The sequence below is a fragment of the Bradyrhizobium sp. JR4.1 genome, from assembly GCF_040548605.1.
Taxonomy (GTDB): domain Bacteria; phylum Pseudomonadota; class Alphaproteobacteria; order Rhizobiales; family Xanthobacteraceae; genus Bradyrhizobium; species Bradyrhizobium canariense.
Genome location: NZ_JBEPRY010000038.1, coordinates 1 through 46567, shown reverse-complemented (window position 1 = coordinate 46567; position 46567 = coordinate 1). Strand labels below are relative to the sequence as shown.

At 59.9% G+C, this 46567-nt stretch carries 33 protein-coding genes and 1 pseudogene; 10 read left to right on the top strand and 24 right to left on the bottom strand.

Annotation, left to right across the window (positions count from 1 at the left end; translation table 11 throughout):
* Positions 1-119 precede the first annotated feature (119 nt).
* The 15 genes from ABIB90_RS38415 to rfbC (ABIB90_RS38345) all read right to left on the bottom strand — a co-directional run bounded on the left by ABIB90_RS38415 (position 120) and on the right by rfbC (ABIB90_RS38345) (position 19824).
* Entirely contained in the window at positions 120-497 is a 378-nt protein-coding gene (locus ABIB90_RS38415; protein ID WP_354202630.1) for a hypothetical protein, read from the bottom strand.
* 660 nt (positions 498-1157) lie between these two features.
* Positions 1158-2012, bottom strand: a complete 855-nt coding sequence (locus ABIB90_RS38410) for an NAD-dependent epimerase/dehydratase family protein (protein WP_354202629.1) — start codon at positions 2010-2012, stop codon at positions 1158-1160.
* Positions 2009-3235 (bottom strand): methyltransferase domain-containing protein, encoded by a 1227-nt coding sequence (locus ABIB90_RS38405; RefSeq protein WP_354202628.1) that lies wholly within the window; start codon positions 3233-3235, stop codon positions 2009-2011. Before ABIB90_RS38405 ends, ABIB90_RS38410 begins: the two co-directional genes overlap by 4 nt.
* On the bottom strand, positions 3232-3783 hold the full coding sequence (gene rfbC / locus ABIB90_RS38400; RefSeq protein ID WP_354202627.1) for a dTDP-4-dehydrorhamnose 3,5-epimerase: 552 nt from the start codon (positions 3781-3783) through the stop codon (positions 3232-3234). Before rfbC (ABIB90_RS38400) ends, ABIB90_RS38405 begins: the two co-directional genes overlap by 4 nt.
* Positions 3780-4862 (bottom strand): CDP-glucose 4,6-dehydratase, encoded by a 1083-nt coding sequence (gene rfbG, locus ABIB90_RS38395; protein WP_354202626.1) that lies wholly within the window; start codon positions 4860-4862, stop codon positions 3780-3782. The genes rfbC (ABIB90_RS38400) and rfbG overlap by 4 nt, the downstream gene beginning before the upstream one ends.
* Before the next feature lie 2 nt (positions 4863-4864).
* Positions 4865-5632 carry a glucose-1-phosphate cytidylyltransferase gene (gene rfbF / locus ABIB90_RS38390; RefSeq protein ID WP_354202625.1) on the bottom strand — a complete coding sequence of 256 codons (768 nt, stop codon included), beginning with the start codon at positions 5630-5632 and terminating at the stop codon, positions 4865-4867.
* 481 nt (positions 5633-6113) lie between these two features.
* Positions 6114-7169, bottom strand: coding sequence for a hypothetical protein (locus tag ABIB90_RS38385; RefSeq protein ID WP_354202624.1), 1056 nt, complete (start codon positions 7167-7169; stop codon positions 6114-6116).
* A gap of 34 nt (positions 7170-7203) precedes the next feature.
* Positions 7204-12750 carry a rhamnosyltransferase WsaF family glycosyltransferase gene (locus tag ABIB90_RS38380; protein WP_354202623.1) on the bottom strand — a complete coding sequence of 1849 codons (5547 nt, stop codon included), beginning with the start codon at positions 12748-12750 and terminating at the stop codon, positions 7204-7206.
* On the bottom strand, positions 12743-14110 hold the full coding sequence (locus ABIB90_RS38375; protein WP_354202622.1) for an ABC transporter ATP-binding protein: 1368 nt from the start codon (positions 14108-14110) through the stop codon (positions 12743-12745). Before ABIB90_RS38375 ends, ABIB90_RS38380 begins: the two co-directional genes overlap by 8 nt.
* Complete coding sequence (locus tag ABIB90_RS38370; RefSeq protein ID WP_354202621.1) at positions 14100-14918, bottom strand: ABC transporter permease; 819 nt, start codon at positions 14916-14918, stop codon at positions 14100-14102. The genes ABIB90_RS38375 and ABIB90_RS38370 overlap by 11 nt, the downstream gene beginning before the upstream one ends.
* Before the next feature lie 408 nt (positions 14919-15326).
* Positions 15327-16349 (bottom strand): hypothetical protein, encoded by a 1023-nt coding sequence (locus tag ABIB90_RS38365; RefSeq protein ID WP_354202620.1) that lies wholly within the window; start codon positions 16347-16349, stop codon positions 15327-15329.
* A gap of 36 nt (positions 16350-16385) precedes the next feature.
* Positions 16386-17291 (bottom strand): glucose-1-phosphate thymidylyltransferase RfbA, encoded by a 906-nt coding sequence (rfbA, locus tag ABIB90_RS38360; protein WP_354202619.1) that lies wholly within the window; start codon positions 17289-17291, stop codon positions 16386-16388.
* Entirely contained in the window at positions 17288-18190 is a 903-nt protein-coding gene (gene rfbD, locus ABIB90_RS38355; RefSeq protein WP_354202618.1) for a dTDP-4-dehydrorhamnose reductase, read from the bottom strand. The genes rfbA and rfbD overlap by 4 nt, the downstream gene beginning before the upstream one ends.
* Before the next feature lie 8 nt (positions 18191-18198).
* A complete protein-coding gene (rfbB, locus tag ABIB90_RS38350) occupies positions 18199-19248 on the bottom strand; it encodes a dTDP-glucose 4,6-dehydratase (protein ID WP_354202617.1) in 1050 nt (349 codons plus the stop codon).
* A gap of 12 nt (positions 19249-19260) precedes the next feature.
* Positions 19261-19824, bottom strand: a complete 564-nt coding sequence (gene rfbC, locus ABIB90_RS38345; protein WP_354202616.1) for a dTDP-4-dehydrorhamnose 3,5-epimerase — start codon at positions 19822-19824, stop codon at positions 19261-19263.
* A 294-nt stretch (positions 19825-20118) separates the two neighbouring features.
* Here rfbC (ABIB90_RS38345) and ABIB90_RS38340 point away from each other — a divergent pair, with 294 nt between their 5' ends.
* The 3 genes from ABIB90_RS38340 to ABIB90_RS38330 all read left to right on the top strand — a co-directional run bounded on the left by ABIB90_RS38340 (position 20119) and on the right by ABIB90_RS38330 (position 23050).
* Entirely contained in the window at positions 20119-20892 is a 774-nt protein-coding gene (locus tag ABIB90_RS38340; protein WP_354202615.1) for an ABC transporter permease, read from the top strand.
* Positions 20893-20894: 2 nt separating this feature from the next.
* Positions 20895-21683 (top strand): ABC transporter ATP-binding protein, encoded by a 789-nt coding sequence (locus ABIB90_RS38335; RefSeq protein ID WP_354202614.1) that lies wholly within the window; start codon positions 20895-20897, stop codon positions 21681-21683.
* A 344-nt stretch (positions 21684-22027) separates the two neighbouring features.
* Complete coding sequence (locus ABIB90_RS38330) at positions 22028-23050, top strand: acyltransferase family protein (RefSeq protein WP_354202613.1); 1023 nt, start codon at positions 22028-22030, stop codon at positions 23048-23050.
* A gap of 351 nt (positions 23051-23401) precedes the next feature.
* On the opposite strand, the gene ABIB90_RS38325 is transcribed toward ABIB90_RS38330, so the two are convergent.
* Complete coding sequence (locus tag ABIB90_RS38325) at positions 23402-24466, bottom strand: glycosyltransferase family 2 protein (RefSeq protein WP_354202612.1); 1065 nt, start codon at positions 24464-24466, stop codon at positions 23402-23404.
* On the bottom strand, positions 24417-25259 hold the full coding sequence (locus ABIB90_RS38320; protein WP_354202631.1) for an NAD-dependent epimerase/dehydratase family protein: 843 nt from the start codon (positions 25257-25259) through the stop codon (positions 24417-24419). The genes ABIB90_RS38325 and ABIB90_RS38320 overlap by 50 nt, the downstream gene beginning before the upstream one ends.
* Before the next feature lie 721 nt (positions 25260-25980).
* Between ABIB90_RS38320 and ABIB90_RS38315 the strand changes: the two genes are divergently transcribed.
* The gene (locus tag ABIB90_RS38315; protein WP_354202611.1) at positions 25981-26244 is read left to right on the top strand and encodes a hypothetical protein; all 264 of its coding nucleotides are present in this window, start codon (positions 25981-25983) and stop codon (positions 26242-26244) included.
* The gene (locus tag ABIB90_RS38310; RefSeq protein ID WP_354202610.1) at positions 26241-26981 is read left to right on the top strand and encodes an IS4 family transposase; all 741 of its coding nucleotides are present in this window, start codon (positions 26241-26243) and stop codon (positions 26979-26981) included. Before ABIB90_RS38315 ends, ABIB90_RS38310 begins: the two co-directional genes overlap by 4 nt.
* A gap of 509 nt (positions 26982-27490) precedes the next feature.
* On the opposite strand, the gene ABIB90_RS38305 is transcribed toward ABIB90_RS38310, so the two are convergent.
* Positions 27491-30577 carry a M10 family metallopeptidase C-terminal domain-containing protein gene (locus ABIB90_RS38305; protein ID WP_354202609.1) on the bottom strand — a complete coding sequence of 1029 codons (3087 nt, stop codon included), beginning with the start codon at positions 30575-30577 and terminating at the stop codon, positions 27491-27493.
* Between the two features lie 199 nt (positions 30578-30776).
* Between ABIB90_RS38305 and ABIB90_RS38300 the strand changes: the two genes are divergently transcribed.
* Both ABIB90_RS38300 and ABIB90_RS38295 read left to right on the top strand, forming a co-directional pair.
* Positions 30777-31091, top strand: a complete 315-nt coding sequence (locus tag ABIB90_RS38300) for a hypothetical protein (RefSeq protein WP_354202608.1) — start codon at positions 30777-30779, stop codon at positions 31089-31091.
* A gap of 133 nt (positions 31092-31224) precedes the next feature.
* Complete coding sequence (locus ABIB90_RS38295) at positions 31225-32418, top strand: CaiB/BaiF CoA transferase family protein (RefSeq protein WP_354202607.1); 1194 nt, start codon at positions 31225-31227, stop codon at positions 32416-32418.
* A gap of 822 nt (positions 32419-33240) precedes the next feature.
* Here the strand turns inward: ABIB90_RS38295 and ABIB90_RS38290 are convergent.
* The 3 genes from ABIB90_RS38290 to ABIB90_RS38280 all read right to left on the bottom strand — a co-directional run bounded on the left by ABIB90_RS38290 (position 33241) and on the right by ABIB90_RS38280 (position 36468).
* A complete protein-coding gene (locus ABIB90_RS38290) occupies positions 33241-34761 on the bottom strand; it encodes a tripartite tricarboxylate transporter permease (protein ID WP_354202606.1) in 1521 nt (506 codons plus the stop codon).
* An 11-nt stretch (positions 34762-34772) separates the two neighbouring features.
* Entirely contained in the window at positions 34773-35315 is a 543-nt protein-coding gene (locus ABIB90_RS38285; RefSeq protein ID WP_007601906.1) for a tripartite tricarboxylate transporter TctB family protein, read from the bottom strand.
* A 178-nt stretch (positions 35316-35493) separates the two neighbouring features.
* Entirely contained in the window at positions 35494-36468 is a 975-nt protein-coding gene (locus tag ABIB90_RS38280; RefSeq protein WP_354202604.1) for a Bug family tripartite tricarboxylate transporter substrate binding protein, read from the bottom strand.
* 521 nt (positions 36469-36989) lie between these two features.
* On the opposite strand from ABIB90_RS38280, the gene ABIB90_RS38270 reads away from it, so the two are divergent.
* The gene (locus ABIB90_RS38270; protein ID WP_354202603.1) at positions 36990-40445 is read left to right on the top strand and encodes an autotransporter outer membrane beta-barrel domain-containing protein; all 3456 of its coding nucleotides are present in this window, start codon (positions 36990-36992) and stop codon (positions 40443-40445) included.
* Positions 40446-40477: 32 nt separating this feature from the next.
* Here ABIB90_RS38270 and ABIB90_RS38265 read toward each other — a convergent pair.
* From ABIB90_RS38265 to ABIB90_RS38255, 3 genes and pseudogenes are all read right to left on the bottom strand, one after another.
* Positions 40478-40606 (bottom strand): annotated as a pseudogene (locus tag ABIB90_RS38265) (GspMb/PilO family protein); the annotation flags it as partial.
* 90 nt (positions 40607-40696) lie between these two features.
* A complete protein-coding gene (locus ABIB90_RS38260; RefSeq protein WP_354202602.1) occupies positions 40697-41494 on the bottom strand; it encodes an enoyl-CoA hydratase/isomerase family protein in 798 nt (265 codons plus the stop codon).
* Between the two features lie 44 nt (positions 41495-41538).
* Positions 41539-42738, bottom strand: a complete 1200-nt coding sequence (locus ABIB90_RS38255) for a pyridoxal-phosphate-dependent aminotransferase family protein (RefSeq protein ID WP_354100985.1) — start codon at positions 42736-42738, stop codon at positions 41539-41541.
* A gap of 230 nt (positions 42739-42968) precedes the next feature.
* On the opposite strand from ABIB90_RS38255, the gene ABIB90_RS38250 reads away from it, so the two are divergent.
* The gene (locus ABIB90_RS38250; protein ID WP_354202601.1) at positions 42969-45980 is read left to right on the top strand and encodes an FAD-binding and (Fe-S)-binding domain-containing protein; all 3012 of its coding nucleotides are present in this window, start codon (positions 42969-42971) and stop codon (positions 45978-45980) included.
* The gene (locus ABIB90_RS38245; protein WP_007601896.1) at positions 45973-46401 is read left to right on the top strand and encodes a GlcG/HbpS family heme-binding protein; all 429 of its coding nucleotides are present in this window, start codon (positions 45973-45975) and stop codon (positions 46399-46401) included. The genes ABIB90_RS38250 and ABIB90_RS38245 overlap by 8 nt, the downstream gene beginning before the upstream one ends.
* Positions 46402-46567: the final 166 nt, after the last annotated feature.

Sequence of the window (46567 nt, the reverse complement as noted above, 5' to 3'; positions counted from 1 at the left end):
TCGTCTGCCATCACAAGGTGTCCACCTATTTTGGTGGACACCTCATGCATCAGAGCACTCAAAAGCAAAAGGTGCAGGGAAATTCGCGCTTACGATAGATCGCTTGAATGGTCCGTTAGCTAAATGATGCCGCGCGAGGTCGGCAGCCCTAGCTCACCGGCAGAGGGATCTGGGAATATCAATCGAACGCCGAACCGCTGATCGAGCTTTTCGACGATAGTTTCCATCCCGCCGGGGTCGACATCGGGTTGATGAATCCAATTCTCGGAATTCGCGAGACGAATCGCGCCCACGGCATCGGCGAGCCGCCGCAGATTATCATAGAGCCATTCCGGCGTGTTGACGAGTACGGATGCCGGGTCAACTCTGCCTTCTAGTGGCAACATTAACTCGTCGAAACCATAGAATAGGCGGGATCGCGCTGGATTGCGCAGCATCTCGCCGACAGCTGCAATATCGCCATCCATCAAGATATCGTGCTCGTTGCGCTTAATCACGACCTGCCGCCCAGTCCACATCGAAGGTTTATCGGCCGATGTTCGCACGGCGGCTTGGTACGAGCCAATGACGCGCGAGATGAATTCCGCTCTGACATCCTCGCTTGATGGATCGGACACCGCGACAGTAGCTGGAGAATGCTTGGCGGGACGATGGCGTAACCAGCATAAAGGATTTCGCGCTCCGCTTCTGCCAAACGCGCTTGCAAGTTACCCACATTGGCCTGCAAGTCATCCAAAGTGGCCTTCAAATCATCGGGGCTTTGGAGCAGCCGTCGGACAGGGGGACTACCGATAGAATGATTTTTTTAAAGGTATCGCGCACTCTTGTCGCACGATTGCTCATTCCAACCACCAACTGAGTTATTTCTCCATGCGCGGTGTATGCATCTGCATAGCCGGAAGCCGTCGTGTAGATCGGAGTGGCTCGTTTGAAGCTGTGGCTACACAAAACGACAAGAACTGCAGACAGGCAACTCGTTAGGACACGAAGCCCCATGTGGCGGTTGCAAGCTTTGGCAACCAATGGAAAACGCGTCCACAGGGCACGAAGGATGAGAAGAGAGAGTATCGACTCATACTGCAACGGTAATTGGATGCCCGGAGCAACCGTCTGCTTTGATTTGAAACCTCAACGGTGCAACCAATCTGTAGCCAACTTCACAGTGCCGACGGCTTCAGCGCGTTAATCTTGGATGGCACGCCCCAGAAGGCCAACGGTTCATAATCGGGATAGGGGAAATGACCGCGACGCAGTTCAATCTCGCTTGATCGTGAGCGTCGGCGTTGCGACACAAGATCCAATACTGATATCGGCGCGCCGCTGCAGCAGTTGATGACCCCATTGCAGGCTAGTGGATTCTCAAGAGCCAAAGCGAAATTCGCGGCAACATCGTTGACCGGCAGATAGTCGCGCAGCTGATCGCCCGCCGACATGTTGAAAAATGGAGCGTCTTCGTCAATTGCGCGATCGAGCTGCGCCAACAGGCTCTTTGGGTTTTGCCCCTCGCCATACATATAAAACAGCCGCATCCACTGCAGGGTGAACGGCTTTTGCTCCCGCAAGAACTCCAGGGATTTCCGCAAGGCGTCCTTGGCAAAACCATAGGCCGTGATCGGCGCCGTAGCGCCTTGTTCGGTCAGCGGCCCATACTCCATGCCATATTCAAGGCAGGTCCCCGCCACCATGATTTGCGAGACACCCGCATCCACGGCTGCTTCCAGAAACGATAGGTCAGCAGGAAGATTGCGGCCGAGGTGAAAGAAGTCGCGATAGTTCGGCAGACCGGGCCAGGCCAGATGGATCAGCGCATCCGGCTGAGATCCACCCGAAAGCGCCGGCCGGAAGTCCTGGTGAAGATCGCAGGATATAAATTCCAGCTGCGTGAACCACGGCAGCGATCGGGCCTTCTCGCGGCTGCGGGCGACAGCGACAACAGAATGACCTCGGCCAAGCAGCGTGCTAACAACGTGCCGCCCGACAAACCCCGTCGCGCCTGTCACCAGGACCTTCACGGAATAACCTTGAGTTCCGGAACGGCTATGACGAACTTGCTGCCTGATGCCAGAAGCTGCTGCTGCTGCTGCACGACCTCGTCGGCGATGTTCCAGGGGAAGATGACCACCCAATCGGGCCTGACCTTCGCAAGCTGGGACGGCGGCAGGATCGCGAGGTGATTGCCCGGCATATAGCTGCCCTGCTTGGAGGCCGCGGCATCGCACACGAAACTCACGAGATCATGTTTGACCCCCGCATAGTTCATCAGCGTATTGCCCTTCGCCGCGGCACCATACGCAGCCACCGATTTGCCTGCGCGCTTTTGGGTAATCAGAAATTCAAGGAAGTCATCCTTGACCTTGTCCGCCTTACGCTGAAATCCTTTGTAGATGGCCAGGTCACGCAAGCCATATGCCTTCTCTTTTTCCAGCATATCCATCACAACAGGCTGGTTTTTTCGCGGATCGCTTTCGTGGCATCCGTAGATGCGCAGGCTTCCGCCGTGCGTCGGCAGTTCTTGGAGATCGAAAATGCGCAGTCCTGACCTTGCAAATATGTGGACGACGGCGGTCAGCGAGAGATAAGAAAAATGCTCATGATAGACCGTATCGAATTGATTGAGCCTGATCAGGTTCATCAGATGCGGGAACTCGAGGTTGATGGTGCCCCCCTGCTTCAGCGCGATCCGAAGGCCGTCCGTGAAGTCATTGATGTCAGGCACGTGCGCGTAGACGTTATTACCGCAGATCAGGTCGGCGCGCTTGCCCCCTTCCGCCAGCTCCGTCGCGGTCGCCTCTCCGAAGAACTTGCGCAGCACCGGCACGCCGATTTTTTCTGCAGCGTCGGCGGTACTGCTGGTCGGCTCAACCCCTAGGCATGGGATGTCCGCCGCAACGAAGTTCTTCAGCAGGTAGCCATCATTGGAGGCAACCTCGATCACGAAACTGTCACGGTTCAGCTTCAGGATTTCAGTGATCTTCTGCACGTAACGCGCCGCGTGCTGCAGCCAGCTGCGGGAGGTTGAGGAAAAATACGCATAATCGCGCGAAAACAATTCGTCGGCCGCCGCATAGTCCTCGGTCTGGACTAGCCAGCAATTGTCGCAAACATAGAGCCGCAGCGGAAACGTCATTTCCGGCGCGCGCAGTTGACTAGCCGACAGATAGGCGTTCGACGGCGGCGCGTGACCAAGATCGAGAAAAACGTGTTCGAGCTCGTGATGGCAATGACGGCATTTCATACGACGATTCCTTCGAAATTCGTGTCAAGAAGCCGATGTTGGAGGTCCCTGTCGGACAGTTCGGTCGGCCCCAACGGCCAATCCACGCCAATCATCGGATCATCAAAACGGATAGCGCCTTCTGCTTTGGAGGCATAGAACTCGGTATGCAGATAGAGCAGTTCGGAATCCGGCTCTAGCACCTGGAAGCCATGCGCACATCCTTCGGGGATGACCAAGGCGCGTCGATTGTCCGGCGAGAGTTCCAGTGACGTCCATTTCCGGAACGTCGCCGATCCCTTGCGCAAATCGACGGCCACGTCGAACACGCGACCGCGGAGGCAGCGGACGATCTTCATTTCAGCATGTGGCGCATTTTGATAGTGCAGTCCCCTGAGCGCGCCGACGCGACGGGTGATCGAATGATTGATCTGAACGATCGACCGTGATCCGATGATGCCTTGTTGCTCGCGCGAGCAGAACAGACGGGAGAACGCCCCACGCGGATCTTGGTGGGCCGCGCTCTCCGCAACCCAGACACCCTCGATGCCGGTCTGCTCGAGCTTCATGAAGCCGAACCCTCGGCCCACGCCAACTCGCGGGCACTGGCGCGCGCAACATAGCGATCGAGTTGCTCACGGCTGATAACGTCGCTTCGTTCGAGCCAGACCCGATACCACTCAGCGGTGGCTGTTACTCCTTCGTCGAAAGTCCATACCGGCTGCCAGTGCATGCGCTGACGGGCCTTGTCGCTATCGACCTGAAGCAGATGCGCTTCGTGGGCCTGGATCTGACCGGCGTCGTACCATTCCGCAGCCGGCCATTGCCGCTTGATCGCGTCGAGGACCTGCCGAACCTGGCGGTTGCCTTCCCGATCGGGCCCGAAATTCCAGGCCTCGGCAAAGGTGGGATCGCGTTCGATCAATTTTTGTCCGAGCATGAGATAACCCGAGAGGCATTCGAGAACATGCTGCCAGGGTCGCGTCGCCGTCGGTGATCTGATCTCCACCGGCCTGCCGTGCCGGATCGAGCGCACCAGATCCGGAATCAAACGATCTTCGGACCAGTCGCCGCCGCCGATCACATTACCGGCGCGCGCCGTGGCCAGCAGTGGGGCGTCGGGCGCGTTGAAGAATGAATTCCGGTAACTTGCTGCAACAAGCTCGCTGCCGGCTTTGGACGCACTGTAGGGATCGTGTCCTCCCAGCCGGTCCGTCTCGCGATAGCCCCAGACCCACTCGTTGTTTTCGTAGCACTTGTCGGTCGTTACGACGACGATCGCAGCAAGGCGGTCAGCCTCGCGGCATGCGTCGAGCACGTTAGCAGTGCCCATCACGTTGACGGCCCAGGTCTCCACCGGAGTGCGATAGGAGCGCCGCACCAGTGGTTGGGCGGCCATGTGAAACACAACATCCGGATCTGTCATTCGGACCCGTTCGCGCAGCAATTTTTCGTCGCGAATATCGATGAAGTGGGACTCGATGTCTAGATTCAGCAGGCCGAAATGGTGGGGATCGGTCTCCGGCGGAAGCGCTATTCCCGTCACCTTCGCGCCCAGCGCCTTGAGCCATAGTGCCAGCCAGCTTCCCTTAAAGCCGGTGTGTCCGGTCACCAGCACATGGCGGCCCTTGTAGATATCGCCGAACATTATCACCAACTCTTCCAGGGGGCCTTCCCAGAAGACCACAGTTCTTCGAGATGAGTTTTGTCGCGAAGCGTGTCCATCGCCTGCCAGAAACCGGTGTGCCGAAAGGCGGACAACTGGCCCTCTGCGGCCAGACGCTGCAGTGGTTGTTGCTCCCATACCGTTTCGTCGCCGTCGAGATAGGACAGTACACTGGGTTCGAGCACGAAGAACCCGCCATTGATCCAAGCGCCGTCGCCAGCCGGCTTTTCCTGGAAATGGTGGACTGACTGATTCTCGATATGCAGCGCGCCGTAGCGGCCGGGAGGCTGGATCGCGGTCACCGTCGCCAGCCGCCCGGCCTCGCGATGCTTGGCGAGGAGCGCCGAAATATCAATGTCCGCCACACCATCGCCGTAGGTGAAGCAGAATGCTTCGTTACCAATATATGGCGCGACGCGCCTCAGGCGACCGCCTGTCATGGTAAGCTCGCCGGTATCAACCAAGGTCACTCGCCATGGCTCGGCGAATTTCTGATGAATCTCCATGCTGTTCTCGCGCATATTAAACGTGACATCAGACATGTGCAGGAAGTAATTGGAAAAGTATTCCTTGATGACGTAGCCCTTGTAGCCAAGACAGATCACGAAATCATCGATCCCGTAATGTGAGTACATCTTCATGATGTGCCAGAGGATCGGCTTGCCTCCGATCTCAATCATTGGCTTCGGCTTGAGGTGGGACTCTTCGCTGATACGGGTGCCCAAACCACCGGCGAGAATGATCACTTTCATCTTGTCTCTCACTCAGCTCAGGAACAACAGAATCACCGATTCGGGCCTCGCCCCCGCGGAGCGGCGTGTCCGGTTTCATCGACCTAGGCCCGCTTTTATCAGGAAAAGCCCAAAACCCCATACCGACACGTCCGGCGGAAATCAAGCAGATCTCCCGCGTTCTCGCTCCAACAGAGGCTTTCGGGTAGCGGCGGCTCGGTTTGGCCGGACGAGGCCACTCTTGTAAGGCAGCCTAGAGCGCACTTGAATGCCGTCGTGAACCCGAAATACTCGCAGCTCCCAAGAAGTTCCGCACCAGCCTCGGGCTTTCGGTCAAGGGACTGATGCGCATGATCGCCGATGAGGTTCACTATTAGCAAATCGGTTCCGCCGGGTTCAGCACCACACAGACCGTTGGGAGCAGAGAATAGCGTGCCGTCGGCGACACCCGAGGCCTCGATCCTCCGGTCATCAGCCAATGTTTCCAAGTGATTTCGCACTGTCACAGAACTAAATTACGTGGGTTCTCTACTCCGTGCCACGTCCACTGCTCGTACAACTTCCGGCGCGCTAGCGACATCGCCTCGAAACCGCGCGTTTGATTATCCGATACGAGAATATTCTCTTGTCCGCCAGATCGGAAAGTCTTGCTGCCCGACCACTCAGAGGAGCGGTACGCCTTACCATCAGCGCCGACGACAACAGCGTATAGACCTCGCCGCACAATGCTATTCGTCATGCTCGTATGACCACTCTCGAACTCAAAGCAATCTTCCTTGGTCACAAGGGTCGGGGGAAGCGCATCCAGAAATAGCGGGCGCCGCAACATGAAAGCGTTGCTGCGAATGTGAGGGTTAGGAAACGAGGGAAATCCGGCGTATTTAGCGCCATACTCTGCCCAAACCACCTCGAATCCATCTTCAATCTCTTTGCGCCTCGATGATTTTGGCGCAACTAATTTTTGCGTCAGAAATCGCTTGGCAAATCGTCGTGCGCGTGTATAGAGCGATGGCGGCTGCTGCGCCAACCAGTTCGGCGCATGCTTTGCTATCTCGTGGCCCCACTGCGCGGCAATTAGCGGATCGTAGGGGATTCCTTGGCTGCAAAGCCACACCGCTTTTGACATGCCCTTCATGCTCTCGCGGACACTTTCGAGAGATCCGGTTGCGCCGACGATGCCTACATCGTCTCGCGATGCGTGAATATGGAGCTTGCCCAACCAACCGTCGGATTCGATCTCGGAAAAAGTATTCAGGAAGCAGACATACTCATGGGGCAACGTTTCGGCGGCCAGCTTGTAAGCTGTGATGTCGAAACCCTCATCGGTCATTTTGATCGATCGATGCTCAACCTGACTACAAATGGCTTCTTGTGGAGAACCGGACGGATCGTCATTAGGAAAGCCCTTCCAAACGATCACCAGGTCATGGTCGGCGCCGATCGAGTGGTGCCTATAAGAATCGATGAAATTGCGAACTGGCGCGACGCCCTCTGCGAACCTCGCAAGGTAGATGACGGCAATTTGCGGCTGGACCACAGCGGCAACCCCCGACGACATGAGCAGTCTCCACGTTTTGACCGACTCAAACACATTAGTTCATATGACTGAGGCCAATTCCGTACCTGACCAGCGCCTCGCTCTCGCGCCGCATATTAGGCAGCGATCGAGCACTGCCTGCGTCGCATTGGACCGCGCCCCCGCTCCGCGCCCGCACAAGCGGCGAGAACGCGGTGCTCCATCCATCCTTTGCAAGCAGAAGGCATATGTCGCGGACTGGCGAATTTTCGTTTATTTCCAGCGGCCAAAGACCGATGCGTTTCAGCGCGGCGACCCGAAAAAACGCAAGCGAATTGCCAGTTGTCGTCACCGTCTGAGGCTTCAGGGCCAAGGCATAAGGGCCTGACCAGGCCGCGCTCCGGCCCAACCACGGCGATTCCAGCGAACCAGCCCGATTGACCATGCAGCATCCGTCCACCACGAAATCGTCTGGATCGACAACGATGCCTCCCACGGCGCCGATCATGGGATGCAACTCGAGCAGACGGGCCACCTCCACAGCAATGTGTTGCGACTCTAGCATGACCCCGTTGGCGGCGAACACCAAAATAGCATCAGAATCGGCAGTCTTAGCCAGCGCTGTGTCGCCCGCCCAGATCAGTTGAGGCAGGGAATCGGTCTTGCGCGCGATATACAGTTCGCGCGCGCCGCGATACTCCGGCCATTCGGCAACCCAGAACCGGTCGGGCGCGGCCAACTTGGCGATCTGACGTTCAAGAACATGCTTCACTGCCTCTATCGAGCGATCGTCGCCCTCAGGCTTGTGGGTAGTCGAAGCGGCATGTTGCCGCCAGTGATAAAGCACCTCGGGAACGTGCTCGATCCGACCATTCGCATCGGAGATCCGCATGACACTGTCCCAATCGTGACACCATGTGGCGCCGGAATCAGTGTAGAGGCCGAGCGATAACGCGCGCTGCCGATCAATGGCGCACAAGTGCCAGATGTACGAACTCTCGAGATTGAGCACCGGATCAAACTTAGCACGAAGATAGGGCGACACCGGCTTGCCTTCGACAAGCGCGTCTTCATCGGAAAAGATCATATCCGGCCGGTCCAATCGCGCGATCGTACTCGCCAGAATCTGAACGGCATCTACGGTGAGCAAGTCATCCGCATCCACCGGCACGATGTAGTCGCCCTGCGCCTCATGTAGCGCGCGACGCATAGCACCCATGATGCCTAACGGCGCCGGCGCAACGACGATCGTTGCGCGCCAATGATCGGCCCCCTCGCGTACGATGTGGGCAAGTGCGGCGGGCGCGATTGGTCCGTGTGCGACGATGACCCACTCCACTGGCTTTAAAGTTTGCGCCATAACTGACGCCGCCAGCGCGTCGAGCAGGTCGATTTTTGTCCCTTCATAAACCGTCGTAATGAGCGAAACCGAGACTGTCTGAGCCGAGAGCTGGTAGCGCGACCGCCGCAGCGCAATATGCATGTCCAGCCAGTCGGAGTAGTCGATAAGCCGAGCCTGCAGGCGCGCCAGATGCTGGAGATTGCCTTCGGTGACTTCCCGGTAGGGGAGTTCCCGCTCAAGGCTTAGCCTTGGAGAATAGACCCGCTGGTCCGGGATCATTGACCAGAACCGCGACAACCAACGCGCCGTCGCGCTACGGGACACAACCGTGGTAAAGCTCCTGTCGACACGTGCGCGCATGAAGGGCGAATAGACAACCCGATTGCCTGCCTCTGCCGCCAACGCGCCCAGCCAAGCACCGAGCATTTCGATCGCGACAGCTTCGCGCCGCAGTTCATCCAAGCACCGCTTCAGGAACGACGTCCGGACGACGCAATGTGCTGTCGAGACAGCCGAAGCCGTATGCGGCTTCCACATCCGCGCACCATAGCCAGGATCGGTCAGCGCGCGACCCTGGTCCGGACAATCGCAGCCATCGCCGTAGCCAAACACGCGCGGACCATCCACAATTATGGAGTCGTTGTGCAGCATGCCGCCGACCATCACCGCATCGGCGAACAATTCGAGCAGCGCCATCGCGTCCCACCGCCACTCGTCGTCGATTGGTAAAATGCCGTGCCATTGCAGGTGAACGAGATCGCTGTCGATTCGCTCGATCACATCGGCGAGGTCGGCAACATTTCCGCGCTCCAGCACGATGGCCATCGGGTTTGCTCCCGCGTCGGACGGAACATCCGCTGCACCAATTAAAATCGTCTGAATCGATTGCGCATGCGATCGTTTTCGCCGAAACCACCAGTCCACATTGTACTGGAAGAGCGGGCTGTTCACGAGTTCGATATTTGTCGCCCCGGAGCGATCAAGAAATCTCTGCAGCGTCCTCTGATGGGACTCAGTGATGTAGGATTTCGATTCGATATTTCCGGACGTCGATGCGGTATGCATACGCCAACTATAAAGTACTTCTGGAACATGCTTCGCCTGTTTGCCGGCGAGCATGAAACGGATAAAGCTGTCCCAGTCGTGGCAGCCTTCGGCAGAGCCGTCGCTGTATAAGCCAAACTGCACCGCCAACTCGCGATCAATGGCGCAAAGATGCGCAATGTAGCAGGAGTGCAGGAACAGCACGGGATCCCAGTCCGGCTTAAAATACGGCGTATGAAACCGCCCCGAGTCCAACTTGTCTTCGTCGGTAAAGAGCAACGCAGGATAGTTGTTATCTTCGATGAAACGAGTGAGCACGTGGACGCAATCGGGCTCGATTAGATCGTCGGAATCGAGCGGCAGAATATAACGGCCCGAGGCCCGCTCGAGGCAGTACCGCATTCCGCCGATAATGCCTCGATTGCCCTCAACGCGCTCAAGCCGCACGCCCGGATGGCGTGCGAGCCTTGCAAGGGCGCGGCGGGTCCCCTCCTCCGTGGAGCCGTTGTCGAGAACTAACCATTCGAAATGCATTCCGCCGTCTTGACGAAAAACGCTGTTGCTAAGTTCTTCGAGGAACCGAGGATCGGTATTGTAGGCCGTAGTGACGAAGGAAAGCAGGCCGGGTGTCTGGTGGTACATTCCATCTTGACGACGACGGGCGAGGCTCGTCTTACGATAGGCTTCATAGTCGCTCTTCGCCACGGATGGCAAGCCCTGCGCCAGCGAATGTGCTGATTCCGGCGCAGGCTCACGCATCCTTTCCAGGCGCGCAACTAATTTCGAGACGATCCCATTGAGGCTTTGATCCCAGTCCCCTGGTAACGCGATAGCGCCAGAGGGGTCGTAACTCGGTAGGCCGCAGTTAATCCGGCTCACCGCGTTCTCGATAGCCCGTCCAACGCTTTCGGCGTTGGGCTCAGCAACGATAATGTTTGGTGAGAACGCCCGCATACGCTCTGCCGTCTTTACCGAGTAGCTGTTGGTGACGACCAGCTTGCCTGAAGCAGCCATTTCCAACGGCGGATAGCTTGGATGCGGTGACAGCATCAACGACAGCATGAGATCGGCGGAACGCACGCGTGCGGCATAGTCGTCAAAGCTCATCCACGGCAGCGGATTGAGCATCACACCTTCGCCGAGCGCAATCGGCGGAATCTTCTCGCCCATCGCCCAGACTTCCCAATTATCTCGGTCGATCACGCCGGATGCGACGGCGCGCCGCAGCGCGACAAGACCAATTTCGAACAGATTGCGCCGGGCGAAGCTGGGGCGAGCGTAAAACAGCAGTACTTTCTTCTTTGATTGAGAAGCGGCGGGAAAGTAATGGGTGCGATCCAGGGCTGGGTTGAACCATAGCGCATCGGCCGCAAATGCCGGGTCTCCATACCGTCCTGCACCTTCCCGGACCAAATGGTCGAGCAGAAGTCTGGTATTGATCACTGGGACATGCGGCAGTCCGTACGTTTCGTGCGCACGGGCCTGAAACGTAGAGCCCTCGTGCAGGATCGGCTCGAAATCCTGAATCAAGTAAATGAACGTCTTGATGGAAGTATCGGCGACGGCGTATTTCGCAATCTGGGCGGTCCACCAGGCTGTGGCGAGAAATACATCGTGGATACCAATCTGGATCGGTCTGGTGCGATCGAATCCATCGACGATCTCAATGCGGCCCCTGGCGAGGGGCCGGCCCAATAGCCGCTCCATGTAGGGAAATAGCGCGTCCTCTTCGCCCTCTAGCGACGTATCGCAGGCGACCAATCGGATAGGCTCGCCGCGCTCTGCCAACATGGATGCGAGCAGTAGCGCTGTATTGGGACCGCCCGACATGCTCTTCAGGCGCAGACTCGGCAGCAGCACATTAACAGCAGGCCGAATAGCTAGATCGTCGACTACCTCGAAATTTAGCGGAGGGCTTAGGTGGTAGCCTGGCACTTGAGAAAGTACCTCGACGTCCGATCGATGCGTAGATTCGGTCGCAGCGGCCTCCAAGCTCCCTTGGGGGAGCAAACTCGAATGCAAGTCGAACGAACTGATTAGCCCGTGGTCACGCACATACTGCGCAACGACGCGGCCCAACTGAGTGTGCCTCATGTGTTTTTGATAAAAAACGAAGCCGTGTCGTAAGACAAATCGACGAAGACGCCGGCCGGTTGTCGAACTATTCTTGGAAAACGCGTGTCGGAGCGACTTCACGCCTGCGCCGAGTATCGGACGCAGAGTCCCGATCCGCGGCACGTCGGACACCAGACCTCGCATTCGATCCGCGAAAAGCCGCGGCATCGCACTCAGTTGCCAACTCGTGGAACTGCGAATCTGATCGAGCTCGCGAATAAGCTGTTCGTTTTTCTGCTTCAGGTCTTCGATCGTTTCGATTGACGTCCGAAGCTCGCGCTCCGTCTCGATGAGCATCTCCTCGGGCGCGGCGGATCGGTTGGTCCAAATATTCTTGCTTTCGTCGAAATACGGATCCAGCTCATACGGAGTGCCATTCCATTCCTTTTTGGCTGGGAGAACCACGTCAAGGGTACCTGAAATAACACGCAAACCAAGGCCATTGTTTGCAGCGGACGCTTTCCTCACCACGCAAATCGAATTGGTGAATTCGACCGAATGGATGAGCGCTAGGGTTTCCTCGTCAAACGCGCATCCGTATTTGTCGAAGACGCCGCGCAGAATTTCGCCGCGGGCCTTGGGCACTCCCCAATGCTCATGGTTGATGACATCCGCAAGGCGTTTGAAAAACGCGATCGAGGAATAGGGATAGTAAAGGCCGCCTTCGAACTGACCCCAGTAACTGCAATGCAGATCCTCGGCGATGAAGATACCGCCATTTGCCAGATGAGGAAAATACAACGCAAAAGTCTTGACGATGTCACTCGACAGATGAGACCCATCATCGATCACAATGTCGAACTGTCCTACTCGCTGTAGGATACGCTGCTGGGTCTGTAAATCATTTGCATTGCCTACGATGACGCCAATGCGCGGATCATCATACGTCAGCCGCTCGCAATCCGGATTGATGTCACACCCGATGATCGCATGCGCCTTCGGAAAGAATTGTGGCCAGATCTCGAGCGAACCGCCGTTCTGAACACCGATCTCAAGCAGCCGGACCGGACCATCTCGCATCGACGCGAACAGGCGGTCATACTCATCGAGATAGAGCGACCATTTGTCGGACATCTTTCCCGTGTGGCTGGCGTAGAGCTCGCGGAGCGTACGTTTAATCATCCGTAATCTTCAACTCCACGCGCTCGAATGGAACCCCCACGAGCCCGTAACGAATTTTACTTGAAGTGACGTTGACGATCAGCGCGTCATGCATCCAATGATGCTGGATGTTGTCGTAGCGATCGCCGTCTGCGACCGAAGCCATGACAGCATACTGCCCGTCCGGAAGCATCGGTAGACGGAACTCGAACACGCCTTCGAATGTCGTGCCCGACTTGATGCGGATCGGCGTCCGATCAGTGAATGGAAAAGTATTCTCTCCAAACAGATCCTGTCCCAATCGATCGCGAAGCAGAAACCCCACGGCCGGCTTCTCGAGCGGACCGTGCGCCTTGGCGCGAACGGTCATGCGAACGCGCTCGCCGCCCTGGTAAATCCCGTGCGGACCGGCTGACAATTTAGTTAAAGAAACGGACTGGATTTCGGCGTGGCCAGTCTTCCAACCGGTAGCAACGGCGGTATTGTCGCGTACGCTGGCGACGGCGCCATAATCCACAACAGGTGCCGCGCGAGGACTCACTGTCAATACTTCAGACGCCGTCCCGCCCGCCGGCTGGTCCGAGGTGACCGAGATCAACTTGGCTTCTTCGCCGTAGACCTCCTGTAGCGTGAACTGGAGGTAGCTTTCGGAGACCTCCCTGGAAGTACCGGTCATCCGGACTTGGCCATGGGACAGCCAGATCGCGGATTCACACAAGTTCTGCACTGCAGCGGTATCGTGGCTTACAAAGAGTAGAGTGCCATGCTTTTGAAACTCGCGGATGAAGCGCATGCATTTCTGCATGAATACCGCATCCCCGACCGCGAGTGCTTCGTCAACCACCAGAATGTCGGCGTCGACATGAGCAATCACCGCAAAGGCCAGCCGGACATACATGCCGCTCGAGTAGGTCTTCACCGGCTGTTCAATGAAATCGCCAATATCGGCAAATGCAGCGATCCGTTCGAAACGGCTGGCGATCTGAGCCTCGGTCAGCCCATAGAGCTTAGCAGCCATATAGACATTCTCGCGACCAGTGAACTCTGGGTTGAAGCCAGCTCCGAGCTCAAGTAGCGCAGCCACGCGGCCGTTGATCTTGATCGCACCTCTACTTGGATTGAGGGTTCCGCAGATCATCTGCAGCAGGGTCGATTTTCCGCTGCCGTTGCGACCGATGATACCGACGGTTTCGCCCTTCTTAACCTCAAGGGAAACGTCTCTCAGCGCCCAGAACTCACGAAAATACTGCTGCGGCACCTTACCCATCAGCGCGCGCAGCCGCGGAAGTAAGGACTGCTTCAAGCGATCGTGCGGTTTGTTGTAGATCTGGTAGCACTTACTGAGGTTCACCACCTCGATCGCAGTTTCCCTAGAGAACATCGGCGAACCCCCGGCGAGTCTTCTGAAACCAGGCAAAACCACACCATGCGACCAAGGCGCCGCCCAAAAGATAGATCAGGTATGCCGACGGGTCCGGCACCTTCCCCCAGAACAACACATCCCGCGCCTGCTCGATCGCGGGCGTTATCGGATTTAGGAACAGCAGGCTGCGATATTTCTCCGGAAATGCATTCACAGGATAAAAGATCGGCGACAGGAACATCAGGATCGTGGTGATCATGCCCATGAACTGCGCGACGTCGCGCAAATAGACACCGAGTGAGGCCAGGAACCAGCTTACCCCCAAAATGAAAAGCAGCAGCGGCAGCAAAACCAGGGGGATCAGCACGACGGTGAGGTGCGGCATTCCAAACAAGAACAGATATGCAATAAACCAAACGCACATGCTCACCGCGCCATGAAAGATCGCCGAACCCAGCGCAACCGAAGGAAGTATCTCTAGCGGAAAAACCACCTTCTTGACGTAGTTCACGTTGCTCAGGATCAGGCTGGGCGCGCGGTTCAAGCATTCCGAGAAAAGCGTGAATACGATCAGGCCGGGAAACAGCACCATCGCAAACTCAGTCTTCGAGTCACTCCCGACATTCCAGCGCATCTTGAAAACCACGCTGAAGACTAGTGTGTAGATGATTAGCATCAGAATCGGATTGAAGAATGACCAGAACAGTCCGAGCACGGATCCGCGATAGCGTCCGACCACTTCCCGGTGCACCAGAGCGCGTATCAGGCCGCGGTTGCGCCACAAGTCCACCAGCATTTTCAGCGGAGAAATCGAAAACTCCTGCATCAACCAAGAACCGCTGCAGCTTCAGATGGCAGAGCCCCTGCTTCTTCGGTAAGCAAATCTGACCAGCAGCTACAGAGCCGCGATGCCCTTTCAAGCCACGCGTTTCCTGGGATGCCACCCACGCACGCCGATCCTACCGCAGTCACATCCTGGGCGGAAAAGCCGGTGGGATCCAGCAATGGGACACAGCAAATTTTCTCGACAATGCGCATTCTTCTTCACCAGGAACTGTGAATCTCGGTTCAACCGTTGAAAGTGCCCCCGTTCTCGTCCCCGAGGCCCACCCTTCGCTGGCCTATGTACCAACCTATGCCACGCAGCACAATCTAACCGCGCTCCGCAGTTGGCAATTCTCCTCCTCACCCCTCCCGCGGCGATCGGATTCCGGTGCATTGCCCTGCTCATAACCTACCGGGAGATGGTACCTTGGTCGTTGCCCCAAGTCATCCTCGTGAAAGCACGCTGCCCGGCCGCATTCATGTTTTGGAAGGCCCGAGTCTGGTTGTCCTTGACGAGAAGATTGCGCTGGCCTCCAAGGCGAAATGTGCCGCTTTCGGCCCATTCTTCCATCCCGTAAACGCGTCCATCCGCACCCACCACCACGCTTTTTAGGCCGCGCTGAAGAATTCGCTGCGTCAGCCCGTCCGGCCCGCTCTCGAAAAGGTACGAATCGTTCTTGGTTTCGATCGATTCGGGCAGTACATCGAGAAAGACCTGTCGTTCGATCATAAAAGCATTCGTTCTGATGTGCGGATTCGGAAAAGGCGCGATGTCGTTCAGGCGCGCCAGCGCACCGTCGGGCCCGATCTCGCTGGCCCAATACGCTTCAAACTTGTCGTCCAGTGTGCGGTCGTGGCGTGTCGAGCGCACGGCAAAATGGGAAATCGCGGTGGCCACCACTCTAGTCGCCAACCGCTTCGGCAGCCGCGTTCTGATTGCTCGGAACAACTGTCGGAGGCCGGCCGGCTTTGGAATCCCCTCATTCTGAAACAGCCACCATCCCTTTTGGACGTGCTTCATGCTGCTGAGAAGGCTTTCATAGGAACCGGTGGCCCCGGCGATTCCGACCGCCGGGTCTGCAAACGCCGCATGCAGTTTGCGAAGCCAGTTGTCAGACGTGATTTCCGAGAACGTGTTGAGGAAGACCACATGTGTGTGCGGAAGCTGCACTGCAGCGTTGGCATAGGCGTTAATGTCGAAGCCGTCATCCGATACTGAAATGGAATGAGGGAATGCACGCTTCAAGACTTTGTCGACGGTGGCTCCTCCCGGCGGGAAGCCTTTTCGGACTACCACGCAATCATGCGCAATCCCGGGAGGATGACGCTCGAAGGATTCGATGAAATTTGTGACCGGTCCTTTTCCTTCGGCATAGCGTGCCAGATAAACAACAGCGAGATCGCTGGCGAAGGTTGAAGCTCGGCCTGGCACGACGTTGTAGTCCTTGTTGCTTGATCACCGAAGCATCTAGATGACCTGCGGCGATGATTGGACAGACCCAGGCTCACCGGACTCGGCGAGGTCGCTGATATACCGCGCATAGGCGCTCTTCCCCAGCGCCGCGCCCAGGCGTGCCAGCTGATCACGATCGATGTATCCTTGGCCGAACGCCACCTCTTCGGGACAGGCGATCCGAAATCCTTGCCGACGCTCAAGCGTAGCGACGAAATCGGCTGCCTCCAAGAGGCTGTCCGGCGTACCCGTGTCCAGCCAGGCAAAGCCGCGCCCCATCAGTTCAACCGCAAGCTCTCCCCACTCGAGATAGGTCCGGTTCACATCGGTGATCTCGAGTTCGCCGCGTGCTGACGGCTTGATGTTAGCCGCAATATCGACAACGCGATTATCATAGAAATAGAGTCCAGTAACGGCGAAGTTCGACTTCGGCTGTAGTGGCTTTTCCTCGATCGAGGTCGCATTGCCCCGATTGTCGAAGGCGACCACGCCGTAGCGTTCCGGATCGGCGACGTGATAGGCAAACACCGTGGCGCCGGTGGTCCGCGACGTGGCGCTGGCGAGCAAATTCGGCAGGCCATGGCCAAAGAAGATGTTGTCGCCGAGAATAAGCGCTGAGGCGTCGCCGCCGATGAAATCGGCGCCGATCACGAATGCCTGCGCCAGACCTTCGGGTTTAGGCTGCACCGCGTAAGACAGCGACAGCCCCCACTGATTGCCGTCTTCCAACAGCGCCTCGAACAACGGCAAGTCCTGCGGCGTCGAAATGATCAGGATGTCGCGGATGCCGGCCAGCATCAGCGTGGTCAACGGATAGTAGATCATCGGCTTGTCGTAGACGGGCAGCAACTGCTTCGAGGTCACGAGCGTCATGGGATAGAGGCGCGTACCGCTTCCGCCGGCAAGGATAATGCCCTTCAACGCAGACCTCCCGTTCCAATCCCAAAAAGACGATCAAGGCAATCCGTCAGGGACTGCTCTAGCGGAGGCAGCCTAACATCGAACACCGCCGCCAGTTTCGCGCTCGAAAGCTGCGAGTTTGCTGGTCGCACCGCAGCTGTCGGATAATCGGAAGTCGAGATCGGGTCAAGCAATACGGACCGCCCTTCCCGGCGGGCGGCGGCATCGATGATCTGTTTCGCGAAAGCGTACCAAGTCATCGGGTCGGGCCCGGCAAGATGCGTGACGCCCGCATAATGCGGCTGCCAGCCCTTCGCCACCCGCCTGGCGATGGCGTGGATCACGTCGGCCATATCCGGCGCATATGTGGGGCAACCTACCTGGTCGTTCACTACCCGCAGCCGGTCGCGTTCCGATGCTAGGCGAAGAATCGTGCGCACGAAATTACCTCCAAACGGCGCGTAGACCCATGACGTACGCAAGATAACGTGCCTTGGGTTCGCCGCGGCGACAGCTAGCTCGCCCGCCAACTTGGAGCGGCCATAGACGCTTTGCGGGTTGACCGGATCGCGCTCGACATAGGCGCCGGTCTTCATCCCGTCAAAGACGTAGTCGGTCGATAGATGGATGACCGGAATGCCATGATCCGCGGCCGCCGCCGCTACAAGGCCTGCGCCATCGCGATTGAGCGCAAAAGCGAGATCGGGTTCCGACTCAGCCTTATCCACCGCCGTGTAGGCCGCGGGATTGACCACCACGTCGGGACGAAATGCGGCAATGGCTCGCTCGACCGAGACTGTGTTCAGCAGATCGACGTCCGGTCGTCGGCCAAAGCCGAACTCAATCTCCTTGTCGGCGGCCGCAGCCTCCCGGAGCGACCGCGCGACCTGGCCCTCGGCGCCAATCACATAGATTCGCATTTGTGGATTCACGCCCCCACGAGACCGAGACGTTCGCCGCCGTAGACATTGTTCCGTAACGGCCGCCACCAATCTTCGCGCGCGAGATACCACTGCACTGTTTTTTCGATTCCGGTTTCGAAGGTTTCCCGGGCTCGCCATCCCAGCTCGGTTTCGAGCTTGCTGGCATCAATCGCGTAACGCTGGTCGTGCCCCGGGCGGTCGGCAACGAACGAAATCAGCTCATGATGCGAGGCGTCGTTCGGGCGTAGGCGATCCATCCACGAACAGATCTGCTGGACCACTTCGATGTTGGTCCGCTCATTGCGTCCGCCGATGTTGTAGGTTTCGCCGGGTCTGCCTTTTGCGAGAATGACGCCAAGCGCCCGGGCGTGGTCTTCGACAAACAGCCAATCGCGAACGTTGGAGCCGTCGCCATAGACCGGAAGCGACTTGCGATCCAGTGCGTTGAGGATAACCAGCGGAATCAACTTTTCAGGAAAATGATACGGCCCGTAATTGTTGGAACAATTGGAAACGATGACAGGCACATCGTAGGTTCGGTGCCAGGCTTTCGCCAGATGGTCGGAAGCAGCCTTGGTGGCCGAATAGGGAGAACTGGGATCGTAGGCCGTGGTTTCGGTGAACAAGCCGGCCTCTCCCAACGACCCATAAACCTCGTCCGTCGAGACGTGGACGAAACGAAAATCATCCGCCTTTTTCCTCGCCGACGCAGTGTAGCGGCGAGTCGTCTCGAGCAGCGTGAAGGTACCGACGACATTGGTTTTTAAGAACAGGTCGGAGCCGGATATCGAACGATCGACGTGGCTCTCAGCGGCAAGATGAACCAGTGCGTCCGGCTGGTATTTCTCGAAGATCGCAGCCATCGCGGCGCCGTCGCAGATATCGTGCTTTTCGAACGCAAACTGCGGACTGGACGCAACCAGCGCCAGCGACGCCATGTTGCCGGCATACGTCAATTTATCAACCACGACGACGTTATGGCCGAGATCGGCGATGAAATGACGACATACCGCCGATCCGATAAACCCGGCTCCTCCAGTCACGATCACCCGCATTGCGCGACCTCCTCACCCCCCGAATTGAAAACCCGGAGGGACGTCTTTCAACCGCGGTTGCCTCCGGTCCTTGTCCGATAAGACCACGTCACCCGCCGAAATCCGCCAATCGATGGCTAGATCAGGGTCGTCCCATGCGATACCACGATCGCATTCCGGCGCGTAGTAATCGGTCACTTTGTAGATGACCTCGCAATCGTCGGTCAGTGTGACGTAGCCATGAGCTAAGCCGGGCGGCACCCACAATTGACGCCAGTTCGCCGCCGACAGCTCGACGGCGACGTGGCGGCCAAAGGTCGGCGAGCCTACCCTGATGTCAACGCCAACGTCGAGAATTGCTCCGCGCGAGCACCGCACCAGCTTGCCCTGCGCGTGGGGCGGAAGCTGATAATGCAAGCCGCGCAGCACGCCTTTCTGCGTCGATACCACGTGATTGTCCTGCACGAACGCCGCTTCGACGCCGCTCGCAAGTAGCGCATCCGCACGAAACGTCTCCGAGAAAAATCCCCGCGGATCGTTATGCCTCGCTGGGCTCACCAGCAGAATGTCCGCAATCTCGAGCCGTTCAATCTTCATAGCCACTTTCGGATGATCTATAATTCTTCAAGCGTCTGCCCGCTGGACGCGTCTGACGTTCTATGGCTTAAGGCATCCTCTCTGGAACCTAAAGCATTCCTGGCGTCAACGTGCTAATACCTTGAAGGTATCATAATACTCAAGACGTTTTCGCTTTCCGGACAATGATCCGAGACTTGCCTGCAGCCAACACAAAGTTGAAATCGATCAATGTTAGCGACTGTCGAAACACGAACCGGCGAAAGACGTCCCACCGAGACCGTTACTTGGGGCGCCGGACAAAAGTCCTCCGAAATGGCCATTGCCGACATTCGGGACGGTTTCGCCGCCTGGCGTCTGTGGGGCCGGATGGGATGGAACGACATCCTTCAGCGCTATCGCCGCTCGTTGCTGGGACCGTTCTGGCTGACAGCCAGCATGGCAATCATGGTGGTGGCGCTGGGATTCCTATACGCTGAACTGTTCAACACCCCGATTCGCGATTTCCTGCCCTTTCTCTGCACGGGTCTGCTGGTCTGGAATCTGCTCGCGACCTTCCTCAGCGAAGGCGGCATGATCTTCACGACGGCCGAGTCCTATATCAAGCAGGTCCGGCTGCCCTACTCGATCTATGTTTATCGGTCGAGCTGGAGCAAGATTATCGTCTTCGCCCATAACTTCGTGATCTATTTTGGGGTCCTTGTCTATTTTGGGATCTGGCCCGGTGCCACGGCCTTACTGGCGATTCCCGGACTGATCCTCCTTGTGTTGAACGGCACGCTGGCAACGGTCTATATCGGCATTTTGTCCGCCCGATTCCGCGACATCCCACCACTCATCAACTCCATCGTGCAGCTAATATTTTTTGTTACGCCCATCATGTGGAAGCCGGAATTGCTCCATCGCCGGGCCTATATCGCCGACATCAATCCGTTTTTCCATCTGATCGAGATCGTGCGGACGCCGTTGTTGGGAAATGTCCCCAACCTCAAGAACTACGTTGCCGTGCTGTTGATCACGGCCGTCAATCTTGGGCTTGCCGGTTTGGTCTTCACGCGCTTTCGCCCGCGTATCGCCTACTGGATCTGACGATGATGAACACCGACAATAATCGGTCAGAACTGACGATGGAAAATGTCAGCGTGTCGTTTCCCATCTATCATGGTGGGTCGCGGTCGTTGAAGAAGAGCCTGCTATTCCGTAGCTCCGGTGGCCATTTGGCAACCGACGCTAACCAGCGCATCGTCGTCGAAGCGCTGCGAAACGTCTCAACGCATATCGCAGCTGGCGATAGGGTCGCACTGATCGGATCAAACGGCGCCGGCAAAACTACCTTGCTGCGCGTGATGGCTGGCATCTATGAGCCGGTCGTCGGCACGGTCCGCACTCGCGGGACGATCTCTCCTATGCTTGACATCGGTCTTGGCATTGATCCGGACATCAGCGGCTATGAGAATGTCCGCATGCGCGGCCTAATCCTCGGCATGACGTCCGACGAAATCGCCAGCAAAATGCAGGACATTTCGGACTTCACGGAGCTTGGCGAATATCTGGACATCCCGGTGCGCACCTATTCCTCGGGTATGATGACGCGATTGACCTTTGCGGTGGCGACCAGCTTTGCCCCCGAAATCCTATTGATGGACGAGTGGATCATGGCTGGCGACGACCGATTCATCACCAAAGCCAGGCATCGCATCGACAATTTCGTCGCGAAGGCGAGCATCCTGGTGCTCGCTTCCCATAGTGCCGAGACCTGCCGCCAGTTTTGCAACAAGGCCCTCTGGATGGATCGGGGCATTATCAAAGCGGCAGGTTCCCTCGAGGAGATCCTCGAAATGTACGCGGAGACGCAAAGAGACCGCGTCGAACTGGCGTGAGCGTCCGTTACAGGCGGCTGAACAATACCCCACGAGAAGCTCCAGATTGCCGATGAAGCTTTGCCGCAAGACACCGGACTTCCAGATCAGCCACAGCGACTAAGCGGCCTGCCTGATCCTGCCGTAACGGTCGAGGACCGATGAGCATTGCCCGATCACGGAGCAATGGAGTGTCGCTATACAGATAGCAGACATTTCTCTGTCACTGGCTCACAAGATATGGGAGAACGAGCTAAAATGGCTTTTCTAAAACTTTTGAGCCAAAGCACGACGTAAGCGATGCCACGCTGGTGCCTGGGCGAAAGTCTTTACGCAGTCTGGTTGCGCCACTAGACTCCGGCAGCATGCGAAAATTCCAATCCATCCAAGCACTGCGCGCTTTAGCCGCCAACATGGTGGTCGTATTCCATTTCGTAGGCCTTAATGCGAGGATCGACCCGCCGTACCGAGCAATCGAGTCCGCCATTGCAAATCTGGGCATCGGGGGCGTGCATTGCTTCTTCGTTATTAGCGGGTTCGTGATTACGACTGTTGCGCAGCGTGAGAATTGGCAGCAGTTTCTTTTTTTGAGAATTGTTAGGATTTACCCGATTTATTGGGTTTATTTGGCGCTGATGATTGCGTTTTATATGGCAAGAGGCTGGCCCGATCCCGCCCCCGCCTTTCTCAATTCGATTTTTCTTCTGCCTGCAACGACCCCACTTTTACCGGTGGGATGGTCGCTGGTCCATGAGGTCTATTTCTACGCAGTGGTGGCGCTCGCACTCGCGCTGGGACTCTCTATGGTGCGGTTTCTCACAGGCTGGGCCGTACTGATCGTCGTCGCTCAGCTATTTACAACATCCACGAATCCTGTGTTGCAGATCGTGACGCACGCCTCCACGATTGAATTCATTGCTGGCGGATTCATCGCTTTAGCGAATGTACGGCGTCATGGATTGGCAATACTCGTAACCGGCGCAGCTCTTGTCGCCGTTGGACAAACCTTGTGTGGATTACTTGATCCCAGTCAGCAATGGTTGCGGATGTTGCTCATCGGCTCACCCTACATTTTGGTGGTATATGGAGCGATTTCGCTTGAAAGCACTGGTTGGGGGGCGCCCCCTCGGTGGGCGATCAAACTGGGCGATGCTTCGTACTCCACTTACCTCAGCCACTTTCTGTTGCTTGCACTTTTGACGCGGCTTTTCTCGACCCAACAACACGGCTTAGTCGCGCAGATTTTATTCGCAAGTTTGTGCATAATTGCAGCGAACATTTGGGGCGTATTGAGCTTCAATTATTTGGAGTTAGCAATCTTTGGGATTGTACGAAATAAAAAGGCGGGAGAGATTGTCACAACACATACGGCGACAAACATAGGTTGATCGCGATCAGTCCTGCTTGAGCTGACCCAGAGGCTCGATGAGTCATTCCACAGCGAAATCGGCAGCCGAACACCTTGAGGGTTCGGATTCGTTTGGCCTTCGCGGTGGCGCCAGCTTGCCTTCTATTAACGGACGAGTGGTTTATGGCTGACCACGACAGATCGCATTGACAATTCGTCGCGAAGGTGGATTCTGATGCTGCCTACCACAGTGTCGAGACCTATCGCTAGTTCCGCAACTAGGCGCTTTGGATGGATCAGGGCACTATCAGAGCGGCAGGGTCGCTCGAGGAGATCCTCGAAATGTATGCAGAGGCGCAACGAGGCAACTTCGAGAGGGCGTGAAGCGGCCTCACAGGCGACCAAACAGCGCCCCTACAAAAAGCGCGAGATTCTCGAGGAAGCTTTGCCGGTAAACGCCAGATTTCCAAAGGAGCCATAGCCGCTTGGGCGACGCTGCCAAACGCGCTTGGGTGTAGCGGGCGAGGACGAGTGCGTTGTACGGCGTCAGCAGGCTTCGCATGCTGCCTAGCACGTTCAGGTTTACCTCATTCCACATTGCGAATCTTCCGCCCAGGAATGCGAACGATCGAACAAGCCGAGCCCGCAGACCGATGTTAGCTCCGACAAGATTTTCCACATGTTGTCTGTATCTTAGGCTGGGCCAGGGATCGTAATGCGCAACGCCGCCGATCCCCGTCACGACCTGGTACGTCCACCAATCGTGCGATACCAGAGCAACCTCACTCGGGGTGGCCCGAAGCGCCAGCCGCGCCGCGCGATTGAACACCATCGTGTTGCCGCCGCCGATGTTCTGCACCAGGGCATTCTGAAAAGTTGGCTCGCGTAAGAAGAGAGGTGAGAAGCCAAGCGGCGCGCCGCTCTCTTCCATCAACTCGGTTCGCGTAAAATACAGAGCTGGACGATCGCTCGGACGCGCTTCGAACCAGCTCACCGCCTTCGCAAGTTTCTCCGGAAACCAGACGTCGTCCTGGTCGCTGTAGGCGAACAGGTCGCCCTCGATATCGTCAGATCGGACCAGCGACGCGAAATTCTGCCAGAAACCCATCTGCGGCCCTCGCCGCACCACCACCCGCTGGGGAACCTGCTTGGCAAACTCCTCGATGATCTGAATCGTATTATCCGTGGAGCCGTCGTCGGACACCAGCAAATCCCAGTTGTGATAGGTCTGCGCCTTATAGGAGTCGATCTGCTCCTGAATAAATGCGGCGCCGTTTCTGGTCGCGAGCAGAATGACGACTTTAGGGCTTGCTAACGGCAACTGGGATGATTCCTGATTGAGCCTCTCGCAGCCGTCGCTGCGACGACGCTGGAGATAGACTCGATCATCTCTTAAACTATCCATTTCATTTTTCAAATCGCGGATGAAAACCTCGCGGATTCCAGCCAAAATCACGGACCGCCGGCGCGGGATCGAACACCATGTCCTTCGCCATCCGGGCGCCCATCGCGGGATTTGCATTCGGAAGCAACGGCTTTGCTAGGGCAAATGCCAGCCGCCAGACAAATGGCGGCGCTGATATGATCCGGCGCGGCTTGTTGAGCGCGTCGAAAATCCGACCGACCATCTCACGATAGCTGATCGTCTCACCGCCCGGCAGCGCATAGGTTTTGCCGATTGCCGCGTCGCTTGCTGCCGCGGCAATGGCGCCGATCGCCAGGTCTTCCGCGTGCACGGGCTGCCGCAGCCCGGCGCCGTCGCCCATCAAAGGTAGCATCCCGAACCGCCGAATGAGCCGGGCCAGCCGCGAGATGTTGCCGTCGCGGCCCTCTGCATAGATGATGGTCGGGCGCAAGATGGTCCAGCCGACGTTGTAGCGCTCGCATGTGGCGATCAGTCGCCCCTCCCCCTCCGCGAGCCGCCGCAGCAGCTCGCGCTCTGCTGCGACTTCGGATTCTATCTTTGTGACGATGCTGGTGGAGGTAAAGGCGACAACACGTCTCAGCGCCGGCGTATAAATATGCGGCAGCGCATCCGCCAACCGACCAACCTCCGCGGTGCAATACAAGGTCTCGAACGAAGGCGGCTTCAAGGTCTCGGGCGTGGCGAGATCACCCTGGAGCCACACTACACCGCAGCTGCGGTGGTTCACCCGGGACAACGCCAGCGGCGTTTCGCCGGACTTGACCAGATGTTCAACGATATAGCTTCCGACGATCCCGGTGGCGCCTACAACGAAACTCTGCATCCCCATCAACTCACTGCGGCGGCGCGGCGGCCTTCATCGAACAACGCGATCAGGACGTACTACATGGGTCTACCGCCTGACGTCGCCCCCGGTCGTTTAATCCTGATCGGGTGGCGCCGGGAGTGTTAGCAGCCTGGCGCGAGCTCAGATAGCGGGTACGGAAGGAAATTAGCGCCACGCGTCCGCGTCCGGAACTCCATTTTTGATCGGGCTGCACGTTGCAGGCGGTATCAATGCCCGCTGATCAGACGCAACGCACATAACGCACCTTATGGGAAAATGGTCATCTGCTGGCCCAGATTCAAATCTTCTTATGTGCGCCCACACCGAATGATTCGCGCGCCGTCTGTAGCAAAAGCCGCGATGTCGCCCCTCGGCAATGCGGCGTGCCTCGATGGCGCCTCCCATGACCGATTTGCACAATTGAGAGCGACTTGAGGTGTGCTTCAAGGATCTCCCGCGTTCGATCCGTACCTAGGTCGTCGCGGCACGATGGCATCAACGTACTTGCCGACTTAATCCGGTGTGCCTTGGACAAGAAGCGCTTCACTGCGAACGCGGGGGTAAAATGCACCCCGATTTTGGGACCACGTGCTTAGGCCGCTACTCGGCTATGGCGGTACAGTCCTGGTGCTCCAAGAGCATAAACAGCGGGCGCGACAAGGCGGGCCGCCTGAGGTCGCACACGGTTTGCGGCATCCTGATGCACTCGAGCCTGGCGGTGACAACCGAAGGGCTGCCGCTTGGACTGACGGCGGTCAAATTCTGGACCCGGAAGAAATTCAAGGGGACTGCCGCGCTTAAGAAGAAGATCAATCCGACGCGCGTTCCGATCGAGAAGAAGGAGAGCATTCGGTGGCTGGACAATGTCCGTCAATCCACAGAGCTGCTGGGCGATCCGGGACGATGCATCCATGTCGGTGATCGCGAGAGCGACATCTATGAGCTGTTCTGCGCGGCCCGGGAAGCTGGAACGCATTCGTGATTAGGACTTGCGTTGACCGTTTGGCCGGGGATGGAAATCACACGATCGCCGACGAAATGGACGAGGTTGCCGTCAAAGGACTGCATCGCATCAACGTTAGAAACAACAACGGCGATCCCGACGAGGCCATTCTCGTGATCCGATATCGCAAGCTTCGCGTCCTGCCGCCGATCGGAAAGCAGAAGCGCTATCCCGCGCTGACCTTGACGGTGATCCATGCCGAAGAGCGCGGGACGCCGAAGAATGGAAAGAAAATCGAGTGGAAGCTGATCACAAATCTGCCTGTTAGCTCCCGCACCGACGCCATTGAGAAGCTCGAATGGTATGCTTTGAGATGGAAGATCGAGGTGTTCCACAAGATCCTCAAATCAGGCTGCAAAGCTGAGGAATCAAAGCTCAGGACCGCCCAGCGTCTGACCAATCTGATCTCGCTCCTTTGCATCCTGAGTTGGCGGGTCTTTTGGATGACGATGCTCAACCGTTCGGCTCCAGACGCGCCGCCAACCCTCGCGTTGACCGCGACTGAAATCGGCGTGCTCGATCGTCTCGTGAACGACAGACCAAAAGCAAGACGGAAAACGCTGTCGCACTATCTGATCAAGGTCGCCCGGCTCGGCGGTTATCTCGCCCGCGCCAGCGATCCGCCACCCGGCAATACCGTCATGTGGCGCGGGCTGTCACGTCTCACCGACATAGCGCTAGGTGTCATGGTCGGAGGAGAATCTGTGGGTAATTGAAAGCCTCACCGGAAGCATACCGTCTATCTGTATGGGCGCCCAATTCAACATCTGACTTCAGGCCTGCCTCTCAGCTTCTGGATGTGTGGCCCGCATTCCGAGCAATCGCAAAACCAGAACGGCGGTATCTGTCCGTACTTTACCGCATGCGGCGCAATTCAGCCGGGCGATTACTTCCGGAGAGTGGGCCATTTCGGCTGGCACCAACGATCGCGATCCAACAGCGCCTCTTTCCGACCTAGCGGCGGAGGCGGGACCTGGTGAAGTGATCGGCAGAGGGGCTCCAATAAAGACGGGAGAAAGTCCTAACCTACGCTAGTCACAACCGTAGAGTTTAACGATCCAGCGCCTCCCGCAATCTCTCCGCTTTCACTGGGCAGTCACAACCCAGTGGTCGTGAGCCGCCTTGAGCGTGAGCGTCGCCCTCTCCAGCTCCCAGTCACCGGATTGACCTAAGTGGTTCTGCTTCCTACGGAGGCGGTTGCCCTTAAGCAGTGACGAGTCGTCACCTATACCAAATGAAAGTTGCCTTGATGCGCCAATAACTGCGCAATTACAAAGTGCTGGAGGATGGCGGCATCACCGGGAGTGTCTATGACAGCTTCTCCTAACGTATCACCGTGAATGGTTGTCAATACGGGGCCAAAATCGGCCCCCTTATCGAATTGACGTGCATGCTTTGAGTCTGCGAGATAGAGGCTGCTTTGATCGAGAGTCGGCGTGAACACGAAACTATCGTGCGCAATATGAATGAATGGCAAGCTGGCGCTTTGGCTGGGCTGAGTAGCGGCGAGCGCTCCAGCGTTCGGGGCGTCAACAAAATGGAAGTCATTCCGGAAATGCTGATCCAGCCATTGAGGAGGCCCAACGGGTGCACCATTAGGTGCGGCCACGGCGCTAGAGGCAGAAGTAGAGCCGATCGTACCATCGCCGTTGAGGTCCTGATGGAAGATCGTCTCGAATGACTCCAGCGATCCGCTGTTTGGCGGCGCGCTTGAGAGGAGATCTGTAACATAGTTGCCGCTGCTGTCGCTGCTCCAGATGTTGTAGAGACCGCTGGCTGAATTCTTCCAGGCTACATCGTAGCCGCCGCTGACAGCCTCTGCACCGAGGATGGTCCAGTAGCTGCCAAACTGGCCAGCAGTAAGCGCCGCCCCACCAAACTTCAGCACCGATCCGCTATTGCTCCCAACCGGTTCAAGATAATAGTTGCTCCCAACTTGTACCAGGCTGGTCGTACCAAGTGCTTCGATCGTCGTGCCGACAAGGCCGAACGTACCATCGCCGTTGAGGTCCTGATGGAAGATCGTCTCAAGCTGTTCGAGGGCAGCGCTGTTTGCCGCGACGAGACCGATGTCGGAGACGTAAGTGCCGTTGCTGTCCGTGGTCCACACCGAGTACTGATTGGTGGCAGAGTCCTTCCAGACCACGTCATAGCCGGCGCCGATCGCTTCTGTACCAATCGGTGCCCAAGCGCTGCCGAATTGTCCGGCGCTTACAATCAAGCCAGCATATTTGAGTTCCGGACCGCTTCCGCCGGCGACCGGGTCGAGAAAGTAATTGCCTCCAACTCGGACCAAGCTGGTGCGGCCGAGTGTCTCGATATTCGCAGTGATGGGCCCGATCGTTCCGTCGCCATTGAGGTCCTGATGGAAGATCGTCTCAAGCTGTTCGAGGGCAGCGTTGTTTGCCGCGACGAGACCGATGTCGGAGACGTAAGTGCCGTTGCTGTCCGTGGTCCACACCGAGTACTGATTGGTGGCAGAGTCCTTCCAGACCACGTCATAGCCGGCGCCGATCACTTCTGTACCAATCGGTGCCCAAGCGCTGCCGAATTGTCCGGCGCTTACAATCAAGCCAGCATATTTGAGCTCCGGACCGCTTCCGTCGGCGACCGGGTCGAGAAAGTAATTGCCTCCAACTCGGACCAAGCTGGTGAGGCCGAGTGTCTCGATATTCGCAGTGATGGGCCCGATCGTTCCGTCGCCATTGAGGTCCTGATGGAAGATCGTCTCAAGCTGTTCGAGGGCAGCGTTGTTTGCCGCGACGAGACCGATGTCGGAGACGTAAGTGCCGTTGCTGTCCGTGGTCCACACCGAGTACTGATTGGTGGCAGAGTCCTTCCAGACCACGTCATAGCCGGCGCCGATCGCTTCTGTACCGATCGGTGCCCAAGCGCTGCCGAATTGTCCGGCGATTACGATCAAGCCCGCATATTTGAGCTCCGGACCGCTTCCACCGGCGACCGGGTCGAGAAAGTAATTGCCTCCCTGCTGCACCAGTTTGGTCATTCCGAACGTCTCGATGACGACGGGTGCAAGTTGGCTTATGAGCGTAGTGTTTGAGACGGTACCGTCGGCAAATTGGAAATTCTCCACGCCGGACAAGGTATCGGTGCCGTCAGGCGAACCCGAGCGCTGGTCAATCAGCGTAAATGTCTGCGTCGCCGAATTGTAAGAGATGCCGTAGCTCGCCCGATTGCCGGAATACACCGCCGTGTCGGTGCCGGCGCCGCCGATGATGGTGTCGCTGCCACCGCCTCCGGTGACTGTGTCGTTGCCAGACCCGCCGTTCAGAACGTTGGCGATGGCGTTTCCGACGATCGTGTCGTTGCCGGAGCCGCCGATGGCGTTGTCGATGTAGGAACGCGCGTCGTTGTTGTAGAGATAGGCATTGTAGACGTTGCCCGACGCGTAATGGCCGTTGCCGAGATTGGCGAGCTGAACCGACGAGAACAGAGACGACGCACCTGGATTAAGGTTGATGCTCAAGTTCGTCGTGTAGTTCGACAGGTCGTAGGTATCGACGCCGCCACCATCCCAGATCGTCTCGTCGATGCGATTGGCCGGCCCACCGACACCGCCATTGTCGGCCGGCTGGCCAGCGCCGTTGATGAACTCCTGCCCGGTGGTCGGGCTCCACGTATAGACGGTGGTCCCGCCCTGGGTGGTGTAGTTCGCGCCGTACATCGTCTGCAGGGCGAGAATATCGTTGGCCATATAGGTCTGCGGATACCCATAGGCTTCGTTGGTGTAGCCGCTCGTGGTGGAAGCACCGACATAGCTGCGATAGCTCATGACGGTGTATTCGCTGTCGTCATGCGCGCTCGGCACCGCGACATTGGCGGGGCCGCCTGCCTCCTGACTGTGCTTGAGGCCAAAGGCGTGTCCGAGCTCGTGCAACGCAGTCGTGAAATAGTAATTGCCGAGCGCCGCCTGCGAATAATTGTAGGCAGTTCCGAACCACACGTCGCCGCCGGACGCGTAATTGCCGGGGTAATAGGCGTAGGATGTCGGATTGGCGGCCGGCGACTGCGCGACCATGATGTCGGCGCCGTTCGTCCCGGCGTACTGGATGTTGGCGTTGGTGTAGCCGAGGATCAGTCCGATCGCGTAATTGATCGCCGTCTGCATCTGACTCGGCGCCGAGGCAAAACCCGACGTCGTCGGCTCACTGCTGCCGCCGCTGTAGGGACTGGCGTAGTCGCTTGCAGCGTCCGGAAAGCTGTAGGTGATCGTGCCGGACCATTTGTAGCCCGACAGCAGGCCGTCGATTTCGGCGTTGTTGGTTGCACTGACGTTGACGGCGGTGGCCAAGGAAATCTCCGAAGCAGCTAACCCCGTTCGATTCGGGGCGCGACAGGTGATTCTAGCTTGAGAGTTAAACGTTTGGTTTAATTTTGGCGAGCCGGTCCGGACTCCTTCCATAACGCCGTGTTAGCCATCAAATCCCGTATTCATACGGGCCAGGACAAGGATGCCGGTTCCGGCTGGCTGCCGTGTTGCGAGTGAAATCATGAAACGACGTTCCCTCTCGGCCGGTCTGTTCGGCGCCCTGATGGCGCTGGCCGGGCCGGGCCATCTGCCTTTCGGAGGACTGCCTGTCATGGTCGGAAAAGCCAATGCGGATGAGAGTGGCAAGGAAGGCGGCACAGCGGGGCGTGCCCCCTCCGTTCCATTGGCCCGCGACCCCTCCGCTGCGGTCGCGGAGGAGTACGAATCGGCCCGTCGCTTGGGAACGCGGGAGGCGTTCGAGCTGTTCATTGCGCGCCACGGTGATGACCCGCTGGCCGAGTGGGCACGCGCCGAGCTGAAACAGCTGGCGCGCTGATCCTTCGCGGGCGCCCCTCAGGCATTGCATTCGACAGGCGGCATCGGCGCGGCCCTGACCTGCCGCGTGATGTCTTGCTGCACGGTCTTTCGGCACTATGGTAGGCCCGCAATCAGTCCCGGAGCCCATCAAGATGCCCTTTCCGCATGCCTCGGAAGCCCTGTCACGCTTCACCGTGCTCGATCTGACCCGCGTCCGGTCCGGGCCCACCTGCGTGCGGCAGCTCGCGGACTGGGGCGCCAACGTGATCAAGATCGACGCGCTCACCGAGGATGCCGGCGGCGAGCAGCCGGGCGGACCGCGGCGGGGCTCCGACTTCCAGAACTTGCATCGCAACAAGCGGGCGATGACGCTGAACCTCAAGGACGAGCGCGGGCTCGCCGTGTTCAAGCGCCTCGCCGCCAAGGCCGACGTTGTCGTGGAGAATTTCCGCCCGGACGTGAAGAAGAAGCTCGGAATCGATTATGAGGGCCTCGCCAGGATCAATCCGCGCATCGTCTACGGCAGTATCTCCGGCTTCGGCCAGGACGGGCCCTACCACAAGCGTCCGGGCTTCGATCAGATCGCGCAAGGCATGGGCGGGTTGATGTCGATCACCGGCGCGCCGGGCGAAGGGCCGATGCGGGTCGGCATTCCGGTCGCCGACCTCACCGCCGGTCTATTCTGCGCCATGGGCATCCTCACCGCACTGCTGGAGCGCGAGGTCTCGGGCAAGGGCCAGTGGGTGCAGACCTCGCTGCTGCAGGCCCAGATCTTCATGCTCGACTTCCAGGCCGCACGCTGGCTGATGGAGAAGGAAGTGGCAAAGCAGGCCGGCAACAACCACCCGACCAGCATTCCGACCGGCGTGTTCAAGACCTTGGACGGCTACATCAACATCGCCACTACGGGCGGCCGGATCTGGGAGCGCTGCGCGCAGGCGATCGGCGCGCCGGAACTCTACAGCCATCCCGACTATCTGACCGCGCCGGCCCGCTCCAAGAATCGCGACGCGCTCAATGCCGAGATCGAGAAGCGTACCTTGACGAAGTCCACCGAGACCTGGGTCCGTGAACTCAACGAGGCCGGCGTGCCCTGCGGGCCGATCTACGCCATCGACCAGATGTTCGAAGACGAGCAGGTCAAGCATCTCGGCATCGCGCAGGAGGTGCCGAATGACGAGGGTCGCGATATCCGTCTGGTCGGCCAGCCCGTGACGCTGTCGCGCACGCCGAGCAGGATGGTGGCGCGGCCGCCGGAATTCGGCGAGCAGACCGACGAGGTTCTCACCGAGTTCGGTTTTTCTCGAGAAGAAATCGTCGCTCTCAAGGCCGCGAGGGTTGTGTGAGCTTCATGCAAGGCCGAGAGGGATGGCAGACTGAATGGGTCGGTCCGGCGACCTGCGGGCTATCGTGGAGCTTTTTCGCCCGAAGCCCCTAGATCAGCTGAAGAAGGGCGCACCACCGGCTCTCGGGCGGGCGGTGGCTCATTGAGGTCGCGAGCCCACGGGGCGCTGGTCCGAACTGCCCTGTCTGAGGAAGTCTGCTGGGAGCTCACGCATGACGAAACAAAAAGGCTGACCAAGACCGCCAAAGCATGAGCCGCGAATTTCTTCTCGTTCTTAGTCATGGGAAACTACCCGTGCGTTCGTGGAGACTCCTCCTGCGATGTTTTTATCCTATATAAGCTGCGCGCCGAGCGAAAGCGTTGGGTGGGGCGACCTAAGCCGGTCCGCTTTCAAAGCTACGGTGAGGAATTGGCATGTCGACTTCTCATTTTCCTATGGCCATGTGGCCTGTCTGACGTGCCGCTCTGTTTACGCTCGTTCAATTCGGCCCGCCGTGGCTCGCAAGCCGGAGAATTCCACTCTATCACTTGCGGCGAAGTATTTGCGCAATGGAGAACACAATAGTGTGCCTACTTATCTTTGTCTGAAGCTCCCGCCGTACCGGAGCACTGGTTTCGTCCGACCGCGGTATTGGCACATTAAATCTGGCGGAAATCATTGCCGAAAGCCTAGAGCGAACAACTGACTACGATTTCTGTTCTCGGCTCGAAGCAGTCAGATTAGAGGGTGTAGGCCGATCTCACACTGGCGAATGATCTTGCAGCGCGGGAACTCTCGCGTTCAGAATTGAAAATTAAGGCCATCTGCTGACTGAAGATTTACTCAATTGGAGCGACGCGGGCGTGGCGTCCGCGTCAATCCGACACGGGCGAGCAAACCGTCGATCACAGGCCAAAACAGGAGCACGATCGCCAACGTCGTGATCGAGCCGACCAGTCCGTTCGACCAGAACACCTTGAGATCGCCGCCGGCGCCGATCATCGACAGACGGAAGGCGTCCTCGGCGCGGTTGCCGAGCACGAGCGCCAGCGTGAACGGCGCGAGCGGAATGCCGATCTTCTTGAAGACGTAGCCAACGACGCCGAAGCCGAGCATCAGCCAGATGTCGAACATCGCGTTCTGGATCGCATAGGCGCCGATCGCGCATGACACCACGATCATCGGCGCCACCGCGGCGAACGGCACGCGCAGGATCGAGGCGAAGATCGGCACCGTCGTCAGCACCAGCACGAGGCCGACGACATTGCCGAGATACATCGAGGCGATCAGGCCCCAGACGAAGTCTTTGTGCTCGACGAACAGCAACGGTCCCGGATTGAGCCCCCACACCATCAACCCGCCGAGCAGGATCGCGGCGGTTCCGGAGCCGGGAATGCCGAGCGCCAGCATCGGCAGCAGCGCCGCGGTGCCGGAGGCATGCGCCGCCGTCTCCGGCGCGAACACGCCCTCGATGCGGCCCTTGCCGAAGCTCTCGGGATCCTTGGAGAAACGCTTGGCCAGATTGTAGCCCATGAAAGAGGCTGCGATCGCGCCGCCCGGGGTAATGCCAAGCCAGCAGCCGATGAAGGAGGAGCGCAGCAGCGTCACCCAGTATTTCGGCAGGTCCTTCCAAACGCTCAGCACGACGCGCAGCGAAATGCTCGCCGCGTGTCCGCGCAGCGCGAGGCGCTCCTCCATCGTCAGCAGGATCTCGCTGATGCCGAACAGGCCGATGACGGCGACGAGGAAGTTGATGCCGCGTAAAAGTTCGGACGAGCCGAAGGTCATGCGCAGATTGCCCGACACCGTGTCCATGCCGATGCCGGCGAGCAACAGCCCCAGCGACATCGAGATGACAGTCTTGTGCTTGGCCTCGCGCCCGAGACCGACGAAGGAGCAGAAGGTCAGCAAATATACCGCGAAGAACTCGGGCGGGCCGAACTTCAGCGCAAAGGACGAGATCATCGGGGCGAGGAAGGTGATCATGAGCACCGCGACCAGCGAGCCGATGAAGGAGGACGTGAACGCCGCCGTCAGCGCCTCCGCCGCCCTGCCCTGCTGCGCCATCGGATAGCCGTCGAAAGTGGTCGCGACCGACCAGGCCTCGCCCGGGATGTTGAACAGGATCGAGGTGATCGCGCCGCCGAACAGCGCGCCCCAGTAGATGCAGGACAGCATCACGATCGCCGAGGTCGGATCCATCGTGAAGGTGAGCGGCAGCAGGATCGCAACGCCGTTGGGGCCGCCAAGGCCCGGCAGCACGCCGACGAAGATGCCGAGCACCAGCCCGACCATCATCAGCACGAGCGTCTTCCACGTCAGCAGGACGGCGAAGCCATGAAGCAAGAGACCGAAAGCTTCCATCGCGGGCCCGCCTAGTAGCCGAAGGCCGCTTCGAGCGGCCCTTTCGGCATGATAACGTCGAAGGCGATGTCGAAGGTGACGAACATGATCGCCGTGAATACGACAGCGGTGAGCAGCGACTTCCACAGCGCGATCTTGCCGACGAGACGCATGAAGCTGGCGATCAGCAGGAAGCTCGCGACATAGAGGCCGAGAAACTGCGTCGTCAGGCAGAACAGCAGCGTCGGCAGGAACACCGCCATCACGCGGCGGGCTTGCGCGCGCGTGACGAAGGTTTCGGGTGCCGCGCGGTGCGCGACCAGCGCCACGATCAGGCCGTAGAGGCTGGCACCACCGAGAATGACGGAGAGGTAGAACGGGAAATAGCCGGGCTCCGGCCCGGTCGAATCCCAGGAGGCGCCGGTGCGCCAATTGTCGTAGCCGAGCGTGGCGGCCAGCGCGAGCAACAGGAGACAGACGAATATCTCGATCGTGCCGGAGGAGACGACGGAAGGCGAGTCGTCTTCGGGCGCGGTCGGATCGTCGACGACAATTTCAAGATCGGTTTGGGGCATGAGCCATCAGGTGCAAACTGCGTTCCCGCTCTCCCCGCTTGCGGAGAGAGGGTTGGGGTGAGGGGGAGTCTCAACGGGGACGGCGAGAGTTGGCTCGCGGAGAGAGCCCTCACCCAACCCTCCCAGCGCGAGCGAAGCTCGTCGCGCTCCCGCAAGCGGGGAGAGGGAGAAGCCAAAGCTACTTCGCGACGAACCCGGCTTCCGTCATCAGCGACTTGTTGACTGCATCGTCCTCCTCGAGGAATTGCACCATGTCCTTGCCGGTGAGGAAGATCGGCTTCAGCGCCTGTTTTTCCATGTAGTCCTTGTATTCCGCGGTCTGTGTCACCTTGTGGAACAGCTCGACATAGAACGCCTGCTGCTCAGCGGTGACCTTGCCGGGCAGGAACATCGCACGCAGCATCAGATACTGCACATCGACGCCCTCCTCCTTGCAGGTCGGGATGTCGGCCCAGGACTGCGTCTCCGTCACTTTGCTGGTGTAGGAGATTCGCTCCTTGTCGAACACGCAGAGCGGACGCACCTGGCCCGCGCGCCAGACTTCGAGATTTTCGGATGGATTGTTGACGTTGGATTCGGTGTGGTTGCCGACGAGTTGGGTCGCGGCCTCGCCGCCGGACTTGTAGGGCAAATAGGAGAATCTCGCGCCGGTCTTCTGCTCGAGGAACACGGTCAGCACGTGATCCTCGCGCTTCGAGCCGGTGCCGCCCATCTTGAACGGCGCGCTCGCCGCCTTCGCCGCGGCGACGAACTCCTTCACCGTCTTGGGACCCGCGCTGTTGTCCCACAGCACGAACTGGTCAAGCGCGATCACCGAAACCGGGGTCAGCTCACGCCAGTTGAACGGGATCTTTGCCGACAGCGGCAGCATGTAGATCAGCGAATAGGCGATCAGCACCTTGTTGGGGTCGCCCTCACTGGATTTCATGTACATCAGCGCTTCGGCGCCGGAAGCTCCGCCCTTGAGCGAGACCACGATCGGCTGCTTCATCAGACTGTTCTTCTGGATGGCGGCCTGCATCATCCGCGCCATCTGGTCGGAGGCGCCGCCCGCGCCTGCCGCCACCACGATCTCGACCGGTTTGGTCGGCTCCCACCCAGCCAAGGCCGGCGCGCTCAACGATAGCACTGCTGCGACGCCAACAGCTTTCATTAGGATTCGCACGAGTTTCGTCCCCTGGATTGTTGGCTTTGTTTGCCAGGAATTTATCGATGCATTGTGCGGACTAATGCGGGCGAGTTCAAGCACACAGGCATCCGCTGTCACTGACTTTCGACTGATGAAGCCAAGCCGGAGATTCGCTACTTGCCCTTCCAGTTCAGCGTGCGCTAGTTGAGGAAGGCGTCCATTCCCACGCGGAAATCTTCGCTTATAGGGGCCTCGAGGATCAGGTCCTCGCCATCCTCGCGCGCGACCGCGGGCGGCGGATATGGCGCACCGCTTCACCGGCAGCTTCCCCCGCGTGAGCGCATGGCGAGCGACATGGATATGTTGCCTAATGGCCACGATGGCTGAAAATGCAAAGCGGAACAGGCCAGAACCCGGCGCGAATGGATAGCCGTTCATTGCAGGCTGTTGCGGCGCCATGAGATCATGTCGCAGGGTATAGGGGCATCAGTACGTGCCCGGGTTGCATGCTCGCGATAATTTCATTGCTGATTTGAGAAGATTAGATGGCCGAACCGATGGCAGGTGGGCGGATCGGATACGGGCTGCGATCCGTCGTGCGCCACTCCTTGGCGACCCTGCTGGCGACCACTGCGCTCGGCGTGGTCGCCGCGCGAGCCGTCGACGGCACCTGGGCCGGCGGCAGCAGCGACTGGACGAATGGCACGAACTGGTCATCCAACCCGGTCGTGCCGGACGGGACCGCAACGTTCACCAACACCGGAAGCACAGCGGTCGACAACAATAACGGTGTCGTTGTCATTGGCACGGTCCAGTTCACGAGCATCGCCCAGGCCTACTCCATCACGATTGGCAAGCCGTTCACCGTCAACGCGGCAGGCATTGTCAACAATTCCGGGACGACGCAGAATTTCGAAGTCACCTCCGGCAACAGTCTGGTGTTCCAGAACAGCAGTACCGCGCGCGGCGGCGTCGGGGCTGGAGCCGTCATCATCACGAACGACGCCGGCGGCCAGATCGATTTCTTCACCAGCGCTTCGGCCGGCAGCGCCACGATCAACAACCTCACTTCGGCGACGCTGAACTTCCACAACACCACGACCGCCGCCACTTCGACCATCACCAACGACGGAACGGTGAACTTCGACGGCTCCAGCACGGGCGGCAGCGCGCGTTTCGTTAACAATGCCGGTGGCACGGTCGATATTTCCGGCCTGACCAGCGGCGGGATGACCGCGGGCTCGATCGAAGGCGCCGGCAATTACGTGCTTGGCGCCAAGACCCTCACCACAGGCAGCCTCAACACCTCGACCCAGGTCGACGGCGCGATCTCCGGCATCGGCGGCGGACTGACCAAGGTCGGCACCGGCACGATGACGCTGACCGGCCTCAACAGCTACACCGGCGCGACGACGATCTCGGCGGGGACGCTTGCGATCTCCGGCTTCGGCAGCATCGCGAGCTCCAGCATCGTCACGGTGAACGCGACGTTCGATATCTCGGCAGTGACCCCGTCATCCGCCGCGATCACGACACTCGCCGGCAGCTCGAGCGGCGTCGTCAACATGGGCGGCAACGGGCTGTTCATCACCAACGGCTCGACCGAGTTCGCGGGCGTGATCCAGGGCACCACCGGTGGATTTGACGTCGCTGGCGGAGCGCAGACCCTCTCCGGTGTGAACACTTACGCCAATGCCACACAGATCGATGCCGGCGCGACGTTGGCGCTGAAAGGCGGCGGATCGATCGCGAACTCGGCGAGCGTCACGTTCACGCCAGGCGCAGGCGGCACGTTCGACATCTCGCAAACAACCTCCGGCACGTCGGTGAACGCTCTGTTCTCCTTGACCGCTGGCGGCATCGTCGCACTTGGATCGAAGACACTGACAATCACCAGTGGCAGCTTCTTCGGCGGCGTCATTCAGGATGGCGGCATTGCGGGCGGCACCGGTGGCAACGTCGTGATCGCCAACGGCGCCACCCAGCAGCTCTACGGCACCAACACCTATACCGGCACCACGACCATCGCGAGCGGCGGCGAGCTCGATCTCATCAATTTCGGCGGCAGCGATGGCAGCATCGCGACCTCGAGCAATGTCATCGCCAACGGCATCTTCGACATCTCGGCCCTGAGCACGGGAACCTCGATCAAGTCGCTGGCGGGCTCCGGTAACGTCAACATCGGGGCCAACACACTGACGATCACCAACGGCATTGGCAATTTTGCGGGCGTCATCGACGACGGCGGCGCGGGTGGCGGCCTCACGCTGACCGGTGGCACGCAGGCACTGTCCGGCGCCAACACCTATACCGGCGCCACCACGATCAACGGCGGCAAACTCGTCGTGGACGGCTCGATCCTGAGCCCGATCACCGTCAATGCCGGCGGCACACTCGCCGGCGGCGGTACGCTGCCTGGCCAGGGCGTCGTCGGCAACGTCGCGATCAATGGCGGCACGCTCGCGCCCGGCAGCAGCACGAACTCGTTCGCACCGCTAACGATCAACGGCCCCCTCAGCTTCACGGCGGCCTCGACCTATCTCGTGCAGATCTCCTCCGGCAATGCCAGCCTCGCCAATGTCAACGGCGCGGCCACGCTCGGCAACGCGACGGTGAGCGCGATGTTCGCCTCGGGCACGATCAAGAAGCAGTACACGATCCTGTCCGCGACCGGCGGTTTTGGCGGCACCGCCTTCAACCCAGCCGTCCTCTCCAACATACCGACGATCAACGCGTCGCTGAGCTACGGCACCAACAATGTGTTCCTCAACATCGGCGTCAACTTCGCGCCGAGCGGGGGCGGCCTCACCGTCAACCAGCAAAACGTTGCGAACACGCTGACCAGCTTCTTCAACTCGACCGGCGGCATTCCGGCAGCCTTCGCTGCGCTGACGCCGGCCGGACTGACCACGGCCTCGGGCGAACTCGGCACCGGCATTATCCAGTCCGCGATCAATGCCGACGGGCAATTTCTCAATCTGATGCTCGACCCGACCGTCATCGGCCGCTCGGGCGGTTTCGCCAAGGCGGGCAGCGTGGCGCAATTCGCCGCGAGCGACGACGCGGCCGCCTATGCGTCCATGCGCCCGGCCAACGCGCGCGAGCGCGAGGCTTATGCGATGGCGACCAAGGCACCGCTGCTCGTCTCGCAGCCGGCCAGCCGCTGGAGCCTCTGGACTGCCGGCTATGGCGGCTCGGCACAAGTCGGCGGCAATGCGCCGGTCGGCTCGCAAGACCTGACCGCACGGGCCTGGGGCGGCGCGGCCGGTGCCGACTACAGGGTTTCGGTGGACACGCTGGTGGGCTTCGCGCTCGGCGGCGGTGGACTGAGCTACTCGCTCGCCAATGCGATGGGTTCGGGCTCAGCAGACCTGTTCCAGGCCGGCGTCTACGGCCGGCACAATTTCGGACCGGCCTATATCTCCGCCGCGCTCGCCTATGGCTGGCACGACGTCACCACCAACCGCGCCGTGGCGCCCGGCGGCTTCGACCAGCTGCAGGGCCGCTTCAAGGCCGACACCTTCTCGGCCCGCTTCGAAGGCGGCTACCGCTTCGCGACGCCGATGATCGGCCTCACCCCCTATGCGGCGGCACAGGTGACGAACGTCAACCTGCCCAACTACTCCGAAGTCAGCCTCAATGGCGGCGGGCTGTTCGCGTTGAACTATGCCTCGCAATCGCTGACCGACACCCGCTCCGAGCTCGGCCTGCGCACCGACAAATCGTACGCGATGCAGAACGGCGTGCTAACGCTGCGCGGTCGCGCCGCCTGGGCGCACGATTACAATCCGGGCCGCGCCGTCACCGCGCTATTCCAGACCCTGCCGGGCACCAGCTTCGTCGTGAACGGCGCCCGGGTCGACTCCGACTCCGCGCTGGTCAGCGCCAGCGCCGAGATGAAATGGCTGAGCGGCTTCTCGATCGCCGGCACCTTCGACGGCGAGTTCTCCGGCAACGTCACCAGCTATGCCGGCAAGGGCGTGTTCAAATACGCTTGGTGAGCCGACGTCGTGAGTTGACGAGGCCCCCTACTTCCCGCCTGCCATTGGCCGGAGACGCCCAAGATCACCCTGACGCGGCCGGTTGCCACATCACTCAGCGACGTGGTCTGCGGCACCTGGACGTCCAGCTGGTCGACGAACAAGAACGGCATGCCGGCTTCGCATAAAGGGAGAAGCGGGCAATTGTGATTCCGACAGGCGGAACCACTTGAATTGAATAGTTGCACGGCGCAATCGGCAGAGGACGCGCGCTACTTGCCCTTCCAGTTCGGCGTGCGCTTGTTGAGGAAGGCGTCCATTCCCTCGCGGAAATCTTCGCTCATATAGGCCTTAAGGATCAGATCCTCGCCTGCTTCGCGCGAGAGCGTGCGGCGGATGCGGCGCACTGCCTCCTTGGTCGCTTCAAGCGTCAGCGGGGCGTGGCTCGCCACGAGCCTGGCGGTTTCGTCGGCGCGGCGCTGCAGCGTCTCGACATCAGGGACGATCTCGTTGAGGAAGCCGAGCGCCAGAGCTTCCGGCGCCTCGACGAGGCGCGCCTTGAAGATCAGATCCTTGGTGCGGGCGGGGCCGACCAGCGAGACGACGCGGCTGATGTTCGACATCGACAGGCAGTTGCCGAGCGTGCGCGCGATCGGAAAGCCGATGCGCGTCGCTTCAGTCCCGATGCGGAGGTCGCAGCAGGCCGCAATTCCGGCGCCGCCACCGGTGCATGCCCCCGCGATCGCCGCGATCACGGGCACGCGGCACTGCTCCAGCGTGCCGAGCACGCGGTCGATCCTCGCTTCATAGTCGAGTGCGTCCTGCGCGGTTTTGAACGCACGGAATTGAGAAATGTCGGTGCCGGAGGCAAACGCCTTGTCGCCAGTGCCGGTCAGGATCAGCGCCTTGATCGAGCGGTCGGTGTTGATCTCCTGGCAGATCTCCGCCATGCGCTCGTACATGGCGAAGGTCAGTGCGTTGCGCGCCTGCGGGCGGTTGAAGGTGATCCGCGCGATGCCGTCCGTGACGGAGTAGAGCAGGTCTTCGTTGGCGGTCGTCGGTGCGTTCATCGCGCGCTCTCTTTTCTCGAAGTTGGCTCAGGCAACCTGGGCCTTCAGGCCACCTGAGCTTTGGTCATCGGCACCGCGTCGCGTCCCTTCAGGACGTCCATGGCCGCCAACACGCCGCCGCTCCGGTGCGGGATCTTTGCAAGATCGAGGCCCATCTCGACGCCGGCGAGCGTCCCCATCAGCATCAGGTCGTTGAAATGGCCGATATGGCCGATGCGGAACACCTTGCCCTTGACCTTGTTCAGGCCAGTGCCGAGCGACATGTCGAAGTTTTCCAGCACCACCTTGCGGAAGGCATCGGCGTCATGGCCATCAGGCACGCGCACGCCGGTCAGCGCCGGCGAATGCGCGGCAGGATCGGCGCACTGCGTCTCCAGGCCCCAGACCTTGATCGCGGCGCGCGTCGCCGCGCTGTGGCGCTTGTGGCGGGTCCAGACGTTCTCGAGCCCCTCCTCTTCCAGCATCTTGATCGCCTCGCGTAGGCCGTAGAGCAAATTGGTGGCCGGCGTATAGGGGAAGGTGCCGAGCTTGTTGAAGCCGATGACCTCCTGCCAATCCCAATAGGAGCGCATGCCGGGGTTGGCCTTGGCCACCGCGAGCGCCTTCTCCGAGACGGCGTTGAAGCCGAGGCCCGGCGGCAGCATCAGGCCCTTCTGTGAGCCAGCGACCGAGACGTCGATGCCCCAGGCATCGTGCTCGTACTCCATCGAGCCGAGGCCGGAGATGGTGTCGACCATCAACAGCGCCGGATGCTTGACCCGGTCGAGCAGCTTGCGCACCTCCAGCGGCGGCGTCACGCAGCCGGTCGAGGTCTCATTGTGGACGACGCAGACCGCCTTGATCGTGTGCTGCTTGTCGGCGGCAAGGCGCTTCTCGATCTCGGCGAGATCGGCACCATGGCGCCAGTCGCTCGGGATGAAGTCGACGTCGAGCTTGAACTTGTCGGCGATGCCGCGCCACAGCACAGCGAACTGGCCGGTCTCGCACATCAACACCTTGTCGCCGGGGGCGAGCACGTTGACCATCGCAGCTTCCCAGGCGCCGGTGCCGGACGAGGGGAAGATGATCACGGGCTGCTTGGTGCGGAACACCCGCTGCATGCCGGCGAGGACGGCGAAACCGAGCTCTGCGAACTCCGGACCGCGGTGATCCAGCGTCGGCATGTCCATGGCCCGCAGCACCCGGTCGGGCACGTTGGTCGGTCCTGGAATCTGGAGAAAATGCCTTCCAGTGTGCACGGTCATCGGCGTCCTTCCCGGTCTTTGAGTCTGTCTTTTGCGTCTGTCTTGGCTTTGAGCTCAACTTGACTTCGAGCCCTTTGGCCTCAAGGGGTGCGCAAGCCGCTCGAATATCACTATTCGCCGGGCTTGTCCCTCGCCCGGCGGGGTCCGTCAATGCACAAGAAGCAGGGCTCGCCTTGCCAAGGGCCGTGACCGAAGGCAAGACGGGGGCGGCGAACAGGCAAGAGCGGACCATGGCGGCGGAAGTGCCCGGGAAATCACAGGAATCGGCCAAAAAGGACGGCATCGCGGCCCGTCTGGCCCGGGAAGTGACCGGCGACGTCCTGTTCGACGCTTTCAGCCGGGGCCGCTACGCCACGGACGCTTCCTTCTACCAGATCGTGCCCACTGGCGTAGTGGTGCCGCGCACCATGGACGAGGCCTTGCGGGCGCTGGCGATCGCGCGCGACGAGGGATTGAAGGTGACCCCGCGCGGCGGCGGCACCTCGCAATGCGGCCAGACCGTCAATGACGGTCTCGTGGTCGATCTCTCGAAGCACCTGAACCGGATCCTGTCGCTCGACGTCGAAGGGCGCACCTGCGTTGTCGAGCCCGGCATCGTGCTCGACGACCTCAACCGCCAGCTGAAAAAGCATGGCCTCTGGTTTCCGGTCGACGTCTCCACGGCCTCGCGCGCCACCATCGGCGGCATGGCGGGCAACAATTCCTGCGGCGGGCGCAGCCTGCGCTACGGCACCATGCGCGACAACACGCTGTCGATGGAAGCCGCGCTTGCCGACGGCACGCTGAGCCAATACGGCGAGGTGTCGCGCGATCTCTCCGATCTCGATGCGAACGGCAGCGCCCGTGCCCTATTCCGCGACATGCTCGATCTCGGCGCCCGCGAGGCCGGGGAGATCGCCGCGCGCTTTCCAAAAGTGCAGCGCCGTGTCGGCGGCTACAATCTCGATGCGCTGGTGCCGCGCAACGCCCGCAACAACATGGCGCATCTGCTGGTGGGTTCCGAAGGCACGCTGGCGTTCACCACCAAGGTCGAGCTGAAGCTCTGGCCCGTGATCCGCAACAAGGCCCTCGGCGTCTGCCATTTCGGCAGCTTCTACGAGGCGATGGATGCGGCTCAGCATCTGGTCAAGCTGAAGCCGATCGCGGTCGAGCTGGTTGACCGCACCATGCTCGCGCTCGGCCGTGACATCGCGATGTTCCGGCCCATCATCTCCGCCGCGATCAAGGGTGATCCGGATGCGGTGCTGGTGGTCGAGTTCGCCGAGGAGGACCAGGCGGACAATTTCGTGCGCCTGAAGCAGCTCGGCGAGCTGATGGGCGATCTCGGCTTCAACTGGAATAACGACAAGCGCAAATGGGGCGGCGTGGTGGAAATCACAGAGCCCGCACTCCAGAGCGGGATCGCCGATTTCCGCGCCGCCGGCCTCAACGTCATGATGTCGATGAAGCAGGAAGGAAAGCCCGTCTCCTTCGTCGAGGACTGCGCCGTGCCGCTGCCGCATCTCGCCGACTACACCGCGCGGCTGGGCGAGGTGTTTGCCAAGCACGGCACCAGCGGCACCATGTATGCTCACGCCTCCGAAGGCTGCCTGCATGTGCGGCCCGTGCTGAATTTGAAGCTGGAGAAGGACGTCAAGGCGATGCGGGCCATCGCCGAGGAAGCCTTCGAACTGGTGCGCGAGTACAAGGGCTCGCATTCCGGCGAGCACGGAGATGGCCTGGTGCGCTCCGAATTCCACGCAACCATGTTCGGCGAGCGCCTCGTCGCCGACTTCCGCGAGGTGAAGCAACGCTTCGATCCCGATGGCGTGCTCAATCCCGGCAAGATCGTCGACGCTCCCAGGATGGACGACCGCTCGCTGTTTCGCTTCAAACCGGACTATCGCGTCGCTGAGCTCAAGACAAAACTCGACTGGTCCGCTTATCCCGGGGCCGGCGGCGGTTTCCAAGGCGCGGTCGAGATGTGCAACAACAACGGCGCCTGCCGCAAGCTCGAGGGCGGCGTGATGTGTCCGTCCTACCGGACGACGCGCAACGAGAAGGACGTGACGCGAGGCCGCGCCAACACGCTGCGCCTCGCAATCTCCGGCCAGCTTGGCGCGGGCGCACTCTCCTCCGACGAGATGATGGAGACGTTGAAGCTGTGCGTGTCCTGCAAGGCCTGCCGCCACGAATGTCCGACCGGCGTCGACATGGCCAAGATGAAGATCGAGGTGCTGGCCGCACGCGCGGCCTCGCACGGTCTGACCTTGCGCGACCGGCTCGTCGCCTATCTCCCGCGCTATGCGGGCCTCGCCTCACGCTTCGCGGCGCTGGCAAATTTGCGCAACCGCAGCCCGCTGCTGCGAAAGCTGTTCGAGCGCTTTGCCGGCATCAGCGCGCGGCGGGCGCTGCCCGCCTTCCGCAGCGACGTGTTCGCGCCGCCTGCCGAAGCGGTCGGGCCGGAGACTGGCCGCGAGGTCGTGCTGTTCGCCGATACCTTCAACCGCATCTATGAGCGCGAAAATCTCGACGCCGCGTTGCGCGTGCTCGCAGCCGGCGGCTATCGCGTGCATCTGCCGAAGCCCGCGAGCGGCAGCCGTCCGCTGTGCTGCGGCCGCACGTTCCTGTCAGCTGGCCTCGTCGACGAAGCCAGAGCCGAACTCGATCGTCTCGTCGCCGCATTCGCGCCCTTTGCCGGGCGCGGCGTCCCGATCGTCGGGCTTGAGCCAAGCTGCCTTTTGACCTTGCGCGACGAGCTCGCCTCGCTGCGCAAGGACGATGACGCCAAGGCGGTTGGCGCCCACGCGCTGACCTTCGAGGAATTCCTGGTGCGCGAGGCCGAGGCCGGCCGGCTGAAACTGCCGCTCGGCCCCCTTGCCGACAAAGCCCTGGTGCACGGCCATTGCCATCAAAAGTCCTTCGGCGCCTTCAAGCCGGTCGAGCAGGTGCTGCGCCTCATCCCTCGCCTTGAGGTCGAGACCATCGAGTCAAGCTGCTGCGGCATGGCCGGCGCCTTCGGTTATGGCGCGGACACCTACGATGCCTCGATGGAGATGGCCGAGCTGTCGCTATTGCCCGCCGTGCGGCGCGCGGATCAGGCGACGCTGATCGTTGCCGACGGCACCTCCTGCCGGCACCAGATCCACGACGGCGCCCAGCGCGAGGCGCTTCACGTCGCGCGCGTGCTCGCGATGAGCCTCGATCGTGCGAAGACCCAATCCACAACCCCTCCCATTGCAAAGGAAACCAATCGTGGCTGACCTCACCCTCGACACCGCCCGCAAGATCCTCGACGCCGCCTTCGCGAAATCCACCGAGTTGAAGCTGAAGCCGCTCGTCGTCACCATCCTCGACGCACGCGGGGTGCTCAAGATCGCCGCGGCGCAGGACGGCACCAGCCTGATGCGCGCCGAGATCGCGCACGGCAAGGCCTATGGCGCGCTCGCATTGGGCATGGGCTCGCGCGCTCTCTTCCAGCGCGCGCAGGAGCAGGCCTATTTCATCGACGCCATGAACACCATGGCCAAGGGCGCGCTGGTGCCGGTCCCCGGCGGCGTGCTGATCATGGACGGCACGACGCTGCTCGGCGCCGTCGGCGTCTCCGGCGACACCTCGGACAATGACGAGGCGTGTGCCGTGGCGGGCATCCAGGCTGCGGGGTTGAAGGCCAACGCGGGATAGTGATCGTCCACGCACGCAGAGCTCCTGCGCTTCACAAGACGTTATGGAGTGCGTCGCGTAGGATCGCCTGTTGAGCGACCCGAGACATAGGTGACAGTTCGTACCGGACACATGGGTTACACTTTCCGCTTTTGTTCTGCGGGAGGTGTAGATGCCGTGGAAAGCG

Coding starts and splice junctions, on each gene's coding strand:
- ABIB90_RS38405 (WP_354202628.1), bottom strand. CDS start 3,235: ATGAAATGCCGTCATTGCCATCACGAGCTCGAACACGTTTTTCTCGAT.
- rfbC (WP_354202627.1), bottom strand. CDS start 3,783: ATGAAGCTCGAGCAGACCGGCATCGAGGGTGTCTGGGTTGCGGAGAGC.
- rfbG (WP_354202626.1), bottom strand. CDS start 4,862: ATGTTCGGCGATATCTACAAGGGCCGCCATGTGCTGGTGACCGGACAC.
- rfbF (WP_354202625.1), bottom strand. CDS start 5,632: ATGAAAGTGATCATTCTCGCCGGTGGTTTGGGCACCCGTATCAGCGAA.
- ABIB90_RS38385 (WP_354202624.1), bottom strand. CDS start 7,169: ATGTCGTCGGGGGTTGCCGCTGTGGTCCAGCCGCAAATTGCCGTCATC.
- ABIB90_RS38380 (WP_354202623.1), bottom strand. CDS start 12,750: ATGATTAAACGTACGCTCCGCGAGCTCTACGCCAGCCACACGGGAAAG.
- ABIB90_RS38375 (WP_354202622.1), bottom strand. CDS start 14,110: ATGTTCTCTAGGGAAACTGCGATCGAGGTGGTGAACCTCAGTAAGTGC.
- ABIB90_RS38370 (WP_354202621.1), bottom strand. CDS start 14,918: ATGCAGGAGTTTTCGATTTCTCCGCTGAAAATGCTGGTGGACTTGTGG.
- rfbD (WP_354202618.1), bottom strand. CDS start 18,190: ATGCGAATCTATGTGATTGGCGCCGAGGGCCAGGTCGCGCGGTCGCTC.
- rfbB (WP_354202617.1), bottom strand. CDS start 19,248: ATGCGGGTGATCGTGACTGGAGGAGCCGGGTTTATCGGATCGGCGGTA.
- rfbC (WP_354202616.1), bottom strand. CDS start 19,824: ATGAAGATTGAACGGCTCGAGATTGCGGACATTCTGCTGGTGAGCCCA.
- ABIB90_RS38340 (WP_354202615.1), top strand. CDS start 20,119: ATGGCCATTGCCGACATTCGGGACGGTTTCGCCGCCTGGCGTCTGTGG.
- ABIB90_RS38335 (WP_354202614.1), top strand. CDS start 20,895: ATGATGAACACCGACAATAATCGGTCAGAACTGACGATGGAAAATGTC.
- ABIB90_RS38330 (WP_354202613.1), top strand. CDS start 22,028: ATGCGAAAATTCCAATCCATCCAAGCACTGCGCGCTTTAGCCGCCAAC.
- ABIB90_RS38320 (WP_354202631.1), bottom strand. CDS start 25,259: ATGCAGAGTTTCGTTGTAGGCGCCACCGGGATCGTCGGAAGCTATATC.
- ABIB90_RS38300 (WP_354202608.1), top strand. CDS start 30,777: ATGAAACGACGTTCCCTCTCGGCCGGTCTGTTCGGCGCCCTGATGGCG.
- ABIB90_RS38295 (WP_354202607.1), top strand. CDS start 31,225: ATGCCCTTTCCGCATGCCTCGGAAGCCCTGTCACGCTTCACCGTGCTC.
- ABIB90_RS38290 (WP_354202606.1), bottom strand. CDS start 34,761: ATGGAAGCTTTCGGTCTCTTGCTTCATGGCTTCGCCGTCCTGCTGACG.
- ABIB90_RS38285 (WP_007601906.1), bottom strand. CDS start 35,315: ATGCCCCAAACCGATCTTGAAATTGTCGTCGACGATCCGACCGCGCCC.
- ABIB90_RS38280 (WP_354202604.1), bottom strand. CDS start 36,468: ATGAAAGCTGTTGGCGTCGCAGCAGTGCTATCGTTGAGCGCGCCGGCC.
- ABIB90_RS38270 (WP_354202603.1), top strand. CDS start 36,990: ATGGCCGAACCGATGGCAGGTGGGCGGATCGGATACGGGCTGCGATCC.
- ABIB90_RS38260 (WP_354202602.1), bottom strand. CDS start 41,494: ATGAACGCACCGACGACCGCCAACGAAGACCTGCTCTACTCCGTCACG.
- ABIB90_RS38255 (WP_354100985.1), bottom strand. CDS start 42,738: ATGACCGTGCACACTGGAAGGCATTTTCTCCAGATTCCAGGACCGACC.
- ABIB90_RS38250 (WP_354202601.1), top strand. CDS start 42,969: ATGGCGGCGGAAGTGCCCGGGAAATCACAGGAATCGGCCAAAAAGGAC.